The sequence below is a fragment of the Photobacterium iliopiscarium genome (genome assembly GCF_003026395.1).
Taxonomy (GTDB): Bacteria; Pseudomonadota; Gammaproteobacteria; order Enterobacterales; family Vibrionaceae; genus Photobacterium; species Photobacterium iliopiscarium.
This window is the reverse complement of the sequence record NZ_PYOO01000016.1, coordinates 1-57,671: the sequence shown is the minus strand read 5'-3', so window position 1 is coordinate 57,671 and position 57,671 is coordinate 1. Positions and strand designations below refer to the sequence as shown.

54 protein-coding genes and 1 rRNA gene (1 of these 55 running past the window's edge) are annotated in these 57,671 nt (G+C 42.6%); 18 read left to right on the top strand and 37 right to left on the bottom strand.

What is annotated here, in order from left to right; genetic code table 11:
• A protein-coding gene (locus C9J51_RS17120; RefSeq protein WP_045040473.1) for a YifB family Mg chelatase-like AAA ATPase crosses the window boundary here: on the bottom strand, window positions 1-957 show its 5' portion. It extends 576 nt beyond the left edge of the window; 957 of the gene's 1,533 nt are visible here — the first part of the coding sequence; its start codon is at window positions 955-957; the stop codon falls past the left edge of the window.
• A gap of 391 nt (window positions 958-1,348) precedes the next feature.
• Here C9J51_RS17120 and ilvG point away from each other — a divergent pair, with 391 nt between their 5' ends.
• The 5 genes from ilvG (at window position 1,349) to ilvA (ending at window position 7,672) form a co-directional block, all read left to right on the top strand.
• Window positions 1,349-2,995 carry an acetolactate synthase 2 catalytic subunit gene (gene ilvG, locus C9J51_RS17115; RefSeq protein WP_045040472.1) on the top strand — a complete coding sequence of 549 codons (1,647 nt, stop codon included), beginning with the start codon at window positions 1,349-1,351 and terminating at the stop codon, window positions 2,993-2,995.
• Between the two features lie 3 nt (window positions 2,996-2,998).
• Window positions 2,999-3,247, top strand: a complete 249-nt coding sequence (gene ilvM, locus C9J51_RS17110) for an acetolactate synthase 2 small subunit (RefSeq protein ID WP_045037198.1) — start codon at window positions 2,999-3,001, stop codon at window positions 3,245-3,247.
• A gap of 18 nt (window positions 3,248-3,265) precedes the next feature.
• Window positions 3,266-4,201 carry a branched-chain amino acid transaminase gene (locus C9J51_RS17105; RefSeq protein ID WP_181314832.1) on the top strand — a complete coding sequence of 312 codons (936 nt, stop codon included), beginning with the start codon at window positions 3,266-3,268 and terminating at the stop codon, window positions 4,199-4,201.
• A gap of 71 nt (window positions 4,202-4,272) precedes the next feature.
• On the top strand, window positions 4,273-6,114 hold the full coding sequence (gene ilvD / locus C9J51_RS17100; RefSeq protein ID WP_045040470.1) for a dihydroxy-acid dehydratase: 1,842 nt from the start codon (window positions 4,273-4,275) through the stop codon (window positions 6,112-6,114).
• 4 nt (window positions 6,115-6,118) lie between these two features.
• Window positions 6,119-7,672 (top strand): threonine ammonia-lyase, biosynthetic, encoded by a 1,554-nt coding sequence (gene ilvA / locus C9J51_RS17095; protein ID WP_107275253.1) that lies wholly within the window; start codon window positions 6,119-6,121, stop codon window positions 7,670-7,672.
• A 47-nt stretch (window positions 7,673-7,719) separates the two neighbouring features.
• Here the strand turns inward: ilvA and C9J51_RS17090 are convergent, their stop codons facing one another.
• The 21 genes from C9J51_RS17090 to C9J51_RS16990 form a co-directional block, all read right to left on the bottom strand.
• Window positions 7,720-8,091 carry a helix-turn-helix transcriptional regulator gene (locus C9J51_RS17090; protein ID WP_045037202.1) on the bottom strand — a complete coding sequence of 124 codons (372 nt, stop codon included), beginning with the start codon at window positions 8,089-8,091 and terminating at the stop codon, window positions 7,720-7,722.
• Between the two features lie 304 nt (window positions 8,092-8,395).
• Window positions 8,396-10,231 (bottom strand): glutamine--fructose-6-phosphate transaminase (isomerizing), encoded by a 1,836-nt coding sequence (glmS, locus tag C9J51_RS17085; RefSeq protein WP_045037203.1) that lies wholly within the window; start codon window positions 10,229-10,231, stop codon window positions 8,396-8,398.
• A 36-nt stretch (window positions 10,232-10,267) separates the two neighbouring features.
• The gene (locus C9J51_RS17080; protein WP_045037204.1) at window positions 10,268-11,041 is read right to left on the bottom strand and encodes a DeoR family transcriptional regulator; all 774 of its coding nucleotides are present in this window, start codon (window positions 11,039-11,041) and stop codon (window positions 10,268-10,270) included.
• A gap of 233 nt (window positions 11,042-11,274) precedes the next feature.
• On the bottom strand, window positions 11,275-12,633 hold the full coding sequence (gene glmU, locus C9J51_RS17075; RefSeq protein ID WP_045037205.1) for a bifunctional UDP-N-acetylglucosamine diphosphorylase/glucosamine-1-phosphate N-acetyltransferase GlmU: 1,359 nt from the start codon (window positions 12,631-12,633) through the stop codon (window positions 11,275-11,277).
• Between the two features lie 267 nt (window positions 12,634-12,900).
• On the bottom strand, window positions 12,901-13,323 hold the full coding sequence (locus C9J51_RS17070) for a F0F1 ATP synthase subunit epsilon (protein ID WP_045037206.1): 423 nt from the start codon (window positions 13,321-13,323) through the stop codon (window positions 12,901-12,903).
• A gap of 19 nt (window positions 13,324-13,342) precedes the next feature.
• The gene (atpD, locus tag C9J51_RS17065; protein WP_045037207.1) at window positions 13,343-14,749 is read right to left on the bottom strand and encodes a F0F1 ATP synthase subunit beta; all 1,407 of its coding nucleotides are present in this window, start codon (window positions 14,747-14,749) and stop codon (window positions 13,343-13,345) included.
• 32 nt (window positions 14,750-14,781) lie between these two features.
• Window positions 14,782-15,648 carry a F0F1 ATP synthase subunit gamma gene (gene atpG / locus C9J51_RS17060; protein WP_045037208.1) on the bottom strand — a complete coding sequence of 289 codons (867 nt, stop codon included), beginning with the start codon at window positions 15,646-15,648 and terminating at the stop codon, window positions 14,782-14,784.
• A 45-nt stretch (window positions 15,649-15,693) separates the two neighbouring features.
• Window positions 15,694-17,235, bottom strand: a complete 1,542-nt coding sequence (gene atpA, locus C9J51_RS17055; RefSeq protein WP_045040469.1) for a F0F1 ATP synthase subunit alpha — start codon at window positions 17,233-17,235, stop codon at window positions 15,694-15,696.
• A gap of 16 nt (window positions 17,236-17,251) precedes the next feature.
• Window positions 17,252-17,785, bottom strand: coding sequence for a F0F1 ATP synthase subunit delta (gene atpH, locus C9J51_RS17050; protein WP_045037210.1), 534 nt, complete (start codon window positions 17,783-17,785; stop codon window positions 17,252-17,254).
• A 16-nt stretch (window positions 17,786-17,801) separates the two neighbouring features.
• Window positions 17,802-18,272, bottom strand: a complete 471-nt coding sequence (atpF, locus tag C9J51_RS17045) for a F0F1 ATP synthase subunit B (RefSeq protein WP_045037211.1) — start codon at window positions 18,270-18,272, stop codon at window positions 17,802-17,804.
• Between the two features lie 82 nt (window positions 18,273-18,354).
• Window positions 18,355-18,612, bottom strand: a complete 258-nt coding sequence (gene atpE / locus C9J51_RS17040; RefSeq protein WP_012551447.1) for a F0F1 ATP synthase subunit C — start codon at window positions 18,610-18,612, stop codon at window positions 18,355-18,357.
• 66 nt (window positions 18,613-18,678) lie between these two features.
• Entirely contained in the window at window positions 18,679-19,482 is an 804-nt protein-coding gene (gene atpB / locus C9J51_RS17035; protein ID WP_045037212.1) for a F0F1 ATP synthase subunit A, read from the bottom strand.
• 8 nt (window positions 19,483-19,490) lie between these two features.
• Window positions 19,491-19,877 (bottom strand): F0F1 ATP synthase subunit I, encoded by a 387-nt coding sequence (locus C9J51_RS17030; protein ID WP_045037213.1) that lies wholly within the window; start codon window positions 19,875-19,877, stop codon window positions 19,491-19,493.
• Between the two features lie 175 nt (window positions 19,878-20,052).
• Complete coding sequence (locus C9J51_RS17025; protein WP_045037214.1) at window positions 20,053-20,952, bottom strand: ParB/RepB/Spo0J family partition protein; 900 nt, start codon at window positions 20,950-20,952, stop codon at window positions 20,053-20,055.
• Between the two features lie 8 nt (window positions 20,953-20,960).
• Window positions 20,961-21,755 (bottom strand): ParA family protein, encoded by a 795-nt coding sequence (locus tag C9J51_RS17020; RefSeq protein WP_045037215.1) that lies wholly within the window; start codon window positions 21,753-21,755, stop codon window positions 20,961-20,963.
• A gap of 16 nt (window positions 21,756-21,771) precedes the next feature.
• Window positions 21,772-22,392, bottom strand: a complete 621-nt coding sequence (rsmG, locus tag C9J51_RS17015) for a 16S rRNA (guanine(527)-N(7))-methyltransferase RsmG (RefSeq protein ID WP_045037246.1) — start codon at window positions 22,390-22,392, stop codon at window positions 21,772-21,774.
• 10 nt (window positions 22,393-22,402) lie between these two features.
• Window positions 22,403-24,292: a tRNA uridine-5-carboxymethylaminomethyl(34) synthesis enzyme MnmG gene (gene mnmG, locus C9J51_RS17010; RefSeq protein WP_045037216.1), complete on the bottom strand. Its 1,890-nt coding sequence runs from the start codon at window positions 24,290-24,292 to the stop codon at window positions 22,403-22,405.
• A gap of 426 nt (window positions 24,293-24,718) precedes the next feature.
• Window positions 24,719-25,165 (bottom strand): FMN-binding protein MioC, encoded by a 447-nt coding sequence (gene mioC / locus C9J51_RS17005; RefSeq protein WP_045037217.1) that lies wholly within the window; start codon window positions 25,163-25,165, stop codon window positions 24,719-24,721.
• 352 nt (window positions 25,166-25,517) lie between these two features.
• Window positions 25,518-26,279 (bottom strand): ABC transporter ATP-binding protein, encoded by a 762-nt coding sequence (locus C9J51_RS17000; RefSeq protein ID WP_045040467.1) that lies wholly within the window; start codon window positions 26,277-26,279, stop codon window positions 25,518-25,520.
• Window positions 26,276-27,316 carry a FecCD family ABC transporter permease gene (locus C9J51_RS16995; protein ID WP_045037219.1) on the bottom strand — a complete coding sequence of 347 codons (1,041 nt, stop codon included), beginning with the start codon at window positions 27,314-27,316 and terminating at the stop codon, window positions 26,276-26,278. The genes C9J51_RS17000 and C9J51_RS16995 overlap by 4 nt, the downstream gene beginning before the upstream one ends.
• Window positions 27,294-28,211, bottom strand: coding sequence for an ABC transporter substrate-binding protein (locus tag C9J51_RS16990; protein WP_045040466.1), 918 nt, complete (start codon window positions 28,209-28,211; stop codon window positions 27,294-27,296). The genes C9J51_RS16995 and C9J51_RS16990 overlap by 23 nt, the downstream gene beginning before the upstream one ends.
• A 140-nt stretch (window positions 28,212-28,351) precedes the next feature.
• Here C9J51_RS16990 and C9J51_RS16985 point away from each other — a divergent pair, with 140 nt between their 5' ends.
• Entirely contained in the window at window positions 28,352-28,891 is a 540-nt protein-coding gene (locus C9J51_RS16985; protein WP_045037221.1) for an ATP:cob(I)alamin adenosyltransferase, read from the top strand.
• Window positions 28,892-28,957: 66 nt separating this feature from the next.
• Here the strand turns inward: C9J51_RS16985 and mnmE are convergent, their stop codons facing one another.
• From mnmE to C9J51_RS16945, 8 genes are all read right to left on the bottom strand, one after another.
• On the bottom strand, window positions 28,958-30,325 hold the full coding sequence (gene mnmE, locus C9J51_RS16980; RefSeq protein ID WP_045040485.1) for a tRNA uridine-5-carboxymethylaminomethyl(34) synthesis GTPase MnmE: 1,368 nt from the start codon (window positions 30,323-30,325) through the stop codon (window positions 28,958-28,960).
• Between the two features lie 116 nt (window positions 30,326-30,441).
• On the bottom strand, window positions 30,442-32,082 hold the full coding sequence (gene yidC / locus C9J51_RS16975) for a membrane protein insertase YidC (protein ID WP_045040465.1): 1,641 nt from the start codon (window positions 32,080-32,082) through the stop codon (window positions 30,442-30,444).
• Window positions 32,083-32,084: 2 nt separating this feature from the next.
• Window positions 32,085-32,342, bottom strand: coding sequence for a membrane protein insertion efficiency factor YidD (gene yidD / locus C9J51_RS16970; RefSeq protein WP_082056862.1), 258 nt, complete (start codon window positions 32,340-32,342; stop codon window positions 32,085-32,087).
• Complete coding sequence (gene rnpA / locus C9J51_RS16965; protein ID WP_080159045.1) at window positions 32,309-32,665, bottom strand: ribonuclease P protein component; 357 nt, start codon at window positions 32,663-32,665, stop codon at window positions 32,309-32,311. Before rnpA ends, yidD begins: the two co-directional genes overlap by 34 nt.
• 15 nt (window positions 32,666-32,680) lie before the next feature.
• On the bottom strand, window positions 32,681-32,815 hold the full coding sequence (gene rpmH / locus C9J51_RS16960) for a 50S ribosomal protein L34 (RefSeq protein WP_045037224.1): 135 nt from the start codon (window positions 32,813-32,815) through the stop codon (window positions 32,681-32,683).
• Window positions 32,816-32,998: 183 nt separating this feature from the next.
• Window positions 32,999-33,736, bottom strand: a complete 738-nt coding sequence (locus C9J51_RS16955; RefSeq protein WP_045037225.1) for an amino acid ABC transporter ATP-binding protein — start codon at window positions 33,734-33,736, stop codon at window positions 32,999-33,001.
• The gene (locus C9J51_RS16950) at window positions 33,733-34,404 is read right to left on the bottom strand and encodes an amino acid ABC transporter permease (RefSeq protein WP_045037226.1); all 672 of its coding nucleotides are present in this window, start codon (window positions 34,402-34,404) and stop codon (window positions 33,733-33,735) included. The genes C9J51_RS16955 and C9J51_RS16950 overlap by 4 nt, the downstream gene beginning before the upstream one ends.
• An 80-nt stretch (window positions 34,405-34,484) precedes the next feature.
• Window positions 34,485-35,240, bottom strand: coding sequence for an amino acid ABC transporter substrate-binding protein (locus tag C9J51_RS16945; RefSeq protein WP_045040464.1), 756 nt, complete (start codon window positions 35,238-35,240; stop codon window positions 34,485-34,487).
• Between the two features lie 476 nt (window positions 35,241-35,716).
• Here C9J51_RS16945 and dnaA point away from each other — a divergent pair, with 476 nt between their 5' ends.
• From dnaA to gyrB, 4 genes are read left to right on the top strand one after another with little or no spacing between them, the layout of a single operon-like run.
• Window positions 35,717-37,114, top strand: coding sequence for a chromosomal replication initiator protein DnaA (dnaA, locus tag C9J51_RS16940; protein WP_045037228.1), 1,398 nt, complete (start codon window positions 35,717-35,719; stop codon window positions 37,112-37,114).
• 1 nt (window position 37,115) lies between these two features.
• Window positions 37,116-38,216, top strand: a complete 1,101-nt coding sequence (dnaN, locus tag C9J51_RS16935) for a DNA polymerase III subunit beta (RefSeq protein WP_045037229.1) — start codon at window positions 37,116-37,118, stop codon at window positions 38,214-38,216.
• A 2-nt stretch (window positions 38,217-38,218) separates the two neighbouring features.
• Window positions 38,219-39,301 carry a DNA replication/repair protein RecF gene (gene recF, locus C9J51_RS16930; RefSeq protein ID WP_045037230.1) on the top strand — a complete coding sequence of 361 codons (1,083 nt, stop codon included), beginning with the start codon at window positions 38,219-38,221 and terminating at the stop codon, window positions 39,299-39,301.
• A gap of 15 nt (window positions 39,302-39,316) precedes the next feature.
• Complete coding sequence (gyrB, locus tag C9J51_RS16925; protein WP_045037231.1) at window positions 39,317-41,737, top strand: DNA topoisomerase (ATP-hydrolyzing) subunit B; 2,421 nt, start codon at window positions 39,317-39,319, stop codon at window positions 41,735-41,737.
• 115 nt (window positions 41,738-41,852) lie between these two features.
• On the opposite strand, the gene C9J51_RS16920 is transcribed toward gyrB, so the two are convergent.
• The 3 genes from C9J51_RS16920 to glyQ all read right to left on the bottom strand — a co-directional run bounded on the left by C9J51_RS16920 (window position 41,853) and on the right by glyQ (window position 46,330).
• Window positions 41,853-43,103, bottom strand: coding sequence for a valine--pyruvate transaminase (locus C9J51_RS16920; protein ID WP_045040463.1), 1,251 nt, complete (start codon window positions 43,101-43,103; stop codon window positions 41,853-41,855).
• A 236-nt stretch (window positions 43,104-43,339) separates the two neighbouring features.
• Entirely contained in the window at window positions 43,340-45,409 is a 2,070-nt protein-coding gene (gene glyS, locus C9J51_RS16915; RefSeq protein WP_045040462.1) for a glycine--tRNA ligase subunit beta, read from the bottom strand.
• A gap of 9 nt (window positions 45,410-45,418) precedes the next feature.
• Window positions 45,419-46,330 (bottom strand): glycine--tRNA ligase subunit alpha, encoded by a 912-nt coding sequence (gene glyQ, locus C9J51_RS16910; protein WP_045037233.1) that lies wholly within the window; start codon window positions 46,328-46,330, stop codon window positions 45,419-45,421.
• A gap of 293 nt (window positions 46,331-46,623) precedes the next feature.
• Here glyQ and C9J51_RS16905 point away from each other — a divergent pair, with 293 nt between their 5' ends.
• Together C9J51_RS16905 and C9J51_RS16900 are read left to right on the top strand one after the other, a co-directional pair.
• The gene (locus C9J51_RS16905; protein WP_045037234.1) at window positions 46,624-47,313 is read left to right on the top strand and encodes an OmpA family protein; all 690 of its coding nucleotides are present in this window, start codon (window positions 46,624-46,626) and stop codon (window positions 47,311-47,313) included.
• 268 nt (window positions 47,314-47,581) lie between these two features.
• Window positions 47,582-47,827, top strand: a complete 246-nt coding sequence (locus C9J51_RS16900; RefSeq protein WP_045037235.1) for a hypothetical protein — start codon at window positions 47,582-47,584, stop codon at window positions 47,825-47,827.
• Window positions 47,828-47,871: 44 nt separating this feature from the next.
• Here the strand turns inward: C9J51_RS16900 and tusA are convergent, their stop codons facing one another.
• Entirely contained in the window at window positions 47,872-48,123 is a 252-nt protein-coding gene (gene tusA / locus C9J51_RS16895; protein WP_045037236.1) for a sulfurtransferase TusA, read from the bottom strand.
• Between the two features lie 138 nt (window positions 48,124-48,261).
• Here tusA and C9J51_RS16890 point away from each other — a divergent pair, with 138 nt between their 5' ends.
• Together C9J51_RS16890 and C9J51_RS16885 are read left to right on the top strand one after the other, a co-directional pair.
• On the top strand, window positions 48,262-48,444 hold the full coding sequence (locus tag C9J51_RS16890) for a hypothetical protein (RefSeq protein ID WP_045037237.1): 183 nt from the start codon (window positions 48,262-48,264) through the stop codon (window positions 48,442-48,444).
• Between the two features lie 124 nt (window positions 48,445-48,568).
• Window positions 48,569-49,510: a LysR family transcriptional regulator gene (locus tag C9J51_RS16885; protein WP_045040461.1), complete on the top strand. Its 942-nt coding sequence runs from the start codon at window positions 48,569-48,571 to the stop codon at window positions 49,508-49,510.
• A gap of 95 nt (window positions 49,511-49,605) precedes the next feature.
• Here the strand turns inward: C9J51_RS16885 and acuI are convergent, their stop codons facing one another.
• From acuI to fadB, 3 genes are all read right to left on the bottom strand, one after another.
• Window positions 49,606-50,586, bottom strand: a complete 981-nt coding sequence (gene acuI, locus C9J51_RS16880; RefSeq protein ID WP_045037239.1) for an acrylyl-CoA reductase (NADPH) — start codon at window positions 50,584-50,586, stop codon at window positions 49,606-49,608.
• 163 nt (window positions 50,587-50,749) lie between these two features.
• Complete coding sequence (gene fadA / locus C9J51_RS16875) at window positions 50,750-51,916, bottom strand: acetyl-CoA C-acyltransferase FadA (protein ID WP_045040460.1); 1,167 nt, start codon at window positions 51,914-51,916, stop codon at window positions 50,750-50,752.
• A 2-nt stretch (window positions 51,917-51,918) separates the two neighbouring features.
• Entirely contained in the window at window positions 51,919-54,093 is a 2,175-nt protein-coding gene (gene fadB, locus C9J51_RS16870) for a fatty acid oxidation complex subunit alpha FadB (RefSeq protein ID WP_107275252.1), read from the bottom strand.
• A gap of 264 nt (window positions 54,094-54,357) precedes the next feature.
• On the opposite strand from fadB, the gene C9J51_RS16865 reads away from it, so the two are divergent.
• From C9J51_RS16865 to C9J51_RS16850, 4 genes are all read left to right on the top strand, one after another.
• The gene (locus C9J51_RS16865; protein ID WP_045037242.1) at window positions 54,358-54,984 is read left to right on the top strand and encodes a YigZ family protein; all 627 of its coding nucleotides are present in this window, start codon (window positions 54,358-54,360) and stop codon (window positions 54,982-54,984) included.
• Between the two features lie 48 nt (window positions 54,985-55,032).
• Window positions 55,033-56,490 carry a TrkH family potassium uptake protein gene (locus C9J51_RS16860; protein WP_045040458.1) on the top strand — a complete coding sequence of 486 codons (1,458 nt, stop codon included), beginning with the start codon at window positions 55,033-55,035 and terminating at the stop codon, window positions 56,488-56,490.
• Window positions 56,491-56,500: 10 nt separating this feature from the next.
• Window positions 56,501-57,025, top strand: a complete 525-nt coding sequence (gene hemG / locus C9J51_RS16855; protein ID WP_045037244.1) for a menaquinone-dependent protoporphyrinogen IX dehydrogenase — start codon at window positions 56,501-56,503, stop codon at window positions 57,023-57,025.
• 531 nt (window positions 57,026-57,556) lie between these two features.
• Window positions 57,557-57,671, top strand: a 16S ribosomal RNA gene (locus tag C9J51_RS16850); the annotation flags it as partial.

Sequence of the window (57,671 nt, the reverse complement as noted above, 5' to 3'; positions counted from 1 at the left end):
TCGCAAAGAATCTAACACCTTACGTTCAAACTCAGGCATCTCATCTAAAAATAACAGTCCATTATGTGCAAGTGATATTTCTCCCGGCTTAGGCACCGACCCACCCCCCACTAAAGCAGCCATTGAACTGGAGTGGTGCGGAGTTCGAAAAGGACGATCAAGCCAATTACCTTGATGCAATGATTGCTGAGTCAAAGAAGCCACCGCCGCGGTTTCTATCGCTTCTTGATGCGTCATTGGGGGTAATAAATCCCGTAAACGAGAAGCCAACATGGTTTTTCCCGTACCCGGCGGCCCCAATAATAATAAATTATGACTTCCCGCAGCGGCTATTTCTAAAGCGCGTTTACCTTGTTGCTGACCAATAATATCTTGCATATCACGCGGTTCATTAACAACGATAGGCGGAACGTCTGAGCGCGGCTGAAGATGTAATTGCAGTTGTTGTTGACCGCACAAAAAGCCACAAACAGCTAATAATGTTGGTGCTGATTTATGTTGTTCTTGAGCAACCAAAGCCACTTGATCACCATTTTGATTCGGCACAATTAAACAACGTTTGGCTTTTAATGCCGCTAATGCAGCGGGTAATGCCCCTTTAACCGATCGTAAATCTCCCGATAATGCTAATTCACCAATAAACTCATACTGCGCTAATTTATCAGAGGGAATTTGCCCTGATGCCGCTAAAATGCCAAGCGCAATCGGTAAGTCAAACCGTCCACCTTCTTTAGGTAAATCAGCAGGGGCTAAATTAACCGTAATACGTCGTGATGGAAATTCAAATTGAGCATTGATAATCGCGCTTCTTACACGATCTTTAGCTTCTTTTACGGTCGTTTCTGGCAATCCGACCAAGGTGAAACTCGGCATACCATTACTTAAATGTACCTCAACAGTTACTGATGGGGCTTCTACGCCCACACAAGCTCGACTGTGAATAATAGCAAGTGTCATTGATGACTCCATTGACTGGCAACTCACACCATGGGTTAATGAAATTTATCTAAGGTGTTACATCAAAGCTTCATTAATGCTGCTAATTAGCCAATAAAACCAAATTTTTTTCTTGTCATGTGACGAAGATCTGTGTTACCACTTATATATAGCAACAACTAAACAATAAAAGTTGGACAATTATGCACGCAAACGCAACATCCCAAACACTCATTATTAACGTCGTCGTGGTGATTCTCTCACCGCGCAGGGGATGTGTCGGCGTACATTAACGCTATCAAAACACAAACAAGCCCCCGCACTGAGAAGTTCGGGGGCTTTTTTAAATCAGCAAATTTACACACCCAATCAGGATTGATTTTCATTTTAGCCACACACGCAAGGAGCAGCGATGACAGGGGCAGAGTTAGTCGTACAAGCGCTGCAACAGCAGGGGATAAAAACTATTTTTGGCTATCCAGGTGGGGCGATCATGCCTATCTATGATGCACTTTATGATGGTGACGTTGAGCATATTTTATGTCGTCATGAGCAAGGGGCTGCCATGGCGGCAATTGGTATGGCACGAGCAACCCAAAATGTTGCAGTCTGCATGGCAACATCAGGACCCGGAGCAACCAATTTAGTCACCGGACTCGCCGATGCTTTAATGGATTCCGTTCCCTTAGTTGCCATCACAGGCCAAGTCGCAAGTTCACACATTGGCACCGATGCTTTTCAAGAAATGGATGTGATTGGAATGTCATTATCGTGCACCAAGCACAGCTATCTAGTAACCGACATCAACGATCTTGCATCAACCTTAGCGGAAGCTTTTGTGGTGGCTCAAAGTGGTCGTCCAGGACCCGTTATTGTTGATATCGCCAAAGATGTGCAGTTAGCAACGGCACCAACAACTGTGCTGCCTTGCGTTACACCACCACCATTACCGATAGCCTCTGTAACCGCTATCGAAGCGACACAACAGTTATTGGCTCAATGTCAGCGACCTGTTTTATATGTTGGCGGCGGTGTACAAATTGCTAAGGCAACTGCAACCCTGCGCCAATTTCTAACGCTCAACCCAATGCCGTCAGTTAGCACCCTCAAAGGTTTAGGTTCAGTCGCCCGTCACGATCCGCATTACCTTGGAATGCTAGGAATGCATGGTACTAAAGCGGCAAATCTGATTGTACAAGAGTCTGATTTATTGATCGTTGTTGGCGCGCGGTTTGATGATCGAGTGACAGGAAAACTCGACACCTTTGCCCCCCATGCAAAAGTGATCCACATTGATATTGATGCAGCTGAATTTAATAAATTACGCCATGCCAATGCGCCATTGCGTGGTGACATTAATGTTATTCTGCCACAGCTTGAACTAGGGCAAGACATCAGTCGCTGGTTAACCCATAGCGAACATTTACGCCACATTGGTAAATGGCGCTACGACCATCCGAGTGAATTAATTTATGCGCCACTGTTACTAAAACAACTGTCAGACATGATGCCCGATAACAGCATCGTCTCAACCGATGTCGGTCAACACCAAATGTGGGCGGCACAACATATCCAACCGCGTGAACCACAAAACTACATCACTTCAGCCGGACTTGGCACTATGGGCTTTGGCTTACCCGCCGCCATGGGAGCCAGTGTTGCGCGTCCTGATGCGCAATCAATTTTAATCTCTGGTGATGGCTCATTTATGATGAATGTGCAGGAACTTGGCACTCTTAAACGCCGCCAAATTCCAGTCAAAATGGTACTGATTAATAACCAACGCTTAGGCATGGTGCGTCAATGGCAATCGCTATTTTTTGATGGCCGCCACAGCGAAACAATTTTGGATGATAACCCTGATTTTGTAATGCTGGCGCGGGCGTTTGATATTCCTGGAAAAACCATCACCCGCAAAGAGGAAGTCGCACCAGCACTGGCTGAAATGCTCGCTAGCGACAGCGCCTATTTATTACACGTGATGATTGATGAAGAACAAAATGTATGGCCATTAGTACCACCGGGCGCTGCCAATCAAGACATGCTGGAGAACACGTAAATCATGGATAGATATTTACTCGACATCAAAGCTAACGATAAACCAGTATTACTTGAGCGTATTTTACGGGTGATTCGCCATCGTGGATTTGTGATCAAAAAAGTGGATGCGACCCAAAACCATCATAGCAATATCGCCACCATTGCAATTATTGTTGATAGTGATCGTCCGATTAGCATTCTGATCAATCAAATAGAAAAACTCTGGGATGTAACCACCGTTACCACCTCACAAATCGAAAATTTGGATTAAATTTTAAGAAGGGAACTCATCATGGCAAACACAGCTGATTTTATTTGGTTTAACGGTAATATCGTTCCTTGGGCACAAGCAAATGTTCACGTTCTTACCCATGCAATGCACTACGGCACTTCTGTTTTTGAAGGCATTCGTTGTTACAACACCCCCAAAGGACCGGCGATTTTCCGCCATCAAGAACACATGCAACGGTTACTTAATTCGGCCAAAATTTATCGTTTCCCAATTCCTTATCACTGCGATCAACTGATGGAAATTTGCCGTGAAACCATTCGCGTCAATAAACTCGATTCGGCCTATATTCGCCCATTAGGCTATGTCGGTAATGTCGGTTTAGGTGTCTGCCCTCCGGTTGATACCATTATGGATCTGATTGTAGCGGCCTTTCCATGGGGCTCATATTTAGGTGAAGAAGCGTTAGAAAATGGTGTCGATGCGATGATTTCAAGCTGGAACCGCGCTGCACCTAATACCATTCCAACCGCAGCTAAAGCTGGTGGTAACTACTTATCATCATTGCTTGTTGGCAGTGAAGCCCGTCGCCACGGTTATGCAGAAGGGATTGCGCTAAGTGTTGACGGTTACCTTTCAGAAGGTGCAGGTGAAAATATTTTCGTGGTCCGTAACGGCGTCCTTTCAACCCCACCAACCACCAGTGCAATCTTGCCGGGTATTACTCGCGACACCATTATGGTGCTAGCCAAAGAACGTGGCTATGAAGTACGCGAAGAAAATATAGCTAGAGAAGCGCTCTACCTTGCCGATGAAGTATTCATGACGGGCACCGCCGCTGAGATTGTCCCCGTACGCAGTGTTGATCAGATCTCGGTTGGTGCAGGTAAACGCGGTCCGATTACTCAACAATTACAGACTGATTACTTTGGTCTATTTAACGGCGAAACTGACGACAAATGGGGTTGGTTAGACTACGTATACCCAGCTAAGTAACTGTGTCGATTAAATTAATTAATGACATCAGCCATCGCTATGGTGGCTGAACTAAAAAGGATTTTATTGTTATGCCTACGTATCGTTCAGCAACAACAACCCATGGTCGAAATATGGCAGGCGCACGTGCATTATGGCGCGCAACTGGAGTTAAAGACGAAGATTTTGGTAAACCGATTATTGCGGTGGTGAACTCATTCACTCAATTTGTACCGGGCCATGTCCACTTAAAAGATCTCGGGCAATTGGTGGCCGAGCAGATTGAACAAGCAGGCGGGATCGCCAAAGAATTCAATACCATCGCCGTTGATGACGGTATCGCAATGGGTCATGGCGGCATGCTGTATTCATTGCCATCCCGCGAACTCATTGCCGACTCAGTTGAATACATGGTCAATGCCCATTGTGCTGATGCAATGGTATGTATTTCTAACTGTGACAAAATTACCCCCGGAATGCTAATGGCATCATTGCGATTAAATATTCCGGTGATTTTCGTTTCCGGTGGCCCTATGGAAGCAGGAAAAACCAAGCTATCAGATCAAGTGATCAAACTCGATTTGGTCGATGCGATGATCCAAGGTGCGGATCCTTCTGTTTCTGACGAACAAAGCGAACAGATCGAACGATCCGCCTGCCCAACCTGTGGTTCCTGTTCGGGAATGTTTACCGCTAACTCAATGAACTGTTTAACCGAAGCGTTAGGTTTAAGCCAACCGGGTAATGGTTCAATGTTAGCGACACACGCCGATCGCGAGCAACTATTCATTAATGCTGGTAAACGTATTGTTGCACTGACTAAACGTTATTACGAACAAGATGATACCACCGCATTACCACGTAATATTGCCAACAAATTAGCGTTTGAAAATGCGATGGCACTTGATATTGCGATGGGTGGTTCAAGCAATACCGTATTGCACTTATTGGCCGCGGCTCAAGAAGGTGGAATTGATTTCACCATGGCTAATATTGATCAAATGTCACGTCGCGTGCCACAACTGTGTAAAGTTGCGCCGTCAACGCCGAAATACCATATGGAAGATGTTCACCGAGCGGGTGGGGTGTACAGTATTTTAGGTGAACTTGATCGCGCCGGACTGTTCCACAACCAATGTCACAATATTTTAGGCGAGACCTTTGCTGAAAGCCTACGCCATTACGATATTGTCCAAACCCAATCCCAAGCAGTCAAAGATTTCTTCCGAGCAGGCCCTGCGGGTATTCGTACCACCAAAGCGTTTTCACAAAATTGCCGCTGGGATACCTTGGATGATGATCGTCAACATGGGTGTATTCGTAGCCGAGAATTTGCCTTTAGCGACGAAGGTGGACTAGCAGTATTATCCGGCAATATGGCCCTTAATGGCTGTATTGTTAAAACCGCAGGCGTTGATGAAAGCTGCTTAACCTTTACCGGACCCGCCGTGGTATTTGAAAGCCAAGACACTGCGGTTGAAGGTATTCTTGGTGGTAAAGTCAAAGCGGGTGATGTGGTTGTTATCCGCTATGAAGGACCAAAAGGCGGCCCCGGGATGCAAGAAATGTTGTATCCAACCACCTACTTAAAATCAATGGGACTCGGTAAAGAATGCGCTCTAATCACTGACGGACGTTTCTCTGGTGGTACTTCCGGTTTATCTATTGGTCACGTATCACCAGAAGCCGCCAGTGGCGGTACAATTGGCCTTATCAATAATGGCGATATGATCGCAATTGATATTCCTAATCGCAGTATCAACTTATTAGTCGATGATGCCATCCTTGCTAGTCGTCGCGCTGATGCAGATCAACGAGGTTGGAAACCCGTAGATCGTGTCCGTCAGGTATCATTAGCACTTAAAGCTTACGCGCTACTTGCGACCAGTGCGGATAAAGGCGCGGTACGTGATAAATCCAAGCTAGAAGGATAATCTAATGGCCAATATCAAACTCGCTAGCGACCAATATTTACTTAGCGGTGCCGACTATCTGCGCAATATTTTACGGGCGCCAGTCTATGAAGTCGCGCAAGTCACACCATTACAAAGCATGACTCGCCTCAGTGCTCGCATCAATAATCATGTTCAGCTCAAGCGTGAAGATCGCCAACCGGTGCATTCTTTTAAACTGCGCGGTGCTTATAACATGATGACCCAACTGACAGAATCTCAGCGTCAAGCGGGCGTCATTGCGGCATCAGCGGGGAATCATGCGCAAGGGTTGGCCTTATCGAGTCAAAAACTCGGGGTCAATGCCACTATCGTCATGCCACGTACTACGCCTGATATTAAAGTTGATGCGGTGCGGGGTTTTGGCGGTAACGTAATTTTGCATGGTAACAACTTTGATGAAGCGAAAACTCACGCTGAAATGCTTGCCCAGCAACATGGCTATACCTTTATTCCACCGTTTGATCATCCGGCTATTATTGCGGGCCAAGGTACAATTGGGATTGAATTGGTACAGCAAAATGGTCATTTAGACTATGTATTTGTGCCTGTTGGCGGTGGCGGTTTAGCGGCGGGGGTATCAGTATTACTCAAACAACTGTTGCCAGAAATTAAAGTGATCGGTGTCGAAGCAGAAGATTCCGCTTGTTTAAAAGCCGCCCTAGATGCAGGACAACCAGTCACCCTTGATCAAGTAGGCATGTTTGCTGATGGCGTCGCTGTTAAACGCATCGGCAATGAAACTTTCCGTTTATGTGAACAATATCTTGATGATGTGATCACAGTAAGCAGTGATGAAATTTGCGCCGCAGTAAAAGACATCTTTGAAGATACACGTGCAATTGCTGAACCATCAGGGGCATTATCACTGGCGGGCTTAAAAAAATACGCTGAGCAACAACAATTACAACAACGTCATTTAGCCGCAATTTTATCAGGGGCTAACCTTAACTTTCATGGTTTACGTTATGTTTCTGAGCGGTGTGAACTAAGTGAAAAACGTGAAGGGTTATTAGCGGTCACTATTCCTGAACGCCCAGGGGCATTTCTTGAATTTTGTCACCTTATTGGCGGGCGAGCAGTCACCGAGTTTAACTATCGCTATAACAACAGTAAATTAGCCAATGTCTTTGTCGGGGTACGCTTACTACAAGGACAACTTGAATTGGATCAAATAATTGCCGATCTACATCAAGGAGGTTATCCGGTGATGGATTTATCCGATGATGAAATGGCCAAGGTTCATGTGCGCTATATGATCGGTGGCCGCCCATCAAAACCATTACAAGAACGTTTGTATAGTTTTGAATTTCCTGAATATCCCGGCGCTTTAACTAAATTCTTATCCACCTTAGGCGGGCAATGGAATATTAGCTTATTTAATTACCGTAACCATGGGGCTGATTATGGCCGAGTGTTATGCGGATTTGAATTAGCCGATCATGATTTATTATCGTTTACCTGCCATTTACGTAAGCTCGGTTATCACTGGCATGATGAAACAGATAATCCTGCATATACGTTTTTTCTTGCTCAATAATGACATCACTAAGCAGCCTTCGTGCTGCTTTTTTCTCTACTGTTTTATCAGCGACGCGGAATACTACGCGTATATTCTGTCATAAACTGCGCTAATTGAATGCTCTGTTGCAAAATCATTTTTCTTGCAGCATGAGGTAAGCAACTAAAACACTGTACTAATTGATCAATTTCTTCCTTATATTCACTCTCAATAATATCTAACCCTAAATCACCATAAATAAACCACGTTAATGGTCTTTCTGTTAACTCAGATATTTCTACCAATAACCGCACTTTCGGTTCAGTCTTTCCGGTTTCTAAATCCAAATACGTTTGACGTGCCACTTTTAACTGTTGTGCCATATAAACTTGAGTCAAACCTTTCCATTCGCGTGCTTCTTTGATCCTTAGCGCCATTTCTTGTTTATGTTCAGCCATCATTTACTCCACAAAATCATTATTAGTATGAATTACTAATGACACCTCTTGCAGATGGCGCGCCAAGTTTTTTGGCGTGTGAGGGAGTAAAAATCAGACAATTAGCCGTTAATAACAGCCTATTTTTGTATTTTGAATTGCAATTCCTAATTTGGGACGGCGTTCTTTCTATTTTGCAAAAAAAAACGTTATCGGTGCCAATATAATTAGGCTTTTAGATGGCGACCATCAAACCTAAAAAAAGGCACCCTTAAGGTACCTTTTTTTACTGATTAACATGATGCCTTAATGGCTAATAACCGTTTTATTCAACCGTTACTGCTTTAGCCAGATTACGCGGCTGATCAACATCCGTCCCTTTAATTAAAGCAACATGGTAGGACAATAATTGCATCGGAATAGTATAGAAAATCGGGGCAATGATCTCATCCACTTTTGGCATAGTGATAATTTTCATGCCCTCACATTCTTCAAATCCAGCTTCATCGTCAGCAAATACATACAACAACCCGCCACGGGCACGTACTTCTTCAATGTTTGACTTGAGCTTTTCAAGCAAATCATTGGTCGGAGCCACCACAATAACGGGCATTTCAGCATCCACTAACGCTAATGGGCCATGCTTAAGTTCACCCGCCGCGTAAGCTTCAGCATGAATATAAGAAATTTCTTTCAGTTTCAACGACGCTTCAACGGCAATCGGATAAAACTCACCACGACCTAAAAATAATGCATGTTGTTTATCGGCAAAATCTTCTGCTAATACTTCGATAGGTTTATCAAACGCCAATGCTTTTTCAATTTGAGTCGGTAATTGATGTAATGCAGTCACAATTTGTTGTTCCTGAACCCGATCAATATTACCTTTTTGTTTACCGAGTGCAGTCACTAACATCAATAATGCCACCAGCTGGGTGGTAAATGCTTTGGTCGATGCAACCCCAATTTCAGCCCCTGCACGCGTCATAAAGGCTAAATCAGATTCACGCACTAACGATGAACCCGCGACATTACAAATTGTCATTGCTGCCATATAGCCTTTTTGTTTGGCTAACCGCAACGCCGCTAAAGTATCAGCCGTTTCACCCGATTGGGACAGGGTAATCAATAAGCTATTGGGTTGGGTAACAAATTTGCGATAACGAAACTCTGAAGCTATTTCAACATCACAACTCACTCCCGCAATCGATTCAAACCAATATCGCGCCACCATGCCAGCATTATAAGAAGTGCCACAAGCAATAATCTGAATATGTTCAACATTCTCAAGGATCGTAGTTGCATCACTACCAATACTTTCAACGATCACATGATCGTCACTAATTCGACCTTCCATCGTGTTGATCAATGCACTTGGCTGTTCAAAGATCTCTTTTTGCATAAAGTGTCGATATTGGCCTTTATCAGCAGCATCATGTTCTACTGTCGATTCATTCACTGCTCGTTCAACCGCTTGACCATTGTTATCAAAGACCGAAATGGTACGACGTGTTACTTCAGCCACATCACCTTCTTCTAAGAACATAAAACGACGGGTAACGTTTAATAATGCCAATTGATCTGAGGCAATAAAGTTTTCACCCACACCAAGACCAATCACTAGCGGACTGCCAGAGCGTGCAACAACAATCCGTTCAGGATCACGACTGTCCATCACCACCGTGCCGTATGCACCTTGAAGCTGCAATACCGTTTTTTGAACCGCTTCAAGCAAACTTGTCGCGGAACGTAATTCCCAATCCACTAAATGCGCAATCACTTCGGTATCAGTTTGCGAACTAAATACATAACCACGTTCAAGCAATAATTCACGTAGGGATTGATGGTTTTCAATAATACCGTTGTGAACTAAAGCGATATGTTGACCAGAAATATGTGGGTGGGCGTTAGCTTCAGAAGGCTCACCATGGGTTGCCCAGCGAGTATGAGCAATACCTGTGCCGCCACTTAAAGGCATACTATCAACGGCGTCAGCCAATTCTTGTACTTTACCTAATCGACGTACACGCTGAAGCTCATTATTGGTATCCACAATCGCAATACCCGCAGAGTCATAACCGCGGTATTCCAAACGGCGTAAACCTTCAATAAGAATTTCTGCCACATCACGTTGTGCTACTGCACCCACTATCCCACACATAATAATTCCTTTACCACTGCTTTGGTTATTCTGATGTTATACGTTTACGGTAGCGCGAATAACTCGCACTCCATGCTGTTCAATACTTATTTTATCTGCGTCACTTAAACCATCATCGGTGATCAAGGTACTAATTCCTTGCCACGCGAGTTCAAGATTGGGGATTTTACGGCCAATTTTATTTGATTCGACCATCACCACCACTTCACGTGATACCTCTGCCATGACTCGACTTAAGCCCATTAATTCATTAAAGGTTGTCGTGCCACGCGCAACATCAATCCCATCAGCCCCAATAAAGAGCTGATCAAAATCATATGAACGTAATACGGATTCTGCGACTTGACCTTGAAATGATTCAGAATGGGGATCCCATGTACCGCCAGTCATTAACAATGTCGGTTCGTTTTCAAGTGCATTAAGAGCATTTGCTATATGTAATGCATTGGTCATCACGATCAAGCCTTGCTTACTGCCAAGCAACGAAATTAATGCCGCCGTGGTACTGCCACTATCAATAATAATTCGATGGTGATCGCGAATTTGCTCAGCGGCTGCTTGAGCAATCGCTAACTTACACACTGAAATTTGTTCAGCCAGCTCGATAGTGACCATTTCAGTAGGCATAGCAATTGCACCACCATAACGACGTAAAAGTGATCCAGTTACCTCTAATGCCGCGAGATCTTTACGAATAGTAACTTCTGAAGTAGAAAAATGATGCGCTAAAACATCAACGCTAACTTCGCCTTGCTCACTGACCATTGCGGCAATAGCATGACGACGCTGCTGAGTATTACGTTTCGACATGAAGGTTAAACAACACAATAAGTTTCGATTTGAAACTAGTATAACGTCAATAAAAAGGATTCTGCAATACCCTTTAAATAATTTTCATCACAAAATAATGCCGTAAAAGGATAATAATATACTCATCAAAACACCAAATATGGCGAAAAAAAAGCCAAAAAAAAGCAGAGCTTGAGCTCTGCTTCGTCATTTTTAAGACTTTAAACTGACATTTTTTCAGTTATAGAATAAGCCTATTTTTTGATTGGGCGTTTCCAACCTTTGATCGTACGTGCTGGCGTACGAGTGATCACTAACTCACCTTCACCAATATTACGGTTAATGGTTGAGCCTGCACCAATGGTTGCGCCAGCGGCGACTTTAACCGGAGCGATTAACTGGGTATCTGAACCCACAAAGACATCGTCACCAATTTCAGTTTTAAACTTATTTGCGCCATCATAGTTACAAGTAATAGTACCTGCACCAATATTTACGTTAGCGCCAATATCCGCATCACCTAAATAGCTAAGATGACCCGCTTTAGAACCTAGACCTAAACGCGCTTGCTTCATTTCAACGAAATTACCAACATGTGCGCCAGTCAATAATTCAGTACCAGGACGTAAACGTGCAAATGGACCCACAGTACACGCTTCACCAACCGTCGCGCCTTCAATTACGCTATAAGGACTAATGATACTATTATCATCAATTTCACAGTTCTTCAGCACACAACCGGCACCGATAATCACGTTATCACCAATGCTGACGCTACCTTCAATAATAACGTTAACATCGATTTCAACATCAGTACCACATTGTAGTGAACCACGTAAATCAAAGCGGGCAGGATCACGAAGCATAACACCTTGCTCTAATAGGCGTTCAGCTTGCATTCCTTGGAACGCACGCTCAAGACGCGCTAATTGAACACGGTTATTCACCCCTTCAACTTCAATCGCTAACGCAGGGTGTACAGCTTCAACAGCACGACCTTCGTTATGAGCAATTTCAATGATATCAGTTAGGTAATATTCACCTTGAGCATTTTCATTTTTTAGTGAAGCTAACCAGCGTTTAAGATCACCACCATTGGCAACCAATACGCCAGTATTCACTTCTTTAATTAATTTTTGCTCTTCCGTTGCGTCTTTTTCTTCAACGATTGCCACTACTGGGCCATTACGGCGCACAATACGGCCATAACCTGAAGGATCATCGAGTACAACAGTCAGTAATGCAATACCACCGCTTGGTTGAGCATCAAGTAGGTTTTCCAATGTTTGCGCATTGATTAATGGTACATCTCCGTACAAAATCAATGCTTTCTCATCATCAGCAAGGTTCGGTACCGCTTGATTAACCGCGTGACCAGTACCGAGTTGTTGAGCTTGCAGTACCCAGTTAACTTTCTCTTTGGCTAACACTTGCTGCATGGTATCGCCACCATGACCATAAACAAGGTTAATACTGCTTACGCCAATATCATTACAGGTATCAATAACATGTTTAACCATAGGCTTACCAGCAAGAGTATGAAGTACCTTGGGTAAGTTAGAGTACATACGGGTGCCTTTTCCCGCGGCAAGAATCACAGCACTAAAGCTCATGATGAGTATTCCTCTGAATGCATATAAAAGTTTGTATATCCCTATTGTACCTGTAGATGCACATAGGTTTAAGAATGATTTACATATTTTAACCAAAAAATAACCAATAAAAAAACTCTTTATAAATAAGAATTTTTTATACATGTTTAAAAATCAATCTCAACAAGTCTTATCATATATTGTGGTTATTAAATTTTTTAAAATATATAAACCAACCATAAAAAAAGCGACCCAAAGGTCGCTTTCTATCATGCAGTTATTCAATGCTTAACGTGTACGTTTAGTCAATTCAATAACGCGTAGCTGAGCAATTGCTTTTGCTAGATCACTGGCTGCTTGGGCAAAATCGATATCGCCATGCTGATTATGAATTCTTTCTTCAGCTTGACGCTTTGCTTCTTCAGCTTTCGCAGTATCTAAATCAATACCGCGAATAGCAGTGTCAGCAAGTACGGTTACGATACCAGGTTGTACTTCAAGCATGCCGCCAGAAAGATAAATAACCTCTTCTTTGCCGCCTTGCTTAATAATACGCACCATACCGGGAGTAATCGCACTCAACAACGGCGTGTGACCGGCATGAATACCGAGTTCACCTTCACTACCCGTTACTTGAATATTCTCAGCACGACCAGAAAACAAACGTTTCTCAGCACTGACTACATCCAAGTGAAAGGTTATCGCTGCCATATTGCCTCCTAATTAGAGCTTACAGTTTTTTGGCGTTTTCTAATACGTCTTCAATCGCACCACAGTACATAAATGCCTGCTCTGGGATATCGTCGTATTCACCGCCTAAAATACCTTTAAAGCTACGTAACGTATCTTTAAGTGATACGTAAATACCAGGTGAGCCGGTAAATACTTCTGCTACGTGGTAAGGCTGCGTTAGGAAACGTTCAATCTTACGCGCACGAGATACAGCTTGCTTATCTATTTCAGATAGCTCGTCCATACCAAGGATTGCGATGATATCTTTCAGCTCTTTATAACGCTGTAGTAAACTTTGAACGCCACGCGCAACGTCGTAATGCTCTTGACCTACTACCAATGGATCAAGCATACGTGATGTTGAATCCAATGGGTCGATCGCAGGGTATAGACCTAGCGATGCGATTTGACGTGATAGAACAACTGTTGCATCAAGGTGAGCAAACGTTGTTGCTGGTGATGGGTCAGTCAAGTCATCGGCAGGTACGTATACCGCCTGCACAGAAGTGATAGAGCCTGACTTAGTTGATGTGATACGTTCTTGTAACACACCCATCTCTTCAGCAAGTGTTGGCTGGTAACCTACCGCAGAAGGCATACGACCCAATAGTGCCGACACCTCAGTTCCCGCAAGGGTGTAACGGTAGATGTTATCGATAAATAACAGTACGTCACGACCTTCATCACGGAAACGCTCAGCCATGGTTAAACCTGTCAAAGCAACACGTAGACGGTTACCTGGAGGCTCGTTCATCTGACCGTAAACCATTGCTACTTTTGATTCTTCAGGTTTCTCAAGGTTAACAACCCCAGCTTCCTGCATTTCAAAGTAGAAATCGTTACCTTCACGCGTACGCTCACCTACACCAGCAAAAACTGATAGGCCTGAGTGTTGAAGGGCGATGTTATTGATAAGTTCCATCATGTTGACGGTCTTACCTACACCAGCACCACCAAATAGACCGATTTTACCACCTTTAGCGAACGGACAAATAAGGTCGATAACCTTAACGCCAGTCTCTAATAGCTCGGTTGCATTTGATTGTTCTTCATAACTTGGCGCTGGACGGTGAATAGCGTAACGCTCTTGCTCACCGATTTCACCACACTCATCAATGGGTTGGCCTAGAACGTTCATGATACGTCCTAGTGTTGCTATGCCCACTGGTACTTCAATAGGGCGGCCTGTATTTTCAACAGACAAACCACGACGTAAGCCATCAGAAGTACCCATTGCGATACCACGCACAACACCACCACCAAGTTGCTGCTGAACTTCTAGTACTAACGTACCTTTTTCCATCGCATCAACATGTAGGGCATCATATACTTTGGGTACAGAGCTCTGTGGAAACTCTACGTCGACTACTGCACCAATGATCTGGACGATCTTACCTGTAGCCATCGTTAATCCTCTAAACTTATTAATTCTTTGCCTTAAACAGCAGATGCACCAGAAACGATTTCTGATAATTCTTGTGTAATCGCCGCCTGACGGGCTTTGTTATACACAAGTTGCAAGTCATCAATCAGATCACCTGCGTTATCCGTTGCAGCTTTCATTGCCACCATTCGTGCCGCTTGCTCACTGGCAAGGTTCTCAACCACCCCTTGATACACTTGTGATTCAACATAACGAATCAATAAAGCATCAAGTAATGGTTTTGGCTCGGGCTCATAAATATAATCCCAAGAATGGCTGCGCTGCATCGCTTCGTCTTCTGACTTAGGCAAAGGCAACAATTGATCAATCACCGGTTCTTGCACCATGGTATTTACAAACTTGTTGTATACCAGATACAAACGATCTAATTGACCTTCATCATATTTCTTCAGCATTACGCCAACAGTACCGATCAGTTCATCAACCGTTGGTGAATCACCAAGGCCAGAAACCTGAGCCGTTACGTTACCGCCGTAGTTATTAAAAAAGGCAGTTGCTTTCGCACCAATTAGCGCGAGATCAACCTCGGCACCTTTTTCAGTCCAAGTCTGAACATTATTAATGGCTTGTTTGAATAAGTTAATATTCAAACCACCACACAGACCACGGTCAGTAGAAACAATGATGTAACCGACGCGCTTGGCTTCACGCTCTTCGAGATAAGGATGTTTATACTCAAGGCTACCAAGGGCGAGGTGACCGATCACTTTGCGCATAGTTTGTGCGTATGGACGTGATGACTCCATAGCTTCTTGCGTTTTACGCATTTTAGAAGCTGCCACCATTTCCATCGCTTTGGTGATCTTCTGTGTATTTTGAACACTGCCGATCTTATTACGAATCTCTTTTGCGCTGGCCATCGTCACTCTCCGTTAGAAGGTGATCGCTAAGCGATCACCAACCAATTACCAAGTTTGGGTCGCTTTGAAATCTTGCAGCAGTTTCGAGAACTGCGCTTCAATCTCATCGTTATAAGCACCCGTTTCATCAATTTGAGCTACTAACTCAGCAAATTGACCTTTGGCAAATGAAAGCAACGCAGCTTCGAAATCAGCTAACTTGGCAATTTCAATATCGCCTAGGAAACCTTTTTCAGCAGCAAAAATAACAATAGCTTGCTCAAATACAGACATTGGCGAGTATTGCTTTTGCTTCATCAACTCAGTCACTTTTTGGCCGTGATCAAGTTGCTTCTTGGTTGCATCATCAAGGTCTGACGAGAACTGAGCAAACGCTGCTAGTTCACGGTACTGTGCTAGGGCAGTACGAATACCACCAGAAAGCTTCTTGATAACTTTAGTTTGGGCAGCACCACCTACACGCGATACAGAAATACCTGGATCAACCGCAGGACGAATACCCGCATTGAACAGTTCTGTTTGTAGGAAGATTTGACCATCGGTGATAGAGATAACGTTAGTCGGTACGAATGCCGATACGTCACCAGCTTGTGTTTCAATGATAGGTAACGCGGTTAAAGAACCTGTTTTACCTGTCACTTCACCGTTCGTAAATTTCTCAACATAGTGCGCACTAACACGTGATGCACGCTCAAGAAGACGAGAGTGAAGGTAGAAAACATCACCAGGGAATGCTTCACGACCCGGTGGGCGTTTTAGCAATAGTGAGATTTGACGATAAGCAACGGCTTGTTTAGACAAGTCATCGTATACGATCAGTGCATCTTCGCCACGGTCACGGAAGTATTCACCCATTGCACAACCTGAGTAAGGTGCAAGGTATTGCAGTGCTGCCGCTTCAGAAGCAGAGGCCACCACAACAATCGTGTTTTCTAACGCGCCGTGCTCTTCAAGTTTACGAACCACGTTCGCAATCGTTGAAGCTTTCTGGCCAATAGCCACATACACAGAGTAGATACCAGAATTTTTCTGGTTAATGATGGCATCGATAGCCATCGCGGTTTTACCCGTTTGACGGTCACCGATAATCAGCTCACGCTGACCACGACCGATAGGGATCATCGCATCCACTGCTTTGTAACCAGTTTGTACTGGTTGATCAACAGATTTACGATCGATTACGCCCGGTGCAATTACTTCAACAGGAGAGAATATCTCTGTTTCAATTGAACCTTTACCATCGATAGGCTGACCGAGAGTGTTAACAACACGCCCAAGCAGTGCCGGGCCAACAGGTACTTCAAGAATACGACCAGTACCTGTAACCTTCATGCCTTCTTGTAGCGAAGCATAAGGGCCCATAACTACCGCACCTACAGAGTCTCGCTCAAGGTTAAGTGCTAAAGCGAACAGGCCGCCAGGTAGTTCAATCATTTCACCTTGCATTACATCAGCAAGGCCATGGATTCGAATAATACCATCGCTTACAGAAACGATAGTACCTTCGTTACGCGCTTCACTTACAACGTTGAAGTTTTCAATACGTTGTTTGATCAGTGCGCTAATTTCCGTGGAATTAAGTTGCATGCTCCAATTCCCCAAATCAAGACAGCAAAGTATCGCTCAGACGGTTCAATTTTCCCCGTACAGAGTTATCGATAACAAGGTCTCCAGCTCTAATTACGACCCCAGCAATCAGGGTCTCGTCTACACTGCAGGTCAACATCACTTTACGTGCTAAACGCTGCTCAAGTTTGGCGCTGATCGCGTCTAATTGGCTTTCATCAAGAACAATGGCAGAGATCACCATCGCTTCGATAGTTTTTTCATGCTCATGTTTCATCAGCATGAATTCACCATAGACATCAGGTAGCGCATTGAGGCGTCCATTTACGGCCATCACTTTAATTAAGTTATGACCGAATTCGTCGAGTTGCTCACCGCACACTGAAACAAAAATTTCAGCGAGCTTGTCAGCGGCATAGCCACTATCAAGAATATCTTGCATCGTGTCATTGGTTGCCACAGCACCAGCAAAAGTTAGCATTTCTGCCCACTGTGCAAGTGCATTTTTCTCGACCGCAAAGTCAAATGCTGCTTTAGCGTAGGGGCGTGCGATAGTAGTCATATCCGACATGTGCTTGCCCCTTTAATTACAGTTCTGCAGTGAGTTTGTTGAGAATATCAGTTTGCGCTTCCATATCGATGGAGCGACCAATGATCTTCTCAGCGCCAATCACAGCTAGAGTTGCAACTTGTTTTCTTAACTCATCACGAGCACGATTACGTTCAGCTTCAATTTCAGCCAGACCTTGAGCAAGAATCTTCTCACGCTCAACTTGGGCTTCAATTTTCGCGTCATCGACAATTTGAGCTTTACGCTTATTTGCCTGTTCAATCAGCTCACTCGCGGCGCGTTTCGCTTCTTTCAATTGATCAGAAGCATTAGCTTGTGCAAGGTTCAGGTCTTTGGCAGCGCGATCTGCTGCTGCCAAACCGTCAGCAATTTTTTTCTGACGTTCTTCAATCGCTTCCATAATTGGCGGCCATACATATTTCATGCAGAACACGACAAAGAAGAAAAAAGCGATAGCCTGACCCAGCAAAGTTGCATTCATATTCACAACGCATCTCCTTAAAAAGGGTTGCTAGGGTCCATTTACTCTGGAGTCAGCCTTATTGAGAAAGGCTGATCACAGCAGTTTATTAGCCAGCTAGTTGGCCAACAAATGGGTTTGCGAATGTGAATAGCAACGCGATTACGATACCGATCATTGGAACAGCATCCAATAGACCAGCGATGATGAACATCTTAACTTGCAGCATTGGCGCCATTTCAGGTTGACGTGCAGCGCCTTCAAGGAATTTACCACCAAGAATTGCGAAGCCGATCGCTGTACCAAGGGAAGCAAGACCTACAATAATGCCCACGGCAATTGCAGAAAAGCTTAGTAAAGTTTCCATCACTATCTCCAGTTTATAGTTGTCGGCTAAAGTGCCAATAAAAAATCTAAAATTTACAAATAATCGTTAATGATTGTCTTCATGTGCCTGAGACAGGTACACGATAGTTAACATCATGAATACGAATGCTTGAATTGTAATGACCAGGATGTGGAAAATAGCCCACGGTACCGAGCCTAGCCATTGAGCCCACCACGGCATCAACGCCGCGATAAGAATAAACACCACCTCACCAGCAAACATGTTTCCGAATAAACGCATACCTAATGAAATTGGCTTCGCAATCAGCGATACCACTTCAAGTAGTAGGTTAAATGGAATCATTATTGGGTGATTGAACGGGTGAAGAGCCAGTTCTTTTGCAAAGCCGAGTAGACCTTTCACTTTGATGCTGTAGTAAATCATCAATGCGAATACGCCCAACGCCATTGCCATAGTGATGTTAACGTCAGCACTTGGAACCACTTTCAAATAAGGGATCCCAACACTTTGTGCGGCATACGGAAGAAAATCAATGGGCACAAGGTCCATGATATTCATCAGTAAAATCCAACAGAAAATGGTTAGTGCTAACGGAGCAACAAGTGGATTGCGACCATGGAAAGTATCTTTAACGTTGGTATCAACGAATTCAACCACCATCTCCACAAAACATTGTAACTTGCTTGGAACTCCTGATGACGCCTGCTTTGCTACCTTACGAAATACCCATAAAAAGAATAATCCGGTTAAGACAGAAAAAATAAGGCTGTCGATATTTACCGTCCAGAAACTACCTTCACTCGCTAAACCAAGCTTATCTGTCGATAAGTTAGTTAAGTGGTGGGTTATGTAGCTTGACGGCGTTAGCGCTTCACCTGGCGCAGCCATAACTCATCCTATTTGTTGTTAATGAATAAAACCGGTCCAAAAATATTAATACCAAGGACCAGCAAATAGGTTAATTGGAGGGGAACAAGTTCCACTCCTTTATACAGGTAAGCTGCGGCAAAAAGGATGACTGTAATGAGGATTTTGAGCACTTCTCCGCCATAAAATGACGCCATGACTAATCGTGCTTTCCTAGCACCACTATACATAAACGCACACATAGCAAATACGGTATTGGCAATTACAAAAATACCACCACCGATAAGTGCAGAGATTCCCCAGTCAACATTGACAGCGAAGACTGCCGTTAATGCCGTAACTACTACGACGCCAGATTGTAGTAACAGCAACCGCTTTGCCAATTGGCGTCCCGGTTTCACTAGCGCCGATACCATGTATTCGTTCCTCGAGTCCATTCCACGACACATAGTGCAGGGGAAATACAGCGAAAATTATACGGCTGAATAGATTGAATGCAATCTTATTGCAGCAAAAAAACATTTATATTTTACAACAAAATAACCTAACAACCGCCGAGTAATTTTTAAATTAAAAATTACCGCGAGTAGATCACAAATCATGACCTAACATTGCAAGAATTTGCGTTAGTTTATCTTGTTGATCGAAATTAATAACAATTTTACCTTTACCATTTTTATTTTGATTAACGGCAACTTTGGTACCAAAACGCTCACTTAAACTTAATTGCAATGCGACAGTTTGTGGCTGCGGTGCTAATTTAGCGGGCATTTCTGTTGGGTTGAGCAGCGTTTTTACTAGCTTTTCAGCCTCGCGCACAGTTAACAACTTATTGATAATAATTTGTGCAGCAGCTAACTGTTGTTGCGTCTCTAAGGCTAATAAAGCCCTTGCATGACCCATTTCGAGCTGTTTTTGCTCAACCAATTGTTTAACTGCGTCAGACAATTGATTTAAGCGTAATAAGTTAGAAACAGCAGCACGAGATTTACCCACTGCATCGGCAACTTGCTGGTGGGTTAATGAAAACTCGTGTTGTAAACGCTCTAAAGCACGCGCTTCTTCAATTGCATTTAGATCTTCACGTTGAATATTTTCAATCAGTGCAATAGCAACCGTTGCACGATCATCAACGTTCTTAATGATACAAGGTACAACTTGTAATCCCGCTTGACGGGCAGCTTGCCAACGACGTTCACCGGCAATAATTTCATAACTTTGGCTATCAATACGACGCACAACAATCGGTTGAATGACGCCTTGAGCTCGAATTGAATCGGCTAATTCAGTTAACGCATCAGCAGCCATTGCTCTTCGTGGTTGATATTGACCAGATTTAAGCGCAGTAACTGCAATTTGGCGTAATTCACCATCCACAGCCGTTTGTTGTGATGCGTTATTATCACTTTGTTGTTTTTTAGCTTGAGCAACATTGCTGGTGGCTAATAGGGCATCAAGGCCTTTGCCCAAGCCTCGTTTATTGAAATTCATGGAAAACCTTACGCTTCAACCTGAGTGGCTTGTAATGCTAATTCATCACGGCGAATCATCTCACCGGCTAGCGCTAAATACGCCTTAGCACCACTAGAATATTTATCATAATACATTGCTGGGCGACCATGACTTGGCGCTTCAGCAAGACGTACATTACGAGGAATAACAGTACGATATACTTTATCACCAAAATGCTTTTTAAGCTGTTGTGAGACTTCATTTGAAAGTCGGTTACGCGGATCAAACATCGTCCGCAATAAACCTTCAATTTTCAGTTCACTATTAACCACAGCGGTTAACTTACTGATGGTGTCCATCAATGCGGTTAAGCCTTCAAGGGCAAAATATTCACACTGCATCGGCACTAAAACCGAATCAGCAGCCGTCATTGCATTGATAGTTAATAAGTTTAAAGATGGCGGACAATCAATGAAAATATAATCATAATTGTCTCGAACAGGCGCGAGTGCATTACGTAATCGCGTCTCACGAGCAAACACTTCCATCAATTTAATTTCAGCGGCGGTTACATCGCCATTAGCGGCTATCAAATGATAGCCGCCAGTGGTTTCGTTAATAACAACTTGATTAAATGGAGTTTCTTCAACTAGAAGATCATAAGCGGTGGACTCGACTTGATATTTATCGACCCCACTGGCCATGGTAGCGTTACCTTGAGGATCGAGATCGATCACTAATACTTTACGCTGCGTAGCAGCCAATGAAGCAGCCAGATTGACACACGATGTTGTTTTACCAACACCCCCTTTCTGATTTGCAACAGCTATGATTCTTCCCACAAAAAAACCTCAACAATTAATCTTTTGCCGTTAAAACAACTAAATGACGTTCACCATCAAGTTCAGGTACTTGCAAAGATTTAACTTCAACAACGGTACACCATTCAGGTAGCTCTGATGCTTCATCCTGATGATACTGACCTTTAAGAGCAAAAAACTGACCGCCAGATTTAGGTAAATGATGACACCAATTCACCATATCTGACATTGAAGCAAAAGCTCGACTTAATACCGCATCAAAACCTTCACCAGGATCAAATTCTTCAACTCGACTTTGAACCGCAGTAACATTGGTAATCTTTAACTCATGGATCACTTGGCGAATAAATCGAATTCGTTTACCTAAGCTATCAAGTAACGTAAATGATTTATTCGGGCACATAATCGCTAATGGAATCCCAGGTAAACCAGGCCCAGTGCCAACATCAATGTAACGCTCACCATCTAAATATTGGCTGACAACAATGCTATCCATAATGTGTTTTACTAACATTTCATTAGGATCACGCACAGATGTTAAATTATACGCTTTATTCCACTTATCCAGCAGTTGCACATAACCAATCAATTGATCGAGTTGGTGTTCTGTGACCTGTAGGTCAGTTTGAGCGATAAGTTGTATTAAACGTTGTTTCATCATCTAGCCCTTATTCGCCTTTTTTAAGCAAACCGTGTTTTTTCAAATATACCAATAGCAATGAAATCGCTGCGGGTGTGATACCTGAAATACGAGATGCCATACCTACCGATTCTGGCTTAGCATCATTAAGCTTAATAACCACTTCATTCGATAAGCCTTTCACCAAACTGTAATCAAGATCAAAGGGTAATTTAGTGGTCTCGTGACGTAATGATTTTTCAACTTCATCACGTTGGCGATCAATATAACCTTGATATTTAATCTGGGTTTCAACTTGCTCACGCGCTTCAATATCTTCATGCGCAGGTGCGAACGTTTCAATGGTGGTTAATTTCTCATAAGTCACTTCAGGGCGACGAAGAAGATCCTCACCATTCGCTTCACGTACGATCGGAGACTTAAGGATCTTATTTAAACTTTCAATATGATCCGAATTTGGATTAACCCAAATATCTTTCAAACGTTGGCGTTCTTGTTCCATATTTTCTAGTTTTTGATTAAATCGAGCCCAACGCTCATCATCAACTAGACCAAGTTCACGTCCCATTGGGGTTAAACGTAAATCGGCATTATCTTCACGTAACAACAAACGATATTCTGCACGTGAAGTAAACATACGGTAAGGTTCTTTAGTACCGATTGTTGATAGATCATCAATCAATACACCCATGTACGCTTGATCACGACGTGGGCTCCAACCTTCTTTGTCTTGGGTCTGTAATGCTGCGTTCATGCCCGCCATTAGGCCTTGAGCTGCCGCTTCTTCGTAACCCGTTGTACCGTTGATTTGTCCCGCAAAGAACAATCCATCAATATGTTTATTTTCAAAGGTTTGTTTAAGATCACGCGGGTCAAAGAAATCATACTCAATCGCATAACCAGGACGCATAATGGTTGCGTTCTCAAATCCTTTCATTGAGCGCACAATTTGCATCTGAACATCAAACGGTAAGCTTGTAGAAATACCATTTGGATACAGTTCATTGGTGGTTAAGCCTTCAGGTTCAATGAAGATTTGGTGACTGTTTTTATCCGCAAAACGCATCACTTTATCTTCAATTGAAGGGCAGTAGCGAGGGCCAATACCTTCAATCACACCAGCATACATTGGGCTACGATCAAGGTTATTACGAATAACCTCATGCGTACGCTCGTTAGTGTAAGTGATAAAACATGGAATTTGACGAGGATGATCCGATTGTTTCCCCATGAAAGAAAATGTTGGGGTTGGATTATCACCATGTTGGGTTTCAAGAATGCTTAAATCAACAGTACGTGCATCAATTCGTGGTGGAGTACCTGTTTTTAAGCGATTAACGCGTAATGGCAATTCACGTAAACGGTTAGCGAGTGCATTTGATGCAGGATCGCCAGTACGACCGCCACTGTAGTTTTCTAAACCAATATGAATTTTACCGCCAAGGAATGTTCCAACGGTTAATACCACAGCTTTCGCGTGGAATTTTAAACCCATTTCAGTTACCACGCCTGTTGCGCGATTATTCTCAACAATTAAATCAGTTACAGCTTGTTGAAAAATCATTAAGTTTGGTTGATTTTCCAATACGTTACGTACTGCTGCTTTGTAAAGTGCACGGTCTGCTTGTGCACGTGTTGCCCGTACTGCAGGGCCTTTGGAAGAGTTGAGAGTACGGAATTGAATTCCGCCTTTGTCGATAGCATGTGCCATCAAGCCACCAAGGGCGTCAACTTCTTTAACCAGGTGTCCTTTCCCGATCCCGCCGATAGCTGGGTTGCACGACATTTGGCCCAACGTATCGATATTATGGGTCAATAGTAAGGTTTTTTGTCCCATTCGGGCAGCTGCCAGTGCCGCTTCGGTACCGGCGTGACCACCACCCACAACGATGACATCAAATTTTTCCTGGTAAAACATGGAACTTCCTCAGGTATTTAAATAGCCAGTGAGTTAACTCGAGCAAAGGGCGAACATTCTATCCTGTTTCTTGGCAAGAGAGAATCTTTCATCAAGATCATTTGATCGCCGATTTACGTCGCTTAAATATATATAAGATCTTTTTAAAGAGATCTTCTATTAGATCTACTATTAGGATCCACCGATCGTGTGGATAACCGCTAAATGATCCTTATGATCATGCATTTAAAGAAGATCATTTGCTGTGGAGTAGCTTGGATCTTCCAGAGGATAGGCTGGGATCAAAATGGCTACTTATACACAGGGGCTACGGACACTATAAGTTATTAAAGGGATAACTATGGGTTGATCACCGTTTAGATCTATAGTTATCCACAGAGGAAAGCATTAAATAAGATGGTTAATTGAGTAACTATTGACCATTTTTTAATCATTTAATGTCTGTTGCCACTCTTCAAACCATATTTCAGCAGCATCTTCAGGAACAGCTGTCATTGAAACATCAATATCAAGCCGTTCACCAAGCTGAGTTGCACCAAGTGATAGTAATAATGCTTGAATATTTTTACCCGCAGCACAAAAAGTATCGTAGCTACTGTCGCCAAGCCCAATCACAGCGAATTTTAGCTGATTAAGGGCCGGTTTTTGATTGCTAAGCGCGTTAGCAAACGCAACAAAGTTATCTGGGTAATCACCAGCACCATGAGTTGAACAAATAATAAGCCAAATGGTGTCTTGGTTTAGTTGTGTAAGTTGAGGTTGATTGGTGATTTCAGTTTGATGACCTTGTGCTGCTAATAAATCAGCTAAATGATCGGCGACATATTCAGCACCACCAAGCGTGCTGCCAGTGATCAGGGTTATGGTTGACATAATTGTCCTCAGATTAACGTTAGATGGGATCATCAATATGAAACGGTGGATATTAGTGTGGATTGTACTGAGATCAAACCCTATAAAGATAGCCTTTATGGCATAAGTGGCCATTTTTATTCACTGATAAGGTATTTTTTTTATCCACCAGTAAGTAATAAGGATGAAAAGGGGAAAAAATGTGGGTATTTATCCAAAAAAATGAAGATTTAGAGGCGGTAAGATGATCATAGTGAAGATTAAAACGAAGAGAGGGTAATGAGTCAATGATGATCTTACCCACATGATCCCCTTATGGTTTGCACAAGGTTATGATCTTTACTTTTTTCGATCGTAACGGTGATCGGTAAAATTAAATGATCTTGTTTCGACGGGGTAAAATAATCAGTTTTTGAGTGCTGGGATGAGGAATAACACTGACATGATGATGATAAAGTTCATTAATTTGGTGTGACGTTAGTACTTTTTGTGGAATATCGAATGCAATTTGTTGACCGTGTTCAAGTAGTAATAAACGATCACAAAATGTGATGGCCGTATTAAGGTTATGAATGGCAATCAGTGCACTTTTTCCTTGTTGGCAATGATTGCTTAGAATATTAAGTAATAATGATTCATGGCCAATATCAAGGCTGGCTGTTGGCTCATCAAGCAGCATGATAGCGGAATTTTGAATCAGTAATCGTGCAAAATGGACGCGTTGTTGTTCACCACCTGAGAGTTGATTAATCGGACGTTTTAAGAAGGAAGATATTTCTAACTGTTTAATAATATTATTTATTTCTTGGTCTGATGTTGATTGCCGATGACCATAATGAATAATGTCTTGAACTAGAAATCCAAAGGCAGGTTCGGTGTGTTGTGGTAAGTAACTTAAGTATTGCGCTCGTTGTTGATGACTATAACTATTGAGAGGGCGTTCAAATAGAGAAATATCACCACTTTTTGGCGTAATGAAACCGCTGAGACATTGAAGTAAGGTACTTTTACCTGCGCCATTAGGGCCGATAATTCCCACTAGCTCACCGGGATTAATCGCAAAATTGATATTCTGCAATAATGGTTGTGATCCTTGGTGATAATGTAATTGATTGATCACAAGTGATGGGATCATGACTGTAATCCTTTATATTGGCTACGTATTAGTAGAGCGATAAAATAGATCCCGCCAATAACCGCAGTGATAATACCGGTTTTTAATTCATTGGGTGCGATGACTGTACGAGCAATAAGATCACAGATTAATAAGAACATTGCGCCAAATAGTGCTGAAAAAGGTAATAAAATTCGATTATTGGGTCCTATTAGTAACCGTGCTAAGTGCGGCACAATTAAGCCAATAAAACCAATTGGGCCAGCAACTGCTATTGCCATCGCGGTGAGAAGGGTGGTTAATAGTAATAATATTCTGCGACTTCGACGAACATTTATTCCCATTCCATGAGCATTTTGTTCACCTAACGCGAGTAAATTTAAGGTCTGACCATGGCGTAATAATATCCATGCAGTGATGATAATAATGGGGGTTGGCCATAATAATTGTTGCCATGTACGCGCATCTAAACCGCCCATGGTCCAGAATACAAACTCACTTACTTCATATTGCTGGGCAGTTAACAGAACCCCCATTGTGAGCCCTCCTAATAAACTCGATACCGCTAATCCGGCGAGAATAATAAATAATCCATGCTGTTGAGTTTGACGGGCTATCAAATACACAATCGTGGCTGTTGTTAATGCGCCAATGGCAGTAACAAGAGGTAATAAGGCGGGATTGACGACCGTTAAGCCACTGACTATTGCCACAACGGCTGCAAAACTACTGCCAGCACTAATACCTAATATATCAGGGCTTGCAAGAGGGTTTCTAAACAGACCTTGGCTGCAAGCGCCTGCTAATGCTAACGCGCTCCCTGCTAATATAGCGGCACAAGCACGTGGTAAGCGGATCTGTAAGATAATTGCGGAAGCTAACGGATATTGCTGTTGTGCTAAGGCTTCACCACCATGGATATAACTGACCAGCATCGCAAAAATATCGTGAATGGGAATAGCGACAGAGCCTAAACTTAAGTAAATGATTAGCAGTAGCAGCAATGCTGTTACTGCTAATAATCCTTGAATGGGCTTAATGTATTGAAGAACGCGCATGGGGTTGGTAGACCTTATGATTAAGGTAGATGATAGCATCAGCAATATATTGGCTATCAGTTGAACGCAGTGAGTGCGGCAAACTAATGACACGTCGATCACGAATGGCGGTTAATGTCTGTAGTGCTGGATCGTGCAATAGTTGTTGTTTAAAGCCGTCTTTGTCTGTTCCGGGAATAATAATAACATCAGGGTTAAGTGCTAACAGTTGCTCTTTAGCTATCGGGACTTGGCCAAATTTATCGCCATTGGTATTCGCGATGAGATTGTTAAGTTGAGCGTGATTGATAATAGTATTAATCGTAGAGTTATGATTACTCGATGCCCCCCATGGCGTGTATTCAAGTGCCGTCAGCTTTTTTTGGGGAATAATCACCTGCTGTTTAAGTTTGGTATTCATCTCATTAACCAATGCGATAGCGTCTGCATTTTTATTGACCAGCTGACCGACTAATAAAATATTTTTTTCAATATTTTTGAGGCTATAAACGGTTTTAATAACAAAAACGTTAATACCTGCGGCACGTAATTGAGCGATTTTTGGACCATTACTCCAACTTGCGACTAACACTAAATCTGGGTGTTCAGCAATAATTTGTTCAACATTAAGGTCGCGTAATGGCAGGGTCGTTGGGATTTTATCGGCAATGATTGAATAAGTCGGGTCCTTACTTAAGCGACTTAAACTGGTGATGTTTTGTAATGGTAATAGCGCCATTAATACTTGATCACTGAACATGCTTTTAGAGTCAACGCGAGCGGGTGTTTTCGTTAATGTCAGTGATTGCTGACTGGCATCAATGACCGTTATTGGATATGAGGTTTCAGCACTTAAACAGGCCGTACTGGTGCATAAGCAGCCTATAAAAAATAAGTTTTTAAGTCGTTGATACATAATTTTCCATATGCTGCTAATAGTAAGCTGGCATTGTCTTTGGCAAGCAAATTTTGCGAACATAGTTAGTGATTTTTTGAGCGCTGTCAATGACCGTCTTCTGTTAGAATTAGGCTTATTTGTCGAGGAATAACAAAGCAATGGTATTAAAATTTTCAGGTGATATTGACGAGCTTGCTTATCCGTTTATTTTTGAAGATTCTTCTTTATGTGATTTTGAAATTCTAACCGATGAATTATGTACGTATGTTGGATTGACTATTTCACAATTAGCCGATGGTGAACTACGACAATCCTTATCATGGTTACAACCACGTATTTTTAATCTCAATGGATCTATTCGTGGTAAGTGCGGTATTTTTGAAGATGATATTATTAAACTAAAAGCGGATTATCATTATTTTCGCGCGCAAGTAACCGATAACAATAAGCGCTTTGTATTACCGCGAGGGGTCGGTGCGGTGGTGCAATTACATCAATGTCGTAGTCTGTCTAAAAAAGTGGTTCGCCAATTAGTAAAAGTTGATGCAGAGGGGAAGAAGGTACCTGAAACATTGCCTCGATTTAGTAATTTATTGGTGAATTACTTTTTTGCTTTAACGCGAGTATTGAATCAACATACTGGTATTGAAGAACCTGAGTATATCAGCATAAATTATCCTATGCCTGACGCTAAATAATAATAAAAAACGCCATATATCAAAGATGTATGGCGTTTTTTTGTTACTGATGTATTGGGTTAGTATTTACTTACCAATACAGAACGAAGTAAAGATACGTCCGAGTAAATCATCTGATGTAAACTCACCGGTGATCTCACTTAAGTGCTGTTGAGCTAAACGTAATTCTTCAGCCAGAATCTCGCCAGCCATAAAGCCTTCTAATTGCTCTTTACCGATCACTAAATGTTCGGCTGCACGCTCAAGAGCATCTAAGTGACGACGACGCGCCATAAAGCCGCCTTCAGTCGTACCAGCAAATCCCATACATTGCTTTAGATGTTCACGTAAGTCGTCCACACCGTCGCCTGTGCGCGCTGAAAGGCGAATAACCGTTGAATCGTTGATCTTACTCATTCCCGTAACTTCACCGGTTAACTCGGCTTTATTACGAATAACGGTTAAACCCATATTTGTCGGTAAGCGTTCAATAAAGTCAGGCCAGATATCTTTGGGATCGGTAGCGTCAGTGGTGGTGCTATCAACCATGAATAACACCCGATCGGCATGTTCAATTTCAGCCCAAGCACGTTCAATACCAATGCGCTCGACTTCATCCGTCGCTTCACGTAAACCTGCGGTATCAATAATGTGTAATGGCATTCCATCAATGTGGATATGTTCACGCAATACATCACGGGTTGTACCCGCAATATCGGTCACAATCGCACTGTCTTTACCGGATAAGGCATTTAGTAGGCTCGATTTACCGGCGTTAGGGCGGCCAGCAATAACGACTTTCATGCCTTCACGCATGATCGCGCCTTGGTTGGCTTGTTTACGTACTTCTGCAAGATGATCCATGATGCGATTGAGATCACCACTGACTTTACCGTCAGAGAGAAAGTCTATTTCTTCTTCAGGGAAGTCAATTGCCGCTTCAACATAGATGCGTAAATGAATTAATGCTTCAACTAATTCATTGATCTTGTTTGAGAACACACCTTGTAGTGATTTAAAGGCACTTTTAGCCGCTTCTTCTGAGCTAGCATCGATTAAATCGGCAATGGCTTCAGCTTGGGCTAAATCAAGCTTATCGTTCATAAAGGCGCGTTCAGAGAACTCTCCCGGACGGGCTGGACGAATACCATCAATATTAAGAATGCGACGGATCATCATATCCATTAATACTGGGCCACCGTGGCCTTGTAGTTCTAATACATCTTCGCCCGTGAACGAGTTTGGACTTTTAAAAAATATCGCGATCCCTTGGTCAAGGGCGGTACCATCTTCATTTTTAAATGGCAGATATTCAGCGTAACGGGTTTTTAATTCACGACCAGCAACGGCAAGGGCTACTTCTTTCGCTTTAGGACCTGAAACGCGAATGATGCCGACGCCGCCACGGCCCGGTGGTGTTGCTTGTGCAACGATAGTATCGATATGTTGATTCATAACCTTGGCTTTGCTTAAAAATGACTTGATGATTGTAAACCACAGAGCGGGTTTACGCCTAATCGGCCCCATAAAAAAAGGCGACCCTAAGGTCGCCTCTTATTCACAGATACCGCTTATTTAGCTTTGCTGTGTAAACCTTTTTTCTCCAACGCGCGGAAAATAATGGTTTGTTGAATTAGAGTCACAACGTTTGACACTAACCAGTACAGTACTAAGCCTGAAGGGAACCATAGGAAGAAGAAAGTAAACATAACCGGCATAAAGGTCATGATTTTCTGCTGCATAGGATCCGTTACAGTTGATGGGCTGTTCTTCTGGATAAGGAACATTGATACGCCCATTAGGACTGGCAAGATGTAGTACGGGTCTTGTGCAGATAGATCCGTAATCCAACCGAAGAATGGCGCATGACGCAATTCAACTGATCCCATTAGTGCCCAGTATAGCGCGATGAAAATTGGCATCTGTAGCATGATAGGTAAACAACCACCAAGTGGGTTTACTTTCTCTTTTTTGTACAGTTCCATCATTTCTTGGCTTTGACGTTGACGGTCATCACCTAAACGCTCACGCATTGCCTGAATTTTAGGCTGTAGCATGCGCATTTTTGCCATTGAGGTGTACTGCGCTTTTGTTAGTGGGTACATAGCACCACGAACAATTAGCGTTAGGATGATGATTGCTACACCCCAGTTGCCTACCATGCTGTGAATGAAAGAAAGTAATTTATGCAATGGACTTGCAATGAACCATAACCAACCGTAATCAACTGTTAGGTTTAGGTTAGCCGCCGTTGCTGCCATTTCTTTTTGCAACTTAGGACCAAGCCATAATGTTGCTTTGATTTCTTTTGTTTGACCCGCAGCTACAGTTTCTAGCGGCATACGTACGCCGATATAACCTATACCATTGTTATCGCTGCTGTAGAGTTGAGATGTTTGGTCTTTGCCATCACGAGGGATCCATGCTGATACGAAGTAGTTCTCCATAATCGCAACCCAACCGTCATTTGCTGACTGGTTAAGGTTCTTCTCTTTGATGTCATCAAAACTGTATTTTTTGTATTTAGTATCATTAGCTGAATATGCTGCACCATTGTAGGTGTGCATTGCCATACCTTTAATACCGCCGCCAGTTTTACTTGCTAGACGGTGACGCAGCTGCGCGTACATTTGTACCGTTGCTGACTTGTCAGTTTTGTTGTCGATTGTGTAATCAACATTAACAGCATAATCGTTGCGTTTGAAAACGAATGTTTTGATGTAGCTAATGCCATCTTTAGTAAATGTCATTGGTACACGCAGTTCGTTTTGATCTGCTGCCATCACAAAGCTTTTCGCGGTCACAGCGTATTGTGCGCGGCCATGTGTTGGTGAATCAGAACCATTTGTTCCAATTAAGCCTGATTGCGCGACATAATCACGGCCATCAGCATCACTTAATAAAACATATGGGTCTTTAGAATCTAGGGTGTTGTCGTATTTAAGTAGTTTTGCATTGATAACATCACCACCAAGCGTGTCGACTGTTAATTCCAGTACATCCGTTTTAATGGTAATTAAGTTAGTAGAAGTTTTCTGGTCAATCAGTGGTTGATTATCACTTGAATGTGATGGAATACCACTATTGTTATTGACTTGTTGCTCTACACCCTGCTTCGTTGGTTGCGGGTTTTTGTCGCCATGCCATTGTTGAAATAGCAAAAATGAGACAAACAGTAGGGCAATTAACAGAATATTACGTTGGGAACCCATGGTTAATGTTCTCTGTCGTTATGCTTGGTTGGCGGAACGGGGTCGTAACCACCGTCATTTAAAGGGTGACATCTTAATAGACGTTTCGCCGCTAACCAACAACCTTTTCGCGCTCCATGCGTTTTTACAGCTTCGATCGCATATTGAGAACATGTAGGGGTGAACCGACAGCGTGGTCCAAGAAGAGGACTGATTGCCAGTTGGTAAAAGCGGACTAGTCTTACGACTAGCCACGCGACGGGCGAGACAGGCGATGCCATAACTTATCTAACAACGTAAATAGTTCTTCGTTACTCAACCCATTGGCTGATTTCTTTGCGATGACTACGAAGTCACAGGCTGGAAGCTGATGTTGTTTTAAACGGAAACTTTCGCGAACAACGCGTTTGAAACGGTTTCTGTCGACAGCAGTTTTAATCTGTTTTTTTGGAACAGCCAGACCGAGACGGGGGTGGTCAAGTTCGTTAGAACGGGCAAGAATAGTCAAGTGGGGAGAGCCAGCACGATGAGCTTGCTGGAAGACAGTTTTATAATGTTCGGGAGTTAACAAACGTAACTCCCGAGAAAAAGCGAACTTATTCAAAATAATCGTCGATGATTACTTAGAAAGACGCTTACGGCCTTTAGCGCGACGTGCATTAATTGTTGCACGACCGTTCTTAGTTGCCATGCGAGCACGGAAGCCGTGATTACGCTTACGCTTAAGAACAGAAGGTTGGAATGTGCGTTTCATGGTTTTACCTTAAATTAACTGATCAGTTTTTAAGTTTGTTAGATGTAATTGGCCATAATTGGTCAATTACCACGAACAAAGAGGCGGAATTGTAATCACTGACTAACAAAGAGTCAATAATTATACCCACATCTAATGACGGGCGCTGCATTATACGTTTTACAGCGCGAAATTCAAGGATCCTTATTGGATCCCGATTTGAGTTAAAAAAGCCTTTAGTCGCGGATCGTTAGGGTGATTAAAGATCTGCTCTGGTGGCCCTTGCTCTACAAATTGACCGTCGGCCATAAAGATCACTCTATCGGCGACTTCACGCGCAAATTGTAATTCATGAGTGACGATCAACATTGTTTGTTGTTTTTTTGCCAGTTTTTTGATCAAGTTAAGTACTTCATTGACCCACAACGGATCGAGGGCTGACGTAGGTTCATCAAGTAATAACAATTCGGCTTCTAACGCCATCGCACGACCAATACCAATTCGCTGTTGCTGACCGCCAGAGAGGGCGGCGGGGTAGTTATTGGCTTTATCGGCTAAGCCAATATCGGTCAAAATATCAAGGGCGCGTTGTTGTGCTTGTTGCTTGTCGAAGCCTTTAACGATGCGTAAACCTTCACTGATATTTTGTTGTGCCGTAAGGTGATTAAATAACGCGTAGTTTTGGAAAACAAATCCGGTTTGACGTCTAAGCGCTAAAATGTCATTTTTTTTAGGTTGCAGGCAATCAACTGTCGCGTCATTAATGCTGATACTGCCGCTATTGGCACTTTCAAGGTAATTAATGCAACGTAAGAAGGTTGATTTTCCAGTACCTGATGGACCAATGATCGCTACAATTTCACCTTTGTTAATGGTGAGATCAATATCGCTAAAAATGGTGTGTTCGCCAAAACGTTTAGTGAGTTTATTTATAGTAATCATCGTACGTAAGCCCTATCTAAGCGTGTTTCAGCTAATTGTTGTAAGCGAGTAAGCACTATCACCACACCCCAATATATAATAGCAACAGCAAGGAATGCTTCAAAGAATTTAAAGCTAGATGATGCTTCCATTTGCGCTTTGGCCATAATTTCTGGCACACCCAGTGTAAAGGCCAATGATGTTGATTTGATCATATCAATGAAATAGTTCATGAGCGAAGGCAAAGCGATACGAGTGGCTTGCGGTAAAATAATTCGCCACATAGTTTGTGATTCTGTCATGCCAATCGAAAGGCTAGCTTCTCGTTGACTACGATCAACACCCAGAATAGCGGCACGAATACTTTCCGCCATGTAAGCGGCAAAGTGAAGGCTAAGGCCGATAACTGCGGCATTAAATGCGTCTAATCCGACTAAGCTTGGCAGTATTTGTGGTAAGCCGTAATACAATAAAAATAGTTGCACTAACAACGGGGTGCCGCGGAAAAAGCTGATATAGAGTTGAATTAGAGGGTTGAGTAATGGCAGCTTATAAATGCGAATTAAAGCAATAATTAAACCCAGTAAAAGGGCAAAAATGGCACCAATAGAGGCCATGAGTAATGTCGTTGGCAGGTATTTCAACAAAATAGGAATCAACGACAACATATAATTAAAATCAAAACCCATAATGGTGATCCGTTATTCTGGCTGTGCAAGCGATGTAAATAAATTCACCATTGCAAGGGTTGCGATGGTGAAGACGTTAATTATTGAGTGATATCAGTATGGAACCATTTGTTTGATATTGCGGCGAGCGTGCCGTCTTTACGCATTGCGACTAAGGCTTGATTTACTTGTTGTTGGAGTAATTTACCTTTGGCGTTATTTAAAAATGGCCACGCACTTTCAACGGTCGCAAATGGTTTGCCTGCAAGTTGTAATGGTAAGTGTTTAGTATTAATAACCGCAACTGACGATAAACGATCCATCACAAAAGCATCGGTACGTCCTAAAGCGACATCTTGTTCAATACCACTGTCATAGGTTTTGATATTAATTTTATCGGCATTAGGCAGCTTACGGAGCAGTTGTGCATAGTTTGAACCAAGGTTTACTCCGACTGTTTTACCATCTAAGTCAGCTGTTGAGTGGATGCTGTTATTGCCTTTACGAACGACTAATTGTGCACCGTCAATGACATAAGGTTGACTAAATAAGAATTTGGCTTGACGGGCTGGAGTGATGGCAATTTGATTTGAAATGGTATCAACACGCCCTGTTTCTAATTGACCAAATAAACCAGAAAAGCTAGCGGTAACAAACTCAACCTTGTAATCATTGCGTTTACCAATCGCATTCCAAAGATCAACTTCAAACCCTTGTAGCTTATCTTGACTGACAAAAGTAAACGGAAAATAACGACCAGACATGCCCACTTTTACGGTGGTCGCTGCCATGACACTGGTGGTTGTACTCGCCAATAGTGTGCTGGCGATCACTAATGTTTTTATCCAGTTTTTCATTCGGTGTTTTCCTTACCTTTATAGGGCTTTATTTGGTGAAACCATCCTACCTCGATATTTAATCATAAAGATAATAATTAACAGTTATTTGAAATAACCATTTGTTTGGCTAGCGACATATTACGACTTAATATCATGCTTTTTAAGGCATACAAAAGTACGCTGATTGTCATAAAAGGTTACCCACAGCGTGAGGTTTTCCCTGTGGATGATAATGGTTGACGATATTATGGTCATTATTGAGTAAAAACAGCATTAAACGGGGAATGAACGACTTATCTTTGTGGCAGCTGTGTTAATATAGCTGTGGGTAAAGGTGGGTTAAATTGTGCTGATCTTGCATTTTATTGTGAGATCTATGTGCATAAGTTCGATCTTATTCACTGGATCTGGGATCTCTTTACTAGCGATCCTTGTTCAGCGAGTATAAAATTATCTTCCTTTTTTGTATTTGTTTATTCAGTGTGGAGTCTACTTTGTCATCTTCGCTATGGTTGCAGTGCCTTCAACGCCTTCAGGAAGAACTCCCTGCGACAGAATTCAGTGTGTGGCTGCGTCCGCTTCAGGCTGAGTTAAATGATCATACCTTGACATTATTTGCCCCTAATCGGTTTGTACTTGATTGGGTGCGTGATAAATATCTTAATAATATTAATCGTCTGCTTAATGAATTTTGTGGTGCTGATGTTCCGAGTCTGCATTTTGAAGTAGGTAGTAAACCTGTTGTTGCAGCGCCTCAACCGGTTGCACCTCCTGTGTTTACATTACCGCAATCAAGACCGCGCACCGAACCTGAGCCAATGCGTTATGAACCCGCACCGTCTCCGGTACAAACTGAATCACCGGGTGGTTATCGTTCAAATGTGAACCCTAAACATAATTTCAATAATTTTGTGGAAGGTAAGTCAAACCAATTAGGTCTTGCTGCTTGTCGTCAGGTATCTGATAACCCTGGGGCGGCCTATAATCCATTATTTTTATATGGTGGTACGGGTTTAGGTAAAACACACTTATTGCACGCGGTCGGTAATGCGATTGCGAATCGTAAACCTAACGCCAAAGTGGTTTACATGCATTCAGAGCGTTTTGTACAAGATATGGTGAAGGCGCTACAAAATAATGCCATTGAAGAATTTAAGCGTTATTACCGCAGTGTTGACGCACTATTGATTGATGACATTCAATTCTTTGCCAATAAAGAACGTTCTCAAGAAGAATTTTTTCATACCTTCAATGCACTACTAGAAGGTAATCAACAAATTATTTTGACCTCAGATCGTTACCCTCGTGAAATTAATGGGGTTGAAGATCGTTTAAAATCACGCTTTGGGTGGGGACTAACTGTCGCCATTGAACCACCAGAGCTGGAAACCCGCGTCGCTATTTTAATGAAGAAAGCTGAAGATCATAATATTCGTCTGGCAGATGAAGTGGCGTTCTTTATTGCGAAGCGGTTACGTTCCAATGTCCGTGAACTAGAAGGTGCATTGAATCGTGTGATTGCCAATGCTAACTTTACTGGTCGCGCGATCACGATTGATTTTGTACGTGAAGCGTTACGTGATTTATTAGCACTACAAGAAAAGTTGGTGACGATTGATAATATTCAGAAAACGGTTGCTGAATATTATAAAATAAAGATGGCTGATATGTTGTCTAAGCGTCGCTCGCGTAGTGTTGCTCGTCCGCGTCAAATGGCAATGGCATTGGCTAAAGAATTGACAAACCACAGTCTTCCTGAGATTGGCGATGCCTTTGGTGGTCGCGATCATACTACCGTGCTCCATGCTTGTCGTAAGATTGAGCAGTTACGTGAAGAAAGCCACGATATTAAAGAAGATTATTCAAACCTAATTAGAACGTTGTCGTCTTAATATGAAATTTACTGTTGAACGTGAACATTTATTAAAACCTTTGCAGCAGGTGACTGGTGCATTAGGTGGTCGTCCATCATTACCTATTTTAGGCAATATTTTGCTGCAAGTTGAGAATGGGTGCTTGTCGATGACAGGTACCGATCTTGAAGTGGAGCTCATTGCTAAAATTGCACTAGAAGGCGATTTCGAAGCGGGTGCTGTTACGGTACCGTCACGTAAATTTTTAGATATTTGTCGTGGTTTGCCTGATAGTGCAACCATTGCGGTTATCTATGAAGGTGATCGAGTGTTAATTCGCTCTGGTCGTAGTCGCTATACACTAACGACATTGCCTGCGGCTGATTTTCCTAATATTGAAGATTGGCAAAGCGAAGTTGAATTTACTATTGAACAAGGCCGCATGCGTCAGTTGATTGATAGCACTCAGTTTTCAATGGCAAACCAAGATGTGCGTTATTACCTCAATGGAATGTTGTTTGAAACCGATAGCCAACATTTACGTTCAGTAGCAACCGATGGCCACCGTATGGCGGTGTGTGCGATTGATACCGGTCATGATTTACCGACGAAACAAATTATAGTACCGCGTAAAGGGGTATTAGAATTAGTACGGTTGTTTGATAACCCTGAGGCGTTGGTTAATATTCAGATTGGTCATTCAAATTTGCGAGCTACCGTTGGTAACTTTGTGTTTACCTCTAAACTGGTTGATGGCCGCTTCCCTGACTACCGTCGTGTAATGCCACAAAATAGCACTAAGTTTGTTGAAGCAAACTGTGATGAGATGCGTAAAGCATTTGCGCGAGCAGCTATTCTATCTAATGAGAAATTCCGTGGTGTTAGAGTCGGTTTATCTAATGGTGAAATGCGCATTACGGCCAATAACCCTGAACAAGAAGAAGCGGAAGAGTTTCTTGATGTTGATTATGAGGGTGATAGCTTAGAAATTGGTTTTAATGTTAGCTATGTGCTTGATGTATTGAACACGTTGAAGTGTGATCAAGTACGGTTGTCGTTATCGGATGCCAATGCACCGTCATTAATTGAAGATGCAACCAATGATGAAGCCATGTATGTAGTAATGCCAATTAGATTGTAATTATGGCACTTACTCGGTTATTGGTGCAGGATTTTCGCAATATTGCTCAGTGTGATATTACGCTAGCCAGTGGGTTTAATTTTTTAGTTGGCGCTAATGGCAGCGGTAAAACCAGTGTCCTTGAAGCAATTCATTATTTAGGGCATGGGCGTTCGTTTCGTAGCCATTTAACCAGTCGCGTTATTCGTCATGAGCAACAACAATTGTTTATTCATGGTCGAGTTACTGATAACAATAACCTTACTTTACCGTTGGGGATCAGTAAGCAACGTGATGGCACCACTGAAGTTAAAATAGGTGGTGAAGGTGGCCAAAAGTTAGCGCAGTTAGCCCAGATTTTACCGTTACAGTTAATTACCCCGGAAGGGTTTGATTTATTGATCGGCGGACCTAAATTTCGACGGTCTTTTATTGACTGGGGTGTGTTTCATGTTGAACCAAAGTTCTATAATGCATGGAGCCGCTTAAAACGACTGACTAAACAGCGCAATGCATTATTAAAGCAGGCACGTAGCTATCGTGAGCTCAGTTACTGGGATCAAGAGCTGGCGTTACTTGCAGAACAAATAAGTGTGTGGCGTCAAGAATACATTACAGCTGTTAAGATTAAAGCGGCTGAAATATGTCAGGTGTTCCTACCTGAATTTGAAATCCAGCTCGGTTTTTACCGTGGCTGGGAAAAAGAAACACCGTATGCTGAGCTGCTGCAACGTAATTTTGAGCGTGACTGTCAGCTTGGCTATACCGTAAGTGGGCCCCATAAGGCTGATTTACGGATTAAAGTTGCTGGAATACCGGTTGAGGACGTATTGTCCCGCGGTCAGCTAAAGTTAATGGTGTGTGCGTTGCGTTTAGCGCAAGGTTTACATCTGACAGAGGCCACCGGCAAACAGTGTATTTACCTAATTGATGATTTTGCTTCCGAATTGGATAGCCATAGGCGAGCGTTGCTTGCGCAACGACTAAAGGAAACTAACGCCCAAGTGTTCATTAGTGCTATTAGTCGCGAGCAAGTGATTGATATGCTTGATGAAAACGGTAAGTTGTTCATGGTTGAACACGGCAAGATAACACAGGATAATTAAAGCGAGAGTAACTCAATGTCCAACAATTACGATTCATCAAGCATTAAGGTGCTTAAAGGCCTCGATGCGGTACGTAAGCGCCCAGGAATGTACATCGGTGATACTGATGATGGTACTGGCTTGCACCACATGGTTTTTGAGGTTGTCGATAACTCTATCGATGAGGCTCTTGCTGGTCACTGTGAAGATATCATTGTTACGATTCACGAAGATGGTTCGGTTTCTGTAAGCGATGACGGTCGTGGTATTCCGACTGAACTTCACGAAGAAGAAGGTGTGTCTGCGGCGGAAGTTATCATGACCGTCCTTCACGCTGGTGGTAAATTCGATGATAATTCTTACAAAGTGTCTGGCGGCCTCCATGGCGTAGGTGTTTCTGTTGTAAACGCCTTGTCTGAAAAAGTTGAGCTAACCATTAATCGTAATGGTCATATTTATCAGCAAACGTATTGTAATGGTGTGCCTCAAGCCCCATTAGCAGAAGTTGGTGATAGTGATAAAACCGGTACCCGTTTACGTTTTTGGCCAAGTGAAGAAACCTTTACTACTAATCTTGAATTTCATTACGAAATATTAGCGAAACGTCTACGTGAATTGTCATTCTTGAATTCTGGCATCTCAATTCGATTGATCGATGAGCGCGAAGAAGGCAAGCAAGACCACTTTACTTATGAAGGTGGTATTCGTGCATTCGTTGAGCACTTAAACCGTAATAAAACCCCGATTCACCAGAAAGTTTTTCACTTTGATAGTGAGCGTGAAGATGGTATTACTGTTGAAGTGGCGATGCAGTGGAATGATGGCTTCCAAGAAGGTGTTTACTGTTTCACTAACAACATTCCACAACGAGATGGCGGCACGCACTTAGCGGGTTTCCGTGGTGCATTAACGCGTACTTTAAATACCTTTATGGATAAAGAAGGTTATTCAAAGAAAGCGAAAGCAGCGACCTCTGGTGATGATGCGCGTGAAGGTTTGGTTGCGGTTGTTTCAGTTAAAGTACCTGATCCTAAGTTCTCTAGCCAAACTAAAGATAAACTGGTTTCAAGCGAAGTGAAAACCGCGGTTGAATCAGCAATGAACGAGAAGTTTGCTGAGTTCTTATTAGAAAGCCCAGCAGATGCTAAAATCATTTGTGGTAAAATTATTGATGCCTCTCGTGCGCGTGAAGCGGCGCGTAAAGCCCGTGAAATGACACGTCGTAAAGGTGCATTAGATTTAGCGGGTCTTCCAGGTAAACTTGCCGATTGTCAGGAAAAAGATCCTGCACTGTCTGAACTTTACATTGTGGAAGGGGACTCTGCGGGCGGTTCAGCCAAGCAGGGACGTAACCGTAAAAATCAGGCAATCCTACCGCTTAAAGGTAAGATCCTAAACGTTGAAAAAGCACGTTTCGACAAGATGCTATCTTCACAAGAAGTAGCAACGCTTATTACAGCAATGGGCTGTGGTATTGGTCGTGACGAATACAACCCGGATAAGCTTCGTTACCATAACATCATCATCATGACCGATGCCGATGTCGATGGTTCGCACATTCGTACGTTATTGTTGACCTTCTTCTACCGTCAAATGCCTGAGCTTATTGAGCGTGGTCATATTTATATTGCTCAACCACCACTTTACAAAGTGAAGAAAGGTAAGCAAGAGCAATACATTAAAGATGATGAAGAGATGAACCAATACCAAACAGCGCTAGCATTAGATAATGCATCACTGTTTGCAAATGATGGTGCACCTGCAATGACAGGTACTGCACTTGAAGGTTTGGTAACTCAGTACAATGGCGCAATGAAACTGATTGAGCGTATGAGCCGTCGTTACCCTGTGTTATTACTCAATGAGTTAGTTTATCAACCGCGTTTAAGCACCGCAATGCTAGCAGAAAGTGCACAAGTTGAAGCATGGCTAACACAGATCATTGCAGCGCTAAATGCCAAGCAAACAGGTGAAAGCCAGTTTACGTTTGAAATTTTACGCGATGAAGAGAATAACGTCTTCTTGCCTAAGGTTGTGGTTCGTACACACGGTGTTGACCATGAATATCCATTAAGCTTTGATTTACTTAATTCAAAAGAATACGGTAAGTTGGCTGATTTGTCTGAAGCATTAGACGGTCTATTGGATGAAACTGCTTTTGTTCAGCGTGGTGAGCGTAAGCAACCTATCGATAGTTTCAAAGAAGCATTAGAGTGGCTTAACAAAGAATCACGTCGTGGTCTTTCTTTACAACGTTATAAAGGTCTGGGCGAAATGAACCCTAACCAGTTGTGGGAAACAACGATGGATCCTGAAGTTCGTCGTATGTTACAAGTTACTATTCATGATGCTGTTGCAGCCGATGAGTTGTTTACTTGTTTGATGGGTGATCAAGTTGAACCGCGTCGTAACTTCATTGAAGAAAACGCATTAAAAGTAGCTAACCTTGACGTGTAGTTTGTCATTAGATTAATACTTATAAAAACGCCGCTATTATTAGCGGCGTTTTTTTATGTGATGATTTTAGTCTGTAGTCTGTAGTCTGTAGATTAGAGGGGAGGGCAGAATTGGGCTAACCCATGGCATAAGCTCGAGTGATTTCTTCTGCAATAATTTTAATGCCTCGCTCCATTTGTTCGTCACTTTGAACGTAGTTCATGCGTATACATTGCTGACTGTGTTGCCATGGTTGTTGTAAACCAATAAAGAAATATTCACCAGGAACGATTAATACGCCACGCGTTTTTAAACGTTGGTAAAGCTCTTTAGTCGTGATCGGTAATTCATCACACCATAGCCATAAAAATATAGCGCCTTCTGGTTTATGAATTCTAAACCGTGGATCGGTAATATAATGCTGTAATCGGCTCACGGCATATTGTGCTTTACGTTGATAAAACGGTTGAATAACGTCATGACTTAATCGCAATAAATCATTACGCTCGATAAGCTTATCGGCAATCGCAGGCCCTAAGCTACCCGGTGCAAGGTTGATAATACCGTTGATATTGGTTAACGCAGTAATAATGTCTTCATTAGCAATTACAATCCCGCAGCGAATGCCCGGCAAGCCAAGTTTGGATAAGCTCATACATAAAATAGTATTACTGTTCCAAAACGGGGTCACATCAGCAAAGATAATATCAGGAAAAGGCATGCCATAAGCATTGTCGATAATCAGTGGAATATTGTGGGATTGGGCGAGTGTGTCGAGCTGTTTAACCTCGTCATCAGTCAGTACGTTCCCAGTTGGGTTGGTGGGGCGAGAAGCACAAATTGCACCAATGCTGTCATCAATAACCAATTGACTAAAATCAATATGGTATTTAAATAAACCATTATTCAATAAGCTGATCGTCGGTTGGTAAGAGACAAACATATTCGGTTCTAGACCCACATCAGCATAGCCAATGTATTCTGGTGACAGCGGTAATAGAATTTTCTTACTCGCACCACTATGGCATTTACCCGCTAATAAATTAAATAAATTAAAAAAGGCACTTTGACTGCCGTTGGTGAGGGTGATGTTTTTACTGTTGATGTCCCAACCATAATGTTGCTTAAGTAAGGTCGCAAGGGCACTAATAAATCGGTCTTTTCCTTGGGGGCCATCATAGTTGGTGATCGACGCAGTTAATTCGCCAGAGGCCGCCATTTCAACCAGCAACTGATTAAAATAATCAACCATCGCAGGTATTTGAGCGGGATTACCCCCCCCGAGCATGATCGCGTCAGGGTTGGTTAAGCCATCATTTAAATCGTGCATTAATTGAGTAATGCCTGAATCACCAGCGAACTTATCGCCAAAGCCAGAAAATTCCATGGTGCTATCGACCTCTATATTAGTGCAGGATTACGTGCTTGCGATGCCCGTTATATGATGGGCGATAGATCAAAATACCTGATTGTAACCAGAAGCGAAACCCTTAGTTACCCTAAATGGTAGTGGTCGGCTGTGTCGAATGTTTCACGTGGAACAATATTAAATTACCAATATTTAAGTTATAAAAAAACCACGCCGCAGCGTGGTTAGTCATTCTTATTTATTAGCGATAATCGTTACTTTTGCAGTAATGAAATATCGGCTACTTGTAAGAACTGGTTACGTAGTAGGTTAAGCAGTGCTAGACGGTTAACTTTAAGTTGTTCGTCATCAGCCATTACCATTACGTTATCAAAGAACGCATCTACAGGTTCACGTAGTGATGCTAGCTCTGTTAATGCTTGCTGGTAATCACCGGCAGCGAATACTGGCGCTAGGGTTGCGACTACTGTCTCAACTTTCGCTGCTAGTTCTTTCTCTGCGGCTTCTACTAATAAGCTGTTATCAACAGTTGTTGGTAGTTCACCATCAAATTTAGCAAGAATATTACCCACACGCTTGTTCGCAGCGGCTAGTGATTCTGCTGCATCTAACTCACGGAAATGACTTACCGCTTTAACACGCTTGTCAAAATCAGACGGTTGAGTAGGGTGCATTGCTAGTACTGCTTGAATAACATCAATGCTGAAACCTGCGTCTTGATACCATGCGCGGAAACGACCAAGCATGAATTCAATCACATCTGAATCAACCGTAGCGTTAGTTAGCTTATCACCAAATAGTGAATGCGCTTTAGCAACTAAATCGACAAGGTCTAGATCATAACCATTTTCAACAATGATACGTAGCACACCTAGAGAGGCACGACGTAATGCAAACGGATCGCTACCTTTTGGTGCTTGGCCAATACCAAAGATACCAACGATAGTATCAAGTTTGTCAGCCATTGCGACCGCTGATGATACACCAGTGCTTGGCAATTGGTCGCCAGCAAAACGCGGCATGTACTGTTCGTTTAGTGCTAGTGCAACATCTTCTGCTTCGCCATCGTGACGCGCATAGTGCATACCCATAACACCCTGGGTTTCAGTAAACTCAAATACCATTGAGGTCATTAAGTCACATTTTGCCAGTAAGCCAGCACGCTTAGCGTTAGTGACATCTGCGCCGATCTTCTCTGCAATGTAGCCCGCAAGCTCAGTGATACGATCGGTTTTATCTTTAATGGTACCTAGTTGCTGTTGGAAGATAGCGGTCTCAAGTTGAGGCAGACGATCAACTAACTTGCTCTTAAGGTCAGTATTAAAGAAGAACTCAGCATCAGCCAAACGTGGACGAACCACTTTCTCGTTACCTGAGATAACTTGGCTTGGATCCTTTGAGATGATGTTAGATACGAAGATGAACTTAGGGATTAGTTTGCCTTCAGTATCGTAAACAGGGAAGTACTTTTGGTCACCTTTCATGGTGTAAACCAACGCTTCTGAAGGCACCTTAAGGAACTCTTCTTCAAATGAAGCGGTCAGCACGACTGGCCATTCAACAAGAGAGGTAACTTCTTCAACTAGCTCATCATCAAGATCTGCAATACCGCCAACGGCATCAGCTGCTTTTTTAGCATCGGCTAGAATGATCGCTTTACGTGCATCGTAGTCTGCCATTACCTTGCCGCGTTCTTCTAAGATCGCAGGGTATTGGTCAGCGTTATCGATAGTAAATTCAGCTTCACCCATAAAGCGGTGACCACGAATAGTACGCGCAGAAGCAACACCTAAAATAGTGCCTTCGATAAGCTCTTCACCCAATAGCATCGTTAGTGTTTTTACTGGACGAATAAACTGAGTGTCTTTATTTCCCCAACGCATTGGGCGTGGAATAGGAAGTTTAGCCAGTGCCGCTGCGGCAAGTTCAGGCAATAATGTTTGGGCTGGTTGGCCTTTTACTTCTTGCTTGAACAGTAGCCATTCGCCTTTATCGGTAATCATGCGTTCAGCTTGATCAACCGTAATGCCGTTACCACGCGCCCAACCTTGAGCGGCTTTAGTCGCATTACCTTCTGCATCAAATGCTGCCGCAATCGCTGGGCCGCGCTTTTCTACAATTCTGTCAGGTTGATTTTCAGCAAGCGCTGTTACTTTAAGTGCTAGGCGACGCGGTGCTGCATACCACTTAATACCTTGGTGAGGTAAGTTAGCGGCTTTTAGTTCCGCTTCAAAGTTGGCTGCAAAGGCTTCAGCTAGAGTGCGAAGTGCCTTGGGTGGCAACTCTTCAGTACCTAGCTCAATTAAGAAATTCTTATCTGTCATGGCTATCCCTTACTTATCTTTTTTACACATTGGGAAGCCAAGTGCTTCACGTGATGCATAGTAAGCTTCAGCGACTTGTTTAGTTACATTGCGAATACGTAGAATGTAACGTTGACGCTCAGTCACTGAGATTGCTTTACGAGCATCAAGTAGGTTGAAGGCATGTGCTGCTTTCAAAATACGCTCGTAAGCAGGTAGTGGCAGTGGCTGCTCAAGGGCTAATAGCTTCAGTGATTCTTTCTCGCACTGGTCAAAGAAAGTAAATAGGAAATCAACATCCGCGTATTCAAAGTTGTAAGTTGATTGCTCAACTTCGTTTTGATGGAAGATATCACCGTAGGTTACTTTACCTAATGGGCCATCTGTCCAAACTAAGTCATAGACTGAATCAACGTTTTGAATGTACATCGCTAGACGTTCGATACCGTAAGTGATTTCACCTGTAACAGGCTTACACTCAAGGCCGCCAACTTGTTGGAAGTAAGTAAACTGTGTTACTTCCATACCGTTAAGCCAAACTTCCCAGCCAAGACCCCAAGCACCCAAGGTTGGGTTTTCCCAGTTGTCTTCTACAAAACGGATGTCATGTACTTTAGTGTCTACACCTAGCACTTCTAATGAGCCTAAGTACAGTTCTTGAATGTTATCTGGAGACGGCTTAAGCATTACTTGGAATTGATAGTAATGCTGAAGACGGTTAGGATTTTCACCGTAACGACCGTCGGTTGGACGACGAGATGGTTGTACATACGCTGCTGCAATTGGTTCTGGACCTAGAGCTCGTAGACACGTCATTGGGTGAGAGGTACCTGCGCCCACTTCCATGTCAAGAGGTTGCACAATAGTACAGCCTTGTTGGCCCCAGTAATCCTGCAGCGCGAGGATCATGCCCTGAAAGGTTTTAATATCGTATTTCTGCATTGTCAGCTTCGCGAGATTAGTGGATGAAATAATGAATTATCAAGTATACATTGCCAACCCAGAGGCGAGTAGGGGCAGTGGGTGTTTTTTATCCATCTATAGCTTGTTTTGAGATAATTCCCATTACTGACCCTTGTTAGAGCTGGGTTTTCATGAATATTTGACATTATTTTGATGGCGTAAATGTATCGGTTGATTACAATAGCGCTAATAAATAACTCGTTGGTATTATCGTCAACGCGGTTTTATTCGGTATGCGATACGCGTATCAATAACATGGGTCTTTAAATTAAATGGCAAAAAATCAAGTGATGGCATCAAAAACTTGGGTGCGTGCGGCTGTAATTTCTGTTGTTGCAGCAGTTACTCTTGCAGGTTGTTCAACTGTTAACCCTTATACAGGTGAGAGCCAAACTGCAAAAGGTACTGGTGGTTCTATCATTGGTGCGTTAGCCGGTGCTGCAATTGGTATTGCTTCTTCAAGCAAACACGATCGCGGTAAAGGTGCACTTATTGGTGCTGCATCTGGTGCTGCACTTGGTGGTGGTATTGGTTATTACATGGATGTACAAGAAGCGAAACTGCGTCAGCAATTAGCCTCTTCTGGTATTACAGTTACTCGTAATGGCAATAACATCATTTTGAATATGCCAAATGAAATTACGTTTGGTGTTGACCAATCTTCACTAAATAGCCGTGCGATGGAAGCGTTACATAATGTAGCGATAGTTGCTAAGGAATACCCTAAAACACAATTGAATGTATTAGGCTTTACTGATAGTTCAGGTGCGGCAGCTTATAACCAACGTCTATCACAAGTACGTGCTGGTGAAGTAGGTAACTACCTTATCCGTCAAGGTGTAAATGCTAATCGAGTTGTTTCTCAAGGCCGTGGCGAGAACAGTCCTATTGCAACAAACAGTACGACACAAGGTCGTGCACAAAACCGTCGTGTAGAGATTATTCTGTCTCCACTAGGTTAATATTCTCTTATTGAGAGTAATAGTGTTGCGTAACGGTATTAAAAACCATGGGCTAAGGCGCATGGTTTTTTTTGTTTTAAAAATGGTGGTTTGGGTTTCATGTGAAACTTTATTAACACTCATTAGGATAATTAAAGCGTTATAAAAGGTTGATTAATTTAAGTGTGTAACTGTGATTGCTGCAAAAGATAATCATTATTTACCATGCTAGAGTTTAAAGAGATTTAATGATAAATACTGAATACGGTTAGTTTGTGTAGGGGGATTTATGACGCGATTTTTAGCGATCTCACCGCAAAGTCAATGTTGGCTGTTTCATATTGCATTTGTATTGAATGTGGTGGGAATGATGTTAACTGACATGTGGTTACCGATGGTGGTTGGAACGATTATTACAACCTACTTATCTGTTGATGCATGGGTTCGGTTACGTTATGTATTACCACTTAAAAAAGAGTTACGTCAGGTACAACATGAATTGGATAATTTACGCCAGCAACAGCGTGATCAGTAACAACTAAAAAGGCAGCGTGATTAACGTTGCCTTTTTTATTTGATTTAGTTGTTAGCGCCTTTTTTGATTAGAAAACGGTAAGGTAGCGTTTCTATTTCTGCGGCGATAAGGGTGTGATCCATGAAGCGACAAAAACTTGGAATGTCGCGAGTAGTTGATGGGTCATCAGCAACAACTAATAAGGTTTCATCAGTTGCCATTTTTCTGACTGTCTTGCGTACCATCATTACGGGTTCAGGACAACGTAAGCCTAGTGCATCAAGGCTATGGGTCGGATTTTCAAAATTAGCAGTCATAATTCACACGTATTATTGTAGACATTGTGATCATACTGAGGGATGTGAATTAATCAATAAGGCTTTGCAAATCTAGATAAAATGTGTAACGTTATTAACATCACATTAACTTTTCTTCTGATGGATTAGGGGGATATTATGTTAACTTCAATTGATCGCGTTATGATTTACGCGGTACTGTGTATTATTTCATTTAGTACCATCATGCTCATTCATCACCATGAGACAGGTCTGTTTGCGGTGGGTGGTTTACTTGCTGCAATTATTGGATTGTGGGTTGAATTTTCCCACAAAAATGAATTAGAACAGCAAAAAAAATAATGTGAGTATTGATCGATGATGCAACGTCTTGAGTATTCCCGTCTTAAAAGGCGGGATTTTTTTTATCTATCCCGCCATACTGTTGCCATATCTGATTAATTTATAGCGTTAGAGAAGTAAAGCAATGGAGCTCGAAGATGTTTACCGTCGTGACTTAAATTTACTGGTTGCGTTAAAGGTGTTGTTGGATGAAGGCAGTGTAAGTCGTGCAGCAATAAGGCTTAACTTGAGCCAATCAGCCATGAGCCGAGTGTTAGGACGATTACGTGATTTGGTTGGTGATCCGTTGTTTACCCGTCAAGGGCAGTCATTGTTACCCACTCAACGAGCATTAGAATTAAATGAACAACTCAATGAGCCGTTAGAATCACTTCGACTATTATTAACGCCGAGTGATTTTGAGCCTGCGATTTGTGAGCAAACATTTAAGATCGCCACCACTGATTATGCAATGCAGACTATTTTGCCTTTTGCATTACCGCGTATTTATCAAGAAGCGCCTCATATAGCATTAGAATTTAGTCCATTGCGGCATGATAACGTGTTATCCCAGTTAACTACGGGGGGCTGTGACATGGCAATTTGTCGGCCAAGTTTTGATATAGAGCCGTTATGTCATCAGTTATTAGGCTTGGTGAGTGTATTTTGTCTTGTTAGCCCTGATCATCCACTCGCGAATAAGCCGCTCACATTACAGGATTATCTGACCTATCCTCATGCAATGATTGCAATAAGTGATGGTGTTAAGGCGTTAATTGATGAACAGTTACGTGGGTATTCTCCACCTAAAATGGTGTTACGGGCTTATCATTTAGAAGCGGCTTTAGCGATCATCGAACAAATGCCATTGATTATTACTGTACCCGCGGACTTAGCCTATTTAGTCGCAGAGCGTTACCAATTAATTGTGAAGCCATTACCGTTTGAGTTTAAGCCATTTGATTATTCATTATTATGGCATGCACGTTGTGAACATTCGGCATCACAAATATGGCTGCGAACTATTATTAAACAAGAATGTGGGCGGCTGATAGATTCACGTATTCATGATATCGGGTTGTTGTAGTGGCATGTTTTGAAAAATAAAAAAGGCCAGCACATAACTGACCTTATTCATTAATGACCATCATTCTGCGGCATTAATACCGCATTATTTAGCCGTTACAGTTTAATGACGACACGGCCGGTGATTTGACCATTAGTGATCGCTTCTGCACATTCAGCCACTTGTTCAAGCGTGACTTCACGACAAGCTTGTTCAAAGTAGCTTGTTGGTAAGAGTTCAGTCAGACGTTGCCATGCTTGTTGGCGTTTTTCAAATGGGCACATCACGGAATCAACCCCCTGCAAACGTACATTACGCAGAATGAAAGGCATTACTGTCGTTGGTAAATCAAAGCCGCCAGCCAGACCACAAATCGCAACGGCACCGTTGTAGTTAATTTGGCTCAATACTTTAGCCAGTACTTTGCTACCAACAGTATCAATAGCGCCAGCCCATAATTGTTTATCAAGTGCGCGAGCGGGTTCTTCAAATACACTACGTTCAATAATGGTCGTTGCGCCAAGTTGCTTGAGTAATGGCCCATTGGTTTCAGCGCGACCTGTTACTGCGGCAACTTTGTAGCCGAGTTGCGCCAGTAAAGTGACGGCAACTGAACCTACACCACCGCTAGCGCCTGTTACTAAAATCTCGCCATCTTCAGGTTTGACATTAGCATCAACAATCGCTTGTACACACAGCATCGCAGTTAAGCCCGCAGTACCGACCATCATCGCTTGTTTGCCATCAAGATTGGCAGGTAATGGTACTAACCAATCTGCATTTAGGCGGGCTTTTTCAGCCATGCCACCCCAGTGACCTTCACCAACGCCCCAGCCAGTCAATACCACTTTATCACCAACGTGGTAACGATCATCACTTGATTCAGCCACTGTGCCCGCTAAATCGACACCAGGAACCATAGGAAATTGACGTACGATACGACCTTTACCGGTAATTGCTAAGCCATCTTTATAGTTTAATGACGAGTAATCAACATCAATTAATACATCGCCTTCAGGTAATTCAGATGTTGCCACTTGGCGAATAGTTGCTAGTGTTTTTTTATCTTCTTGTTCTAGTACTAGTGCTTTAAACATTGCAATACTCCGGTAAATTCATGGTTAGCAATCAATATAGGATTGAGTGTAGACGGCTTATCTTGATGAATAAAATGAAACTTACTCATTGTATCTATGTGTAAGTTGCATGTTATGTCTTTCATGATAGGACCAACAGCGACACGCTATATATTGAGTGTAATTATTCTATTCGTTCAAAGATAGTGGCAATGCCTTGCCCTAAACCAATACACATTGTTGCTAAACCAAAGCGGGCTTGTTTTTGCTCCATAAGATTGATGAGAGTAGTGGAGATACGGGCACCAGAACACCCTAATGGATGACCAAGGGCAATCGCACCGCCGTTAAGGTTAATTTTTTCATCAAGATGATCCATTAACCCGAGTGCTTTAATGCAGGGTAATGTTTGTGCCGCAAAGGCTTCATTGAGCTCAATGATATCAATATCATCTAAACTTAACCCTGCGCGTTGTAATGCTTTTTGAGTGGCAGGAACAGGGCCAAATCCCATGAGTGATGGTTCGCATCCGGCAATCGCCATGGCTTTTATTCGCGCGCGAATGGGTAAGCCTAATGCGCGTGCTTGGCGTTCATCCATGAGTAACATTGCCGCCGCGCCATCTGATAACGCTGATGATGTTCCCGCTGTTACCGTGCCATGGGTGGGATCAAAAATCGGGCGTAATTGGCTTAGTGTCGCCACGGTTGTTTCGGGGCGAATGACTTCATCGGTAGTATATTTAATTAAAATCCCTTCGTTATCATGACCTTCGGTAGCAAAAATCTCACGGGTAAATCGACCTTCAATCGTAGCGGCATGAGCGCGCTGGTGTGAACGTGCGCCAAATTGATCTTGCAGCTCACGACTAATATCATATTTTCGCGCTAACATTTCTGCGGTTAATCCCATCATTCCCGCGGCTTTAGCGACAGTTTTCGATAGGCCTGGGTGGAAATCAACCCCGTGAGTCATCGGTATATGACCCATATGTTCTACGCCACCAATTAAACAGCTTTGTGCATCACCCACCATAATAGCGCGAGTGGCATCATGCAGCGCTTGCATGGATGAACCACATAAACGGTTAACGGTTGTTGCGCCGACAGTGGTTGGGATCCCTGCTAATAGTGCTGCATTACGACCAATATTAAATCCTTGTTCTAAGGTTTGTTGCACACATCCCCAATAAATATCTTCTATATTATTCGCATCTAATTGAGGGTTACGGGTTAATAATCCTGTCATTAAATGTGCCGATAAATCTTCAGCACGTACATGGCGGAATGCACCGCCTTTTGAGCGTCCCATCGGGGTACGAATACAGTCAACAATCACCACATTATTCATAATCAACTCCTTAATGATGCCGCAGCAACGGTGGGGTAATAACACTCATCAGCCGCCGCTTTAGCGCGCAGACCTTCAGGTACTTGATATAAAGGGCCGAGTGATTGATGGCTATCGGCTAATGCGACGTAATTGGCTAAACCTAGGTTATCTAAATAACGGAATACCCCGCCCTTAAAAGGAGGAAAACCTAAGCCATAGACCAATGCCATATCCGCTTCAGCTGGCGTCGCAATAATGTTTTCTTCTAAGCAGCGTACGACTTCATTAATCATTGGAATCATCATGCGATCGATAATGGTGGTGCTTGAAAATGAGGTCGACGTTGCTGCAATGGACGCAAGTAAACGGGCAGTGTGTGGATCAATTGTTTTTTTAGGTTTACCTTTTTTATCCAGATGATAATTAAAAAATCCCGCACCTGTCTTCTGCCCAAAGCGTTGTTGCTCATATAACACATCAATAGCATCGGCATCGTGTTTAGCCATTCGTTGTGGGAATCCCTCTGCCATCACTTTTTGAGCATGATGGGCGGTATCAATACCCACTACATCGAGCAGATAAGCCGGTCCCATTGGCCACCCGAAATCTTGCTCCATAACATTATCAATCTGACGATAATCACCACCATCACGCAGCAGTAAACTAAATGCCGCTAGATAAGGAAATAAAACTCGATTAACAAAAAATCCCGGACAATCATTAACGACAATGGGGGTTTTGCGCATTTTAGCCGCATAAGCCACCACTTGATCGATGGTTTCATTTGAGGTGTGTTGGCCGCGAATGATCTCAACCAATGGCATTTTATGAACCGGATTAAAAAAGTGCATGCCGCAAAAGTTTTGAGGGCGTTGTAATGATGCTGCGAGTAAATTAATTGGGATTGTTGAGGTGTTTGAAGTGATGACCGTGGTATCGGCAACCTGTTGTTCAACGTCTGCGAGTACTGCGGTTTTTATTGTGGGGTTCTCAATTACCGCTTCTATAACAATATCAACGTGATTGGAATCAGAATAAGTCAGGGTTGGGGTGATGGTGGCTAATGTTGCCGCCATTTGTAAGCCGTCAATCCGCCCTCGAGTGAGCTTTTTATTGAGCAACTTAGCGGCTTGTTGCATGCCAAGAGTTAAGGCCTCGCTGGTGATATCTTTCATGACAATGGGGACATGGTTTGTTACTGATTGATAAGCAATGCCACCACCCATAATTCCTGCGCCCAGTACCATCGCTTGTTGTATCGGTTGGGCTGTTTTAATGGCTTGTTTAGCTTTGCTTTTTAAATATTGATCATTTAGGAAAATACCCACTAAAGCTTGAGCAACATCGGTTTTAGCAAGGGTGACAAAGTGAGTGTTTTCGATAGCCAAAGCTTGTTTTCGTTCGCAGGTTGCAGCGGTTTCGATTGCGGTCACTGCCGCCATTGGTGCAGGGTAATGTTTACCTGCGATATTAGCGACCATCGCTTTAGCCGTGGTAAAACTCATTAATGCTTCAGTAGCTGTTAGCTTTAATGGCATTTTTTTTTGAGATCGGCGTTGCTGCCAATCTAAATCACCCGCAATAGCTTGTTTAATAATACGTAATGCTGCTGTTGGTAAGAGATCTGTGGCAACCACCGCATCAATTAATCCTAGTTTTAAGGCTGAATCGGCTTTGTTATTCTTACCTGAGGTAATTATTTCCATTGCACTATCAGCGCCAATTAACCGTGGCAGGCGAACCGTCCCTCCAAATCCTGGCATGATCCCGAGTTTTGTTTCTGGTAATCCAATATGCGCTTGATGATCTGCAATTCTAAAATCAGTCGCGAGTACGCATTCGCAACCACCACCTAGGGCGTAACCATTAATGGCCGAGATGGTTGGAGCGGGTAAATCTTCTAACTTATTAAAAATAGTATTGGCATGATGAAGCCACTTTGACAGTTGATCTGCTGGCAGGGCAAATAATCCTAGAAATTCAGTAATATCGGCACCAACGATAAATGCCGCTTTGGTTGAACGTAGGATTAAGCCTTTAAGGTTGGGTTGTTGGTAGAGTGCATCAAGCGCTCGATTAAAACTTTCAAGAGTGGCGAGATCAAATTTATTGATGGGAGCTGGTGCATCAAAAATGAGTTCAGCGATCCCTTCTTCAAGGTAGTGTACAGAGAGTGTTTCACCGTGGTAAATCATGTTCTATCTCCATATATTCCATGCTATGACGGATCTGGTGCGATTTAACTGGTTTGACCTGTAGTGGTTAATATTTAGTCTGAACTGCAATGACCACAAATTCAATAATTAATTTAAACATTTATTTAACATTGTCGGTTGGTACATTATCTTAAAGGTGATTATTCATAGAATGAGTGTCATTGTAAGCAATAATGAGCATTGCTTGGGTCATGATAGGAATATGTTATCCTGCCGTTGTTTTTTGATGATGGGATATATTTTATGTCAACTTTTGAGCCTTACTTGATCCCACTGCAATCAGTGACTTTTGAAGAAGAAATCAAGAAAAGCCATTTTATAACGTATTTGGCCCATACGGCGTCGATTGAAGCGGCTAAGCAGTTTATTAACGAAGTAAAGTTAGCCCATCCAAGTGCCAATCATCATTGTTGGGGCTTTGTTGCGGGTAGACCGACAGATTCAATGTTGTGGGGCTTTAGTGATGACGGCGAACCATCAGGTACAGCAGGGAAACCGATATTAGCCCAATTAACCGGATTCGGTGTCGGTGAACTAACCGCCGTTGTTGTACGTTATTTTGGCGGGATCCATTTAGGCACTGGTGGGTTAGTTAAGGCTTATGGTGGTGGCGTACAACAAGCATTAACGTTACTGACCACACAACAAAAGATCATCATCAGTGAGTTGTTTTTATGTTGTGATTATAATCAGATTTCATTAGTTGAATCATTATTAAGCGAATATAGCGGCACGCAATTGAAGGCTGATTATGCACAACAAGTCAGTATGCATTTAGCGCTTGATAGTCGCATTGTGGCTGAGTTTAGTACCAAGTTGGTTAATCGTAGTGGTGGGCGGATCGTCGCGACATCAACATTAGAGGGTTAACCCTTATTTATTCTATTATGTACTTTCAGATGAGGGCCGATTAAGGCCATGCAGTTTCGTTCAATTATACGTATCGTCGGGCTGTTGCTCGCTTTATTTAGTGTCACGATGCTCATTCCCGCTTTAGTGGCTTTGATTTACCGTGATGGTGCTGGATTTCCTTTTGTTGTCACCTTCTTTTTATTACTAGCGGGTGGATCAGCGTTATGGTTTCCTAATCGCTATCATCGGCGTGAATTAAAAGCCCGTGATGGTTTTCTCATTGTGGTGTTGTTTTGGGCGGTTATTGGCAGCGCAGGTGCGGTGCCTTTTCTGTTGTCTAAAAATCCAGATTTGTCGGTTGCTGACTCCTTTTTTGAATCATTTTCTGCACTGACAACAACGGGTGCAACAGTCATTGTTGGTCTTGACCACTTACCTAAAGCGATTTTATTTTATCGTCAGTTATTACAGTGGTTTGGTGGTATGGGAATTATCGTGTTAGCCGTTGCTATATTACCCGTGCTAGGTATCGGTGGCATGCAGCTTTATCGCGCTGAAACGCCGGGGCCAGTAAAAGACAGCAAAATGACACCGCGTATTGCCGAAACAGCTAAGACGTTGTGGTATATATATTTAGCATTAACAATTGCTTGTGCATTAGCGTTTTGGCTTGCTGGAATGAGTGGTTTTGATGCGATATCACATAGTTTTTCAACGATCGCAATCGGTGGTTTTTCAACCCATGATGCCAGTATCGGTTATTTTAATAGTCCTACTATTAATATGATCACCGTGGTTTTCCTTTTAATTTCAGCCTGTAATTTTTCACTTCATTTTGCCGCATTTGGTAATGGCAATATAAACCTCAAAACGTATTGGCGAGATCCTGAATTTAGAGCATTCTTTGTGGTGCAACTTATTCTATTTGTGATTTGTTTTGGATTGCTATTAAAGCATCATTCTTATGACCACTCTTTTGATGCTTTTGATCAAGCGCTATTTCAAACGGTCTCTATTTCTACCACTGCGGGTTTTACCACCACAGGATTTTCTGACTGGCCGTTATTTCTACCTGTGTTATTGCTGTTTTCCTCCTTTATAGGAGGTTGTGCTGGCTCGACTGGGGGCGGCATGAAAGTGATTCGAATGTTGTTACTTTCATTGCAAGGGGTGCGAGAATTAAAACGCTTAGTGCATCCTCGAGCGGTGTATACCATTAAACTTGGCGATAAAGCGTTACCTCAACGAGTTGTTGATGCCGTGTGGGGGTTTTTCTCGGCTTATGCATTGGTGTTTGTGGTGTGTATGCTGGCACTTATTGCGACAGGTATTGATGAATTAACTGCATTTTCGGCTGTGGCGGCAACGCTTAATAATTTAGGCCCAGGTTTAGGCGAAGTTGCGGTTCATTTTGGTCAAATAAATGATTCAGCGAAATGGATCCTCATTATTGCTATGCTATTTGGCCGTTTAGAAGTATTTACATTATTAGTTTTATTTACGCCGACCTTTTGGCGTAACTAAAGGAGCTATCATGGAAAAGGTATTATTACTGCATTCTAGTTGTGAAGGACAAACGATTAAAATCCTTAACCATATAGAGCAGAATTTAGGTGAGCAGTATCAATGTGATTATGTTGATATTCATTTAGAGCCAAAAATTGATTTTAGTGCTTATGACCGAGTACTTGTTGGTGCTTCTGTACGTTATGGCCATTTAAATAAAAAGCTATATCAATTTATAGCGCGAAATCTTACAAGTCTTGAACAAGCAAAGGTCGCTTTCTTTTGTGTCAATTTAACTGCGCGTAAAGAAGGTAAAGATACACCAGCAACCAGTGCTTATATAAAGAAGTTTTTATTGAAGTCACCATGGCATCCTAAAATGATGGCCGTCTTCGCTGGAGCATTACGTTATCCACGCTATAACTTTTTTGATCGCACTATGATTAAGCTGATTATGAAGTTAACAGATGGCGAAACAGATACGACTAAAGAAGTTGAATATACCGATTGGCACAAAGTGTCACATTTTAGCCAACAATTTAAGGCGCTGTAATTGTATTATCGATCGCTTTGGTTGCTTTTTGATCTAACAACCCCTTTTTATTGATAAAATGCATAAAGTAGTTGCGATGGCAGCAGTTGTCTCTATACTGCTGCTCTATCGAAACGCGAGCAGCTTTATAAAAGAAGATGTTATGCAATAATCGATTGGATGATACGCCTGATAAAAGAAAAGAAATGAAAAAGTGGTTGACACTTTATGTTATTTCGCTAGAATGGCCGTCCACTTCAACGAAACGATTAAACAGTCAAATGTTTGATAATTCGAAGAAGATTGTTCTTTAACAATTTGACCATGCAATCTGTGTGGGCACTCACTGAATAGTTAAGTCGAAAGATTTATCAATAAACTGAGTGACCAATACAAATAACCTAATCTATTTATAGAGACGATTATTTGGCACAGTTATTTAATTATCATTCTTTGAATGATAAAAAGCTTTAAAATTACATTCTTTATTTATAAAGGATTGGTATTAAAGTCAGTATTTATTGAGCCGTCTCGAAAGAGACAACAAAACTTTAATTGAAGAGTTTGATCATGGCTCAGATTGAACGCTGGCGGCAGGCCTAACACATGCAAGTCGAGCGGTAACAGATTGATAGCTTGCTATCAATGCTGACGAGCGGCGGACGGG

Coding starts and splice junctions, on each gene's coding strand:
- ilvG (WP_045040472.1), top strand. CDS start 1,349: ATGACAGGGGCAGAGTTAGTCGTACAAGCGCTGCAACAGCAGGGGATA.
- ilvM (WP_045037198.1), top strand. CDS start 2,999: ATGGATAGATATTTACTCGACATCAAAGCTAACGATAAACCAGTATTA.
- ilvD (WP_045040470.1), top strand. CDS start 4,273: ATGCCTACGTATCGTTCAGCAACAACAACCCATGGTCGAAATATGGCA.
- ilvA (WP_107275253.1), top strand. CDS start 6,119: ATGGCCAATATCAAACTCGCTAGCGACCAATATTTACTTAGCGGTGCC.
- C9J51_RS17090 (WP_045037202.1), bottom strand. CDS start 8,091: ATGGCTGAACATAAACAAGAAATGGCGCTAAGGATCAAAGAAGCACGC.
- glmS (WP_045037203.1), bottom strand. CDS start 10,231: ATGTGTGGGATAGTGGGTGCAGTAGCACAACGTGATGTGGCAGAAATT.
- C9J51_RS17080 (WP_045037204.1), bottom strand. CDS start 11,041: ATGTCGAAACGTAATACTCAGCAGCGTCGTCATGCTATTGCCGCAATG.
- glmU (WP_045037205.1), bottom strand. CDS start 12,633: ATGAGCTTTAGTGCTGTGATTCTTGCCGCGGGAAAAGGCACCCGTATG.
- C9J51_RS17070 (WP_045037206.1), bottom strand. CDS start 13,323: ATGGCAGCGATAACCTTTCACTTGGATGTAGTCAGTGCTGAGAAACGT.
- atpD (WP_045037207.1), bottom strand. CDS start 14,749: ATGGCTACAGGTAAGATCGTCCAGATCATTGGTGCAGTAGTCGACGTA.
- atpG (WP_045037208.1), bottom strand. CDS start 15,648: ATGGCCAGCGCAAAAGAGATTCGTAATAAGATCGGCAGTGTTCAAAAT.
- atpA (WP_045040469.1), bottom strand. CDS start 17,235: ATGCAACTTAATTCCACGGAAATTAGCGCACTGATCAAACAACGTATT.
- atpH (WP_045037210.1), bottom strand. CDS start 17,785: ATGTCGGATATGACTACTATCGCACGCCCCTACGCTAAAGCAGCATTT.
- atpE (WP_012551447.1), bottom strand. CDS start 18,612: ATGGAAACTTTACTAAGCTTTTCTGCAATTGCCGTGGGCATTATTGTA.
- atpB (WP_045037212.1), bottom strand. CDS start 19,482: ATGGCTGCGCCAGGTGAAGCGCTAACGCCGTCAAGCTACATAACCCAC.
- C9J51_RS17030 (WP_045037213.1), bottom strand. CDS start 19,877: ATGGTATCGGCGCTAGTGAAACCGGGACGCCAATTGGCAAAGCGGTTG.
- C9J51_RS17025 (WP_045037214.1), bottom strand. CDS start 20,952: ATGAATTTCAATAAACGAGGCTTGGGCAAAGGCCTTGATGCCCTATTA.
- rsmG (WP_045037246.1), bottom strand. CDS start 22,392: ATGAAACAACGTTTAATACAACTTATCGCTCAAACTGACCTACAGGTC.
- mnmG (WP_045037216.1), bottom strand. CDS start 24,292: ATGTTTTACCAGGAAAAATTTGATGTCATCGTTGTGGGTGGTGGTCAC.
- mioC (WP_045037217.1), bottom strand. CDS start 25,165: ATGTCAACCATAACCCTGATCACTGGCAGCACGCTTGGTGGTGCTGAA.
- C9J51_RS17000 (WP_045040467.1), bottom strand. CDS start 26,279: ATGATCCCATCACTTGTGATCAATCAATTACATTATCACCAAGGATCA.
- C9J51_RS16995 (WP_045037219.1), bottom strand. CDS start 27,316: ATGCGCGTTCTTCAATACATTAAGCCCATTCAAGGATTATTAGCAGTA.
- C9J51_RS16990 (WP_045040466.1), bottom strand. CDS start 28,211: ATGTATCAACGACTTAAAAACTTATTTTTTATAGGCTGCTTATGCACC.
- C9J51_RS16985 (WP_045037221.1), top strand. CDS start 28,352: ATGGTATTAAAATTTTCAGGTGATATTGACGAGCTTGCTTATCCGTTT.
- mnmE (WP_045040485.1), bottom strand. CDS start 30,325: ATGAATCAACATATCGATACTATCGTTGCACAAGCAACACCACCGGGC.
- yidC (WP_045040465.1), bottom strand. CDS start 32,082: ATGGGTTCCCAACGTAATATTCTGTTAATTGCCCTACTGTTTGTCTCA.
- yidD (WP_082056862.1), bottom strand. CDS start 32,342: ATGGCATCGCCTGTCTCGCCCGTCGCGTGGCTAGTCGTAAGACTAGTC.
- rpmH (WP_045037224.1), bottom strand. CDS start 32,815: ATGAAACGCACATTCCAACCTTCTGTTCTTAAGCGTAAGCGTAATCAC.
- C9J51_RS16955 (WP_045037225.1), bottom strand. CDS start 33,736: ATGATTACTATAAATAAACTCACTAAACGTTTTGGCGAACACACCATT.
- C9J51_RS16950 (WP_045037226.1), bottom strand. CDS start 34,404: ATGGGTTTTGATTTTAATTATATGTTGTCGTTGATTCCTATTTTGTTG.
- C9J51_RS16945 (WP_045040464.1), bottom strand. CDS start 35,240: ATGAAAAACTGGATAAAAACATTAGTGATCGCCAGCACACTATTGGCG.
- dnaN (WP_045037229.1), top strand. CDS start 37,116: ATGAAATTTACTGTTGAACGTGAACATTTATTAAAACCTTTGCAGCAG.
- recF (WP_045037230.1), top strand. CDS start 38,219: ATGGCACTTACTCGGTTATTGGTGCAGGATTTTCGCAATATTGCTCAG.
- gyrB (WP_045037231.1), top strand. CDS start 39,317: ATGTCCAACAATTACGATTCATCAAGCATTAAGGTGCTTAAAGGCCTC.
- C9J51_RS16920 (WP_045040463.1), bottom strand. CDS start 43,103: ATGGAATTTTCTGGCTTTGGCGATAAGTTCGCTGGTGATTCAGGCATT.
- glyS (WP_045040462.1), bottom strand. CDS start 45,409: ATGACAGATAAGAATTTCTTAATTGAGCTAGGTACTGAAGAGTTGCCA.
- glyQ (WP_045037233.1), bottom strand. CDS start 46,330: ATGCAGAAATACGATATTAAAACCTTTCAGGGCATGATCCTCGCGCTG.
- C9J51_RS16905 (WP_045037234.1), top strand. CDS start 46,624: ATGGCAAAAAATCAAGTGATGGCATCAAAAACTTGGGTGCGTGCGGCT.
- C9J51_RS16900 (WP_045037235.1), top strand. CDS start 47,582: ATGACGCGATTTTTAGCGATCTCACCGCAAAGTCAATGTTGGCTGTTT.
- tusA (WP_045037236.1), bottom strand. CDS start 48,123: ATGACTGCTAATTTTGAAAATCCGACCCATAGCCTTGATGCACTAGGC.
- C9J51_RS16890 (WP_045037237.1), top strand. CDS start 48,262: ATGTTAACTTCAATTGATCGCGTTATGATTTACGCGGTACTGTGTATT.
- C9J51_RS16885 (WP_045040461.1), top strand. CDS start 48,569: ATGGAGCTCGAAGATGTTTACCGTCGTGACTTAAATTTACTGGTTGCG.
- acuI (WP_045037239.1), bottom strand. CDS start 50,586: ATGTTTAAAGCACTAGTACTAGAACAAGAAGATAAAAAAACACTAGCA.
- fadA (WP_045040460.1), bottom strand. CDS start 51,916: ATGAATAATGTGGTGATTGTTGACTGTATTCGTACCCCGATGGGACGC.
- fadB (WP_107275252.1), bottom strand. CDS start 54,093: ATGATTTACCACGGTGAAACACTCTCTGTACACTACCTTGAAGAAGGG.
- C9J51_RS16865 (WP_045037242.1), top strand. CDS start 54,358: ATGTCAACTTTTGAGCCTTACTTGATCCCACTGCAATCAGTGACTTTT.
- C9J51_RS16860 (WP_045040458.1), top strand. CDS start 55,033: ATGCAGTTTCGTTCAATTATACGTATCGTCGGGCTGTTGCTCGCTTTA.
- hemG (WP_045037244.1), top strand. CDS start 56,501: ATGGAAAAGGTATTATTACTGCATTCTAGTTGTGAAGGACAAACGATT.